General features: G+C 71.3%; 46 protein-coding genes and 1 pseudogene (1 of these 47 running past the window's edge). 18 read left to right on the plus strand and 29 right to left on the minus strand.

The features are described from left to right. Positions 1-460: 460 nt before the first annotated feature. On the plus strand, positions 461-1,081 hold the full coding sequence (locus tag CC117_RS00090; RefSeq protein ID WP_084131118.1) for a GNAT family N-acetyltransferase: 621 nt from the start codon (positions 461-463) through the stop codon (positions 1,079-1,081). Between the two features lie 6 nt (positions 1,082-1,087). Then, a complete protein-coding gene (locus CC117_RS00095) occupies positions 1,088-1,576 on the plus strand; it encodes a hypothetical protein (protein ID WP_071081675.1) in 489 nt (162 codons plus the stop codon). Between the two features lie 143 nt (positions 1,577-1,719). On the opposite strand, the gene CC117_RS00100 is transcribed toward CC117_RS00095, so the two are convergent. The 3 genes from CC117_RS00100 to CC117_RS00110 form a co-directional block, all read right to left on the minus strand. Then, positions 1,720-2,208 (minus strand): type II toxin-antitoxin system PemK/MazF family toxin, encoded by a 489-nt coding sequence (locus CC117_RS00100; RefSeq protein WP_407673453.1) that lies wholly within the window; start codon positions 2,206-2,208, stop codon positions 1,720-1,722. A gap of 244 nt (positions 2,209-2,452) precedes the next feature. After that, positions 2,453-2,917, minus strand: a complete 465-nt coding sequence (locus CC117_RS00105; RefSeq protein ID WP_071081677.1) for a flavodoxin family protein — start codon at positions 2,915-2,917, stop codon at positions 2,453-2,455. 170 nt (positions 2,918-3,087) lie between these two features. After that, complete coding sequence (locus CC117_RS00110; protein ID WP_071081678.1) at positions 3,088-5,319, minus strand: diguanylate cyclase domain-containing protein; 2,232 nt, start codon at positions 5,317-5,319, stop codon at positions 3,088-3,090. Between the two features lie 837 nt (positions 5,320-6,156). Here CC117_RS00110 and CC117_RS00115 point away from each other — a divergent pair. Next, positions 6,157-7,533, plus strand: a complete 1,377-nt coding sequence (locus CC117_RS00115) for an APC family permease (protein WP_071082006.1) — start codon at positions 6,157-6,159, stop codon at positions 7,531-7,533. A gap of 297 nt (positions 7,534-7,830) precedes the next feature. On the opposite strand, the gene CC117_RS00120 is transcribed toward CC117_RS00115, so the two are convergent. After that, the gene (locus CC117_RS00120) at positions 7,831-8,622 is read right to left on the minus strand and encodes an AraC family transcriptional regulator (RefSeq protein WP_198541676.1); all 792 of its coding nucleotides are present in this window, start codon (positions 8,620-8,622) and stop codon (positions 7,831-7,833) included. 110 nt (positions 8,623-8,732) lie between these two features. On the opposite strand from CC117_RS00120, the gene CC117_RS00125 reads away from it, so the two are divergent. Beyond that, positions 8,733-9,602: an NAD(P)H-binding protein gene (locus CC117_RS00125; RefSeq protein ID WP_071082008.1), complete on the plus strand. Its 870-nt coding sequence runs from the start codon at positions 8,733-8,735 to the stop codon at positions 9,600-9,602. A 175-nt stretch (positions 9,603-9,777) separates the two neighbouring features. Here the strand turns inward: CC117_RS00125 and CC117_RS00130 are convergent, their stop codons facing one another. The 3 genes and pseudogenes from CC117_RS00130 to CC117_RS35810 all read right to left on the minus strand — a co-directional run. Next, positions 9,778-10,440, minus strand: a complete 663-nt coding sequence (locus CC117_RS00130) for a formylglycine-generating enzyme family protein (RefSeq protein WP_071081679.1) — start codon at positions 10,438-10,440, stop codon at positions 9,778-9,780. Positions 10,441-10,535: 95 nt separating this feature from the next. Next, entirely contained in the window at positions 10,536-10,739 is a 204-nt protein-coding gene (locus CC117_RS33900) for a dihydrofolate reductase family protein (RefSeq protein WP_198541691.1), read from the minus strand. A 147-nt stretch (positions 10,740-10,886) separates the two neighbouring features. Continuing rightward, positions 10,887-11,045, minus strand: a pseudogene (locus CC117_RS35810) (LLM class flavin-dependent oxidoreductase); the annotation flags it as partial. A gap of 163 nt (positions 11,046-11,208) precedes the next feature. Between CC117_RS35810 and CC117_RS00140 the strand changes: the two are divergent. The 4 genes from CC117_RS00140 to CC117_RS00150 all read left to right on the plus strand — a co-directional run bounded on the left by CC117_RS00140 (position 11,209) and on the right by CC117_RS00150 (position 15,180). Beyond that, positions 11,209-11,628, plus strand: a complete 420-nt coding sequence (locus CC117_RS00140) for a hypothetical protein (protein WP_241829701.1) — start codon at positions 11,209-11,211, stop codon at positions 11,626-11,628. A gap of 13 nt (positions 11,629-11,641) precedes the next feature. Then, positions 11,642-11,773: a hypothetical protein gene (locus CC117_RS39715; RefSeq protein WP_256385334.1), complete on the plus strand. Its 132-nt coding sequence runs from the start codon at positions 11,642-11,644 to the stop codon at positions 11,771-11,773. Positions 11,774-11,909: 136 nt separating this feature from the next. Further along, positions 11,910-13,481, plus strand: coding sequence for an MFS transporter (locus CC117_RS00145; protein ID WP_071081681.1), 1,572 nt, complete (start codon positions 11,910-11,912; stop codon positions 13,479-13,481). A 565-nt stretch (positions 13,482-14,046) separates the two neighbouring features. After that, positions 14,047-15,180: a hypothetical protein gene (locus CC117_RS00150; RefSeq protein WP_071081682.1), complete on the plus strand. Its 1,134-nt coding sequence runs from the start codon at positions 14,047-14,049 to the stop codon at positions 15,178-15,180. Positions 15,181-15,218: 38 nt separating this feature from the next. Here CC117_RS00150 and CC117_RS00155 read toward each other — a convergent pair whose 3' ends face one another. Next, on the minus strand, positions 15,219-16,520 hold the full coding sequence (locus CC117_RS00155) for a vanadium-dependent haloperoxidase (RefSeq protein ID WP_116287656.1): 1,302 nt from the start codon (positions 16,518-16,520) through the stop codon (positions 15,219-15,221). Between the two features lie 275 nt (positions 16,521-16,795). Between CC117_RS00155 and CC117_RS00160 the strand changes: the two genes are divergently transcribed. From CC117_RS00160 to CC117_RS00175, 3 genes are all read left to right on the plus strand, one after another. Beyond that, complete coding sequence (locus CC117_RS00160; RefSeq protein WP_071081684.1) at positions 16,796-17,395, plus strand: TetR/AcrR family transcriptional regulator; 600 nt, start codon at positions 16,796-16,798, stop codon at positions 17,393-17,395. Positions 17,396-18,462: 1,067 nt separating this feature from the next. Beyond that, entirely contained in the window at positions 18,463-18,582 is a 120-nt protein-coding gene (locus CC117_RS40190; protein ID WP_407673454.1) for a hypothetical protein, read from the plus strand. Positions 18,583-19,143: 561 nt separating this feature from the next. Further along, the gene (locus CC117_RS00175) at positions 19,144-20,037 is read left to right on the plus strand and encodes a DMT family transporter (RefSeq protein WP_084131130.1); all 894 of its coding nucleotides are present in this window, start codon (positions 19,144-19,146) and stop codon (positions 20,035-20,037) included. 34 nt (positions 20,038-20,071) lie between these two features. Here CC117_RS00175 and CC117_RS00180 read toward each other — a convergent pair whose 3' ends face one another. From CC117_RS00180 to CC117_RS00190, 3 genes are all read right to left on the minus strand, one after another. Continuing rightward, entirely contained in the window at positions 20,072-21,103 is a 1,032-nt protein-coding gene (locus tag CC117_RS00180) for an AIM24 family protein (protein ID WP_071081687.1), read from the minus strand. Positions 21,104-21,131: 28 nt separating this feature from the next. Beyond that, positions 21,132-21,809 (minus strand): AIM24 family protein, encoded by a 678-nt coding sequence (locus tag CC117_RS00185; protein ID WP_018638083.1) that lies wholly within the window; start codon positions 21,807-21,809, stop codon positions 21,132-21,134. A 78-nt stretch (positions 21,810-21,887) separates the two neighbouring features. Beyond that, on the minus strand, positions 21,888-23,579 hold the full coding sequence (locus tag CC117_RS00190) for a TerD family protein (protein WP_071081688.1): 1,692 nt from the start codon (positions 23,577-23,579) through the stop codon (positions 21,888-21,890). Between the two features lie 212 nt (positions 23,580-23,791). Between CC117_RS00190 and CC117_RS00195 the strand changes: the two genes are divergently transcribed. Continuing rightward, positions 23,792-24,778, plus strand: a complete 987-nt coding sequence (locus CC117_RS00195; RefSeq protein ID WP_071081689.1) for an aldo/keto reductase — start codon at positions 23,792-23,794, stop codon at positions 24,776-24,778. Positions 24,779-24,824: 46 nt separating this feature from the next. Here CC117_RS00195 and CC117_RS00200 read toward each other — a convergent pair whose 3' ends face one another. The 8 genes from CC117_RS00200 to fdhD all read right to left on the minus strand — a co-directional run bounded on the left by CC117_RS00200 (position 24,825) and on the right by fdhD (position 37,264). Further along, positions 24,825-25,562: a hypothetical protein gene (locus CC117_RS00200; protein ID WP_131802981.1), complete on the minus strand. Its 738-nt coding sequence runs from the start codon at positions 25,560-25,562 to the stop codon at positions 24,825-24,827. A 95-nt stretch (positions 25,563-25,657) separates the two neighbouring features. Next, complete coding sequence (locus CC117_RS00205; protein WP_241829702.1) at positions 25,658-26,833, minus strand: ArsB/NhaD family transporter; 1,176 nt, start codon at positions 26,831-26,833, stop codon at positions 25,658-25,660. 107 nt (positions 26,834-26,940) lie between these two features. Continuing rightward, positions 26,941-32,898, minus strand: a complete 5,958-nt coding sequence (locus CC117_RS00210) for a TIR domain-containing protein (protein WP_084131133.1) — start codon at positions 32,896-32,898, stop codon at positions 26,941-26,943. Beyond that, positions 32,898-33,797, minus strand: coding sequence for an inositol monophosphatase family protein (locus tag CC117_RS00215; protein WP_084131135.1), 900 nt, complete (start codon positions 33,795-33,797; stop codon positions 32,898-32,900). The genes CC117_RS00210 and CC117_RS00215 overlap by 1 nt, the downstream gene beginning before the upstream one ends. Beyond that, positions 33,794-34,522 (minus strand): hypothetical protein, encoded by a 729-nt coding sequence (locus CC117_RS36955; protein WP_131802982.1) that lies wholly within the window; start codon positions 34,520-34,522, stop codon positions 33,794-33,796. Before CC117_RS36955 ends, CC117_RS00215 begins: the two co-directional genes overlap by 4 nt. An 8-nt stretch (positions 34,523-34,530) precedes the next feature. Continuing rightward, positions 34,531-35,538, minus strand: coding sequence for a hypothetical protein (locus CC117_RS00225; RefSeq protein WP_071081693.1), 1,008 nt, complete (start codon positions 35,536-35,538; stop codon positions 34,531-34,533). Positions 35,539-35,674: 136 nt separating this feature from the next. Beyond that, complete coding sequence (locus CC117_RS00230; RefSeq protein WP_071081694.1) at positions 35,675-36,250, minus strand: Ntn hydrolase family protein; 576 nt, start codon at positions 36,248-36,250, stop codon at positions 35,675-35,677. A gap of 153 nt (positions 36,251-36,403) precedes the next feature. After that, the gene (gene fdhD, locus CC117_RS00235; RefSeq protein WP_084131310.1) at positions 36,404-37,264 is read right to left on the minus strand and encodes a formate dehydrogenase accessory sulfurtransferase FdhD; all 861 of its coding nucleotides are present in this window, start codon (positions 37,262-37,264) and stop codon (positions 36,404-36,406) included. A 287-nt stretch (positions 37,265-37,551) separates the two neighbouring features. Here fdhD and CC117_RS00240 point away from each other — a divergent pair, with 287 nt between their 5' ends. Both CC117_RS00240 and CC117_RS33905 read left to right on the plus strand, forming a co-directional pair. Beyond that, entirely contained in the window at positions 37,552-38,331 is a 780-nt protein-coding gene (locus tag CC117_RS00240) for a sporulation protein (protein WP_071081696.1), read from the plus strand. 176 nt (positions 38,332-38,507) lie between these two features. Further along, positions 38,508-40,130 carry a pectate lyase gene (locus tag CC117_RS33905; RefSeq protein ID WP_084131137.1) on the plus strand — a complete coding sequence of 541 codons (1,623 nt, stop codon included), beginning with the start codon at positions 38,508-38,510 and terminating at the stop codon, positions 40,128-40,130. 58 nt (positions 40,131-40,188) lie between these two features. Here the strand turns inward: CC117_RS33905 and CC117_RS00250 are convergent, their stop codons facing one another. The 7 genes from CC117_RS00250 to CC117_RS00280 form a co-directional block, all read right to left on the minus strand. Then, a complete protein-coding gene (locus CC117_RS00250) occupies positions 40,189-41,004 on the minus strand; it encodes a DUF4097 family beta strand repeat-containing protein (RefSeq protein ID WP_241829703.1) in 816 nt (271 codons plus the stop codon). Next, entirely contained in the window at positions 41,001-42,314 is a 1,314-nt protein-coding gene (locus CC117_RS00255) for a sensor histidine kinase (RefSeq protein WP_321572562.1), read from the minus strand. Before CC117_RS00255 ends, CC117_RS00250 begins: the two co-directional genes overlap by 4 nt. 211 nt (positions 42,315-42,525) lie before the next feature. Next, positions 42,526-42,951, minus strand: coding sequence for a GNAT family N-acetyltransferase (locus CC117_RS00260; protein WP_071081697.1), 426 nt, complete (start codon positions 42,949-42,951; stop codon positions 42,526-42,528). Positions 42,952-43,017: 66 nt separating this feature from the next. Then, positions 43,018-45,168 carry a S9 family peptidase gene (locus tag CC117_RS00265; RefSeq protein ID WP_071081698.1) on the minus strand — a complete coding sequence of 717 codons (2,151 nt, stop codon included), beginning with the start codon at positions 45,166-45,168 and terminating at the stop codon, positions 43,018-43,020. Next, complete coding sequence (locus tag CC117_RS00270) at positions 45,169-46,959, minus strand: N-acetylglutaminylglutamine amidotransferase (RefSeq protein WP_071081699.1); 1,791 nt, start codon at positions 46,957-46,959, stop codon at positions 45,169-45,171. A gap of 236 nt (positions 46,960-47,195) precedes the next feature. Next, entirely contained in the window at positions 47,196-49,835 is a 2,640-nt protein-coding gene (locus CC117_RS00275; protein ID WP_071081700.1) for a carboxylate--amine ligase/circularly permuted type 2 ATP-grasp protein, read from the minus strand. Between the two features lie 732 nt (positions 49,836-50,567). After that, the gene (locus CC117_RS00280; RefSeq protein ID WP_071081701.1) at positions 50,568-51,587 is read right to left on the minus strand and encodes a LysR substrate-binding domain-containing protein; all 1,020 of its coding nucleotides are present in this window, start codon (positions 51,585-51,587) and stop codon (positions 50,568-50,570) included. A 109-nt stretch (positions 51,588-51,696) separates the two neighbouring features. Between CC117_RS00280 and CC117_RS00285 the strand changes: the two genes are divergently transcribed. The 4 genes from CC117_RS00285 to CC117_RS00300 all read left to right on the plus strand — a co-directional run bounded on the left by CC117_RS00285 (position 51,697) and on the right by CC117_RS00300 (position 55,147). After that, positions 51,697-52,260, plus strand: coding sequence for a peroxiredoxin (locus CC117_RS00285; protein WP_071081702.1), 564 nt, complete (start codon positions 51,697-51,699; stop codon positions 52,258-52,260). Further along, positions 52,260-52,799: a carboxymuconolactone decarboxylase family protein gene (locus CC117_RS00290; RefSeq protein WP_071081703.1), complete on the plus strand. Its 540-nt coding sequence runs from the start codon at positions 52,260-52,262 to the stop codon at positions 52,797-52,799. The genes CC117_RS00285 and CC117_RS00290 overlap by 1 nt, the downstream gene beginning before the upstream one ends. 675 nt (positions 52,800-53,474) lie before the next feature. Next, positions 53,475-54,299: a FadR/GntR family transcriptional regulator gene (locus tag CC117_RS00295; RefSeq protein WP_071081704.1), complete on the plus strand. Its 825-nt coding sequence runs from the start codon at positions 53,475-53,477 to the stop codon at positions 54,297-54,299. A 209-nt stretch (positions 54,300-54,508) separates the two neighbouring features. Beyond that, positions 54,509-55,147, plus strand: a complete 639-nt coding sequence (locus CC117_RS00300) for a hypothetical protein (RefSeq protein ID WP_071081705.1) — start codon at positions 54,509-54,511, stop codon at positions 55,145-55,147. Here CC117_RS00300 and CC117_RS00305 read toward each other — a convergent pair. From CC117_RS00305 to CC117_RS00315, 3 genes are all read right to left on the minus strand, one after another. Further along, positions 55,093-55,755 (minus strand): hypothetical protein, encoded by a 663-nt coding sequence (locus tag CC117_RS00305; RefSeq protein ID WP_071081706.1) that lies wholly within the window; start codon positions 55,753-55,755, stop codon positions 55,093-55,095. The two genes, CC117_RS00300 and CC117_RS00305, sit on opposite strands and share 55 nt — an antisense overlap. 265 nt (positions 55,756-56,020) lie before the next feature. Then, complete coding sequence (locus tag CC117_RS38455) at positions 56,021-57,358, minus strand: alpha/beta hydrolase family protein (protein ID WP_071081707.1); 1,338 nt, start codon at positions 57,356-57,358, stop codon at positions 56,021-56,023. Positions 57,359-57,426: 68 nt separating this feature from the next. Further along, on the minus strand, positions 57,427-57,671 hold the final stretch of the coding sequence (locus CC117_RS00315) for a bifunctional diguanylate cyclase/phosphodiesterase (RefSeq protein WP_071081708.1). Its footprint extends 1,699 nt past the window's final position; only the last 245 of its 1,944 coding nucleotides appear in the window; the start codon falls outside the window, past its right edge; the stop codon is at positions 57,427-57,429.

A 57,671-nucleotide genomic window follows, 5' to 3' on the forward strand; every position in this document is an offset into this window, starting at 1 on the left:
ACTGCTTGCCCTGCCAGCCAGCTGACCCACCCCCGCGACCCCTGCCCTGCGCGCATCCGCCATCGGGATCAGTCGGCCATCAGCCATGCGGCGGCAGTGGCACCCGACTCCCAGCAGGCCTCACATCGTCACACTACGTGTCGCACAGGACTTGCCGCCGCGGTGGCGGCCCGGGACAGGATCCCGTTGAGTACCCTGTGGCGATCACCCAGCCGGTCGCGCCGACCACACCGTCACCCTCGTTCAGCAGCATGAAGCGTGGCCGTCGACGTCAAGGTTGATGGCGGGGCAGCCGGCCGTTCCGACGAGGCGAACGGCAGTCTCGAGAACTACGCGAGGACCGTTGACATCACCCAGCGTGATCACTGTCCGTAACCGGTCACGATCAGACCCACGTCGAGGTATCGACTTCCGTAGTAATCCATACGGGGATGCCACCAAACCGGCTAGTATGCGGGGTATGCGCGTCACGGCGTTGTCCGATCTCGAGCCGTCGCAGGTCAGTTCAGTTGAGAGAATTTATCTGGAGGCCTTCCCCGCAGGCGAGCGGATGCCGTTCGAGGAAATACTGCGAGACGTCAACAAGGGTGTTCGCGTAGCCTACGTCGCACTTGACGAGGGCACTGCGCTGGGCTTTGCGTCGGCCTACGTGCTCCAGTCGGTCCAGACGTTCTTTCTTGAATACCTCGCGATCGACGAGAGGCATCGCGGCGGCGGGATCGGCGGCGAGCTGTGGTATCACATCTGTACCGACGCCCAGCGCCATCGGGGCGTGGCAGCGGTTGTCCTCGAGGTCGAGGACCCCGACGAGCCGGATATCGATCCAGGAACGGCCGTCACACGCCGACGACGTATCTGCTTCTACGAGAACAGAGGCGCCCGCAGGTTGCCCATCACCGACTTCCGGGTTCCGCTCCTCCAAGGAGACGGTGAACAACCGATGCTCCTGATGTGGGCAGCGGCCGCCCGGCCGGATCTGCCGACCGGCAACGAGCTGACCGACCTCGTTCGAGCACTGTACGAAGAAGGCTACGATCTCCCTCCCGACCACCCGCTTGTCGTCGCGACATCTGGAAAGTGACCTCGGATGGAATTCTCAAACATTGTCGCGCTCGTCGCGCTGATGCTTTCCATCGGCGCGACGGCACTGTCCGTGTCGGATGCCAGACGAAATCGGACAGTCACGACCTACAACAGTACAACCGATCTGGCCCTCCAAGTAGACAGAGTCTTCATCGAGTATCCCCAGTGGCGGCCCCATTTCTATGAGGACGAGMCGATACCGACAGGTTCAACACACCAGGACCGCCACCAGGTGCTGGCGATAACCGAGTTCTGCCTCGACATCATGGAATGCATCTGGGATCGGAAACTCGAATACTCCAAGAAAGATCTCAACTCCTGGCGTGCGTGGATTCTGGACCTCTTCAACTCGTCGCCGGCCATGAGGAGTTACTTCTCCGAGAACAGCACCTGGTATCCCACTCTCACGGGTCTGCACGAGGAGGAACGGTCGGCCTGGTGGCTCGACGGCCCTCCTCCGGCGCCCGCACCGCCTCAGCCGCGAGTCAGCTGATCACTGCGCGAACCCACCTCCGCTGTCGACCGGGAACCCAGCCCGATTCACGCAGGCATCAGGCTGGCCGCGACCGTCACCCCGAGCAGGTCCCGCGCGCGAGCATCCCTCGTCGCGAGAGGGCCAGATCGAGGCCTCGCCCGCTAGCGCCAGCCGTAGCGCTGACGCAGTCGGTCCGTGACCCGCTCGAACGGCTCGCGCGACAGGGCCGTCGACTCTCGGCGCATCCCGCCCTCGTGCACCCGGATCACCCGGTCCAGGTTGACCCAGGACGGTCGGTGCTCGCCGTCCCACCCGCCCGCGCCGACGGACACAAAGTCGCCCTCGCCGTCGTGGTCCTTGCTGGTGAGCTGCACTGCCAGACAGGTGCCCGCGGATTCGACAGCCACCACGAGCACCGGCCGGTCCTTGCCTCGTCCGTCGTTCTCCTCGAACGGCACCCACGTCCAGACGACCTCACCGGGATCCGGGGCGCCGTCCGACTGCGGCGAGTAGCTCATCCGCACCGGCCCGATGCGACGCGGATCGACCTCCCTGGTGGCGTCCGGCCCGAACTCGCCCGGCGAGACCTCCGCATTCGCGCGGGACGACCGCGCCCGCTCCCGGGCCGGGTGACTGCGCGCGGCTGCCACCGAGGAGGAAGAGGTAGAAGAAGAGGAGGAACGGGCCGTCGGTGTTGATGCCGACCGCCGCCGACCTTCCCGTCCCGCCTCCCGCGAGGGCGCCTCACCCCGGCGGCGGCTGCCCGTCACCAGGTCGGACACGATCTTGATCAGATCCCCCAGCAGTCCCATGCCGCCACAGTAATCGGACCGGCCACAGCTCCTTAGGGAACGGAACGTCCCGACCTGGCAGTTCTCCCGCCGGACGCAGCCGTCAACTGGCCATCAGCGATGCGGCGGCAGTGGCGCCAAGCTCCCAGCAGGCCTCGCGGGCAGCGGCGTCCACCGCACCGACGATCGACAGGGGCTCGCGCAGGCGCTTCCACTTCAGCCCGGTCGCGATGGTCTCAACCCCGCGGACCGCTCCGGTCGTGTCACTGTTGCCATGGACGTAGAGGGCATACGGGCGACCAACCGTAGCCTCCAGCACCGGGTAGTAGATCTGGTCGAAGAAGTGCTTGAGCGCGCCGCTCATGTAGCCGATGTTGGCCGGGGTACCCAACAGGTAGCCGTCCGCGGCGAGCACGTCGACGGCGGTCGCGGCCAGCGCCGGGCGGACGACGACGTCGACACCCTCGATCGCGTCGTCCCCGGCCCCGGCGAGCACCGCCTYCAGCATCACCTGCATCGTCGGTGACGGTGTGTGGTGAACGATCAGCAGCGTCGACAGCGTGGTCATGTTATTGCCCCGTCCTCACCGCACCAGGTGGCCGGCATGGAAGATTGTCAGCCCTGTACATAGAGATCCGACGGGCCGACCAGAATGATGTCAGGTGACTCGGCGGCTGTCGCCAACCCACCTGTTGAGGTGCGACCCGCTGCCCTGACTGGCCGAGTTCGGCTCCTTCCTTACCGCCGGTTCCCGTTCCCGTAACCAGCCCGGCCGTCGGCGGCGCCATTGCAGTGAGGCGGCGGCTGACCAGGCAGTGCGGCTGGCGGTCCGAAGAACTGTCCTTGTCCGAAGCGGCAGCCATGGCGCGCCAATGTGCGTGCCTGCTCTCGGTTCTGGACGCCGGTGGCAACGACCGTGAGATCGAGGTCCCGGGCGAGGGCGAGCAGTGCCCGGCGGAGCAGGTCAGCCGGGTTGACGCTGCCCGTCAGGCCGGGGGCGTAGGAGCTGTCGAACATGAGTATCTGGATCGGCAGCTCGTCGAGCGCCAGAAAGGTGCTCTGTCTCCTGGCGATGGCGTTCAGCGCGAGGCGCAGGCCACGGGTGACGCATGTCCGCAGGCTGCGCGCGGCCTCCTCGTCGAGGCACTCCATGTCCGTAAGCTTGAGGATCAGGGCCTGGGCGGGGAGGCGGGAGGCAACCAGCGCCGCCTCGACGTCGGCCAGTAGGTCACCAGCCGGCCTCGCCGCCGAAACACCGACGTAGACAGCGACGTTCTGCCCTGTCTGCCTTCGGTAGTGGCCGATATCGTGGCAGGCGCGGCCGAGGATCAACTGCTCGAGCTGTGCTCCCAGCCCCGCTCCGGTCGCGACCATGACCGTCTGCTCCGCCGTGAACGACCCGAGCGTCGGATGGCTCCAGCACGGTGAAGCYTGAAACGCCACCGTGTGATGGTGGGTCAGATCGACGATCGGCTGATAGAGGACATCGATGACGCCGCCGGCGGGATCGCCCCGCAACACCTGGGACAGCGCGAGTTGCGCCGTCGGCGACCGGCCGTGAGCGAAGATGTCAGGATCGTAGACAACCAGACTGTTCTTTCCCCGCCGCTTGGCTGCGTACATGGCGAGATCCGCCTGCTGGACCAGGTCCTCGGCACTTGTCGAGGATCCCGGCACGGCGACTGTCAGGCCAAGGCTCGCGTGAATGGCGCACGGCTGCCCGGCGAGAAAGCACGGCGCCCGGACCACCGCGGCGACCCTCCTGCCGACCGCCTCGGCGTCCGCGGCATCGTCCGCCAGAAGAACCGCGAACTCGTCGCCACCGAGACGGGCGACCGTGTCCGAGGGCGGTACGCAACCGAGCAGCCGCCCAGCGGTTATCCTCAGCAATTCGTCCCCGGCCGGATGGCCCAGGGTGTCGTTGACACTCTTGAAGTCATCGAGATCGCAGAAGAGCAGAGCCAGCCGGCCGTGGGCTCGCCGAGCGACCTCCTCTTCCACCCGGTCGCCGAACAGCACACGGTTCGCCAGCCCGGTCAGCGGATCATGGAGCGCCTGATGGTGCAGCTGGCGACGGCTGTGCTGGACCCTGTCCAGCAGCTTCTGGTTGTCCGCCAAAGTAAGCATCTGCCGGATCAGTACCAGCAGCACGAGCGCGAAGACGCCGTATATTTCGATCGGTTCGACCCGCGCCTCGGTTGACACCTGAATTCCCGCCAGCACGCCCAGTGCGGACAGCGGAACGTACGGGAGGAATATCCYCATCCAGCGTACGCCGGGGCCGGCCCGCCAGCCAGCCCACCGGGCGCGCCACGAGGCCCTGCGGTCAGAACCGGATTCAGGACTTGGGGGGGAAGCGGCAACTACAGAGCCAGTCGATGGCCGTGGTGGCGCGATGYAGGCAAGCCCGATCATCACAGTGCCAATGGCGTTGGCGGCTTTGAGTTGCAGGGGCTCCGGTTGGCCGCTCGCGATGAAGTAGAGCGACACGTGCAGAAGTATGGTGATCGAGGCCAGCCCGCCGCCGAGCAATGCGAACGACTTGTTCTGGTGCGGGCGCCGGAACGCCGCTACGAGCAGGAGGGTGATCAGTAGCAGGAGACATCCGAGGCCGAACGCCAACAAGGCCGCGAGACTGGCTGGTGTGGGTGCTCGCGCACGCACCAGAGGCTGGAGGACGGCCACCCAGCCGAGCGGGCTCAGCGAGCCGGCGAGGAGCACCGCGTCCATGACGGTGACAGTCCGCCAATGGGTGCCGTGCTGGCCGGCTCGGCGCGCCGGGTCGTCCTCCGGGCTGAGTGGGTCGGTGGGAAAAGCCAGCAGCGCGGCAACGGATGCTGGAATGAACGCCAGATACGCCGGCTCCGTCCCCGACAGGGGTGGCACCGGGCTCTGACCCAAGAACAAAGCCCTGACGGAAGTGATCGCCAGGCCGGCTGCCACCGTGATCCATCCGGAGAGAAGGAGCACTCGCCAACGTCGCTCGCCACCCCTCGCTCGCCGCGCGGACCACAGTTCGCACCCACCCTGGAACGCTATAGCGGCCATGCCGCAGGCGCGGACCACCAGGTCAGCGGTGCGCGAGGGAAGGATGAAGGAAGCGAGCATGACTGCGGACGCGACTGCCGCCCACGCACAGACTATTCGGCGGAAAACGGCCRCACCGCAGTTCGGTGCGTCGCACTCCGCCGCGGCCGCTCGAGTGATCTCCGCGCGCGACATCGTCCTCTCCGCCTGGGATCATTTCCGCCCACCCGACCTGGATCGTCCTGCCAGCCGGAATGGATCGCCGCGACGCAGCTCCCTCGGACCCATCCAGCCGAAAGCGACGTCATATATAGCCAGAGTGATGGCACGTACATTAGTACGGGTGGACGAAGACCGCCAACGAGCCGAGGAGGCCCGCCAGGCCCTCCGTGCGTTCCTCGCCCCGATCCCAGTGCCTTTTCCGTGCCGCCACTGCGTCGACATCGAATAGGTCTACCGGAACCGATGGCGCACCGGCCCTGGGCCAGGACGGTTCTCGAAACTGCGCCTCACAACGGTTCGGACCGGCTCGGCCCGAACCGGGTCCGACAGTTCCCGATCGTGACCATCTGAGCTGGGCGGGCTCCAACAGGCGGGCCGGCAGGCACGGTGTGAGTATTCGGCCCGGGAGACGTCGGCCCGGCTCTCCCGGCGGCGTGGCGGGCAGCGACCAGCCCGCGGATCAGGGGCAGCCACACGATGAACGGGCGTCCGACCGCTGTCGGCCGGACGACGGCCGGCCAAGCCCACGGGGACAGGACAACCGATGACGAGACGGCGGTGACCGGGCGAACGGCGCACGCCGCACAGCCCACCCTGGCGCCCGTCCTGAGTGGGCGGATGCTGTTGTTCCTCGTGCTCGGTGACGTCCTCGGATCGGGGATCTACGCGCTCACCGGGCAGATCGCCGCCGACGTCGGCGGGATGATCTGGGCACCGTTCCTGATCGCCTTCGCACTGGCGTTCCTCACCGGGACGGCCTACGCCGAGCTTGTCGGCAAGTACCCCCGGGCGGCCGGAGCAGCGCTCTACGCCAACGAGGCGTTCCGTCGCCCGTTTCTCACCTTCATGGTCGGCTTCACCGTGCTGGCCGCCGGGATCACCTCCACCGCCACGGCCGCGCGGGCCATTGGGGGCAAGTACCTCGCGGAGTTCGTGGCGGCCCCGACGGTCGTCGTCGCGGTCGTGTTCATCCTGCTGACCGCGGTCCTCAACGCCCGTGGGATCGAGGAGTCGGCCCGGGTGAACCTTGTGCTCACCGTGATCGAGCTGACCGGGCTGTTGCTGATCGTCGGGATCGGCGTGCACGCGCTGGCTACCGGAGCGGGCGAACCGGGACGGGCCTTCGAGCTGCGTGCCGAGGGGCCTGCGCCGCTCGCCCTGCTCGCCGGCACAACGCTCGCGTTGTACGCGATGCTCGGCTTCGAGAACTCGGTGAACCTCGTCGAGGAGGCCCGCCGGCCGCGCCGGGACCTGCCCCGGGCGCTGTTCGGCGGCATGTTCATCGCCGGCACGGTCTACCTGTTCGTCGCATTCACCTGCGCGATGCTGGTGGATCCCGACATCCTCGCCGGCTCCGGTGCCCCGCTGCTGGAAGTGGTGAAGGCCTCCGACGTGCCGGTGCCGTCGAAGCTGTTCGCCGCGGTCGCGCTGGTCGCGGTCGCCAACACCGCCCTGATGAACATGGTGATGGCTTCCCGTCTCGTCTACGGCATGGCTGCCCAGGGCACGATCCCGACCGTCTTCGCGCGGGTGCTGCCCGGCCGACGCACCCCGCTGACAGCGATCGGCTTCGTGACGACCCTGGCGGTGGTACTGGCCAGCACCGGCCAGCTGGCCGGCCTTGCCGACACCACCGTCGTGCTCCTGCTGCTGGTCTTCTTCGTCGTCAACATCAGCGCGCTGGTACTGCGCCGCGAGCCCGTCCCGCCGGGCGCCTACCGTGCCCCCACCTGGGCCCCGGCGCTTGGCGCGCTGTCCTGCGCGGCACTGGCATCCCCGCTGGTCCACCGCGAGGGGACCGTCTACCTGCGCGCCCTCGGCCTGCTCGCACTCGCCGCCGTCCTCCTCCTGGCCCAGAAAGCTGTCAGCGGCCGGTTCCGTACGGGTGAGTTATCTGGTGCCGCCAGACCGCCCGTCACAGTCGTGGGGATCTGATGGTTCTGTGACCGCCTGAGGAGACCCGGTAACGAGTCAGCCCTCCATCAGGCTGGCGGTCGCAGTCACTCCCAGTTCCCAACAGGCCTCGCGGTCCTTGGGTCCCAGCGCCCCGACCACCGACACTGGGTCCTGCAGCCGCTTCCAGCGCTGGCCGGTCGCGACGGCCTCGACTGCCCGGATCGCGCCGGTGGTGTCGTTGCTGCCGTGCGCGTGCAGGGCGTAGGGGCGGCCGATGGTCGCGCCTCCGGGCAGGGGTCATAGGCTTGATCACATAAGTAACATCAACAAGGGTGCTCAATGGCAGGGTAGGGCGGCGGGCAGCTGCCCGGTGAGGAAAGCTCCGGGAGAGACTCCCATCATGCGGCGGAACTCGGCGGTCATATGGGACTGGTCGTAGTAGCCTGCTTCGGCTGCGAGATGGGTGAGGGACTGCTGGCTTACGCCCGCGAGCACATGTCGCATCCGCGCGATGCGGGCCACGTGTTTGGGTGGAATGCCGATGGCGTCGGTGAAGAGATTGCGCAGGTGTCGCTCGCTGACGTTCAGGCGCCGGGCTGTCGTCCGAACCTGCGATCCAGGGCTGGTCAGGGAGGTCAGGGCGATGGTCGCGCTGCGCACGAGTTCATCACGAGCGAGGTCGTGACGCGACCGAGTCCGCACCTGGTCCATCAGCGTGGCCGCAAGTAGTCCGACGACTGCGGTGGGATCTGACCCGACCTTGGACAGATCATCGGTGAGCCGATCACCCGCCACACCCCACAGGTCGCTCAGCGGGACGACACGGTCGACGATTCCGCGCAGGGGAACGCCTAGCAGCGACTGAGCCCGGCCGGGCTGCATTCGCATCTTGACGCAGAACGGCACCCGACTCACCTCGAAATATTCGGCGCGAGTACGAGGCCCCATGACCACGAGTTCAGTGCGGTCGCTGGTCGTTCGTACGACCAGCGCCGTCGCGGCGTCCGGAGCCTCGGCGCGGACGGGGTGCGCAGGTGCGCCGCCGGACGCGGCGGCACTCAGCTGCGAGATCCATGGCCGCAGCACGACAGGCAGCGGGGTGACGCGTTCGGAGTCGTCATTCACCACCGGCCCCACGATAGAAGCCTGTCCGTGGTGAGCGGCCGCGGTGCCAGCGCCGACAGGGCGTGCCGAAACCTCCTATCCGCCGCGGTATGCCCACTGGCACCGTCGCCCACATGATCCTTGTCACCGGTGCCACCGGCACCGTCGGTCGCGAAGTCGTTCGGCTTCTGGTCGCCCGTGGCGCGGCGGTCCGCGCGATGACGCGCAACCCCGCGAACGTTCCCGCCTCGCTCGGTGTGGACATCGCGCGAGCCGACTTCGACAACTCCGCGTCGCTTCGCGCGGCGGTCGCCGGCGTCGAAAGCGTGTTCCTGCTGACCGCGCCAGCATCACCCTCGCCCCACCACGACGTCGCCCTGCTCGAAGCCGCCGTCGCGGCCGGCGTAAGCAGAGTGGTGAAACTCTCAGCCATCGGGACCGGCGAGACCGACGACCACAACAGGACAGTGGGCGCCTGGCACCAGCAGGCGGAGCGGGCTGTGCACACCAGTGGCGCCGCCTGGACGGTGCTGCGGCCGTCCGCTTTCGCGTCGAACACCCTGTACTGGGCCCCGGCGATCAGATCTGGAAGCCCGGTGCGCAACCTGACGGGAAACGGCAGGCAGGGCGTCATCGACCCACGCGACGTGGCCGCGGTCGCCGTCGAATCCCTGGTCTCCTCCGCACACGCGGGTCAGACCTACACCCTGACAGGCCCGGACCTGCTGGCCGTGCCCGACCAGGCCGCCCAGCTCGAAAGGCTGCTCGGCAGGCCAGTCACCACCATCGACGTACCGCTCGACGTGGCACGCGACGAGATGATCGCCTCCGGACTGAACAGCTCCGTCGTCGACGTCATCGTCACCGGTTCCGGGTGGGCGCGGGCGGGACACAACGCGGTCCTCACCGAGGACGTGCCCCGGCTCCTCGGACGCCCCGCCACCAGCTTTGAGGCCTGGGCACTCGACCACCTCGGCACCTTCGCGCAAAGACGATCAAAATGATCCGGAAAGGTACCGGCGCAGCGGTGAGCGCGCACTTGGCCGCCTCACCCTTCACGGCTCGACGATCGGATCCCCGCCTGAGCGGGGCCGGCTGGCGGGCGGGCGACCCGACCATCGCCTGATGCGGCGGTGAAGCAGGACACCGCCCACAGGCGCTGCTCTCGTTCGCATTCGTTCATGCGCATAACGGACGTGGGCGACCGCGTGCGACGCGAAAACCCACGTCGTCCACCCGGAGATCCGGATGGCTCCGGCGCCGCACGGACGCCCGGCAGCTCCAGTGCTCGTCGAACCACCCACCGCCCCGGAGCACCCGGTAAGCGCCGTAGACCGTGGGATCATAGGTGTCCCAGCACCAGTCCCACACATTCCCCAGCATGTCGTGGAGGCCCCACGTGTTGGGTGCCTTGCCGCCGACCTCGTGAATCCGCTCGCCCGAGTTGGCGCGGTACCAGGCGATCTCGTCGAGAGCTCCGTAACGTGGGCCGACGGAATCCGCCCGGCAGGCATGTTCCCATTCGGCCTCGGTGGGCAGCCGGTATCCGTCGGCGGAGGCGTCCCAGTCGACATGCTCGCCGTCGGTCTGGATGCTGTAGGCGGGCACCAGGCCTTCGCGCAGCGACAACTCGTTACAGAATCGGACGGCGTCCCACCAGGTGACGCTCTCGACCGGTAGCCGATCACCCTGGACGTCACTCGGCGGCTCACCGATGACCTGCGCATAGAGCGCCTGGGTGACAGGAAACGCGGCAAGGCGGTATGGCGCGAGCTCGACCGACCAGGTCCGCTGCGTCCGCCGATCCGACAACGTCACCATCCCCGCCGGGATGTGGATCATCTCTGGCGCCTTACCTACGTCCACAGCGTAAAGATCTTACCAACGATTCGGGAGGGCCCCGCCTCGCCGCGGGGACGCGGGGACGCGGGCGCCGGTCAGCCGCGCACCACCCCGTGGTGATGGTGGACGACGCCGCTGCGGAAGCGGTGCGTGGACAGGAGTTCGAGCCGGGCGCGGACGTCGTCCGGAAGCGCGCGCCGTCCACCGCCGACCACGATCGGGACGAGGAACAGGTGGTACTCGTCGACCAGGCCAGCGGCCATGGCCGCCCCGGCGAGCTCGACACCGCCGATGGTGATGTCGCGGGCCGCGCGGCAGCGGCACTATCGCCGCAGCAGACGCCGTCTGGAGGTCGTCCAGGTCACGAGCTCAGGCCGGGCATGGGACGTCCGTCCAGCTCAGGATCTGGCAGTAGGTTGCCCGAGGGCACCGACCTGGGTGTCGGCGGGCGGCGCCTGGCCGGGGAAGGGGCGGCTGGCGAAGCCCAGCTCCTCGGCCATGATCGCGTTGTCGACCACCTCGCGGAACCGGGCCGTGGTGGACCGGCGCGTCCCGGTCGGTGGATCGGGCGCGTGCACGATCAGGGTGATGGCCAGAAACCTCATGCGCTGTCCCCCACTTCCCGAGCCATCGCCATCGCCATCGCCTCCAGACGACGGTGAGCCAGATTCAAAATTCCATCAAGCCGATAGACAAGTGCAGGTTTTTACCGACCCCTGTCCTCGGGTTGCCTCGGCGACCCGGTCTCGAAGGGCCAGCGTCCACACGATGACGGCAGATCACATCGCGGGGCATCTGCGACCCGATGGGCACCCGCCCGGCGGCGTTCGCGACAGTGCCGACGTGCAGGTGGAACAACACCGCCTGCCGCGGACCTACGCCGCGTTCGCCGCGCTGCCGGACGCGTCCGTCGAGCAGAGCGCGGCGGTGGCACAGCTTCTCGCGCTCCACGGCCATGCGGTCGACAACGCCGACGCGGAGCTGCTGGCACAGGTTTTCGTCGACCCACCAGCCCTCGACCCGGCGGCTTCCCCGTCCCACCACACCGTGAACACCGAGGTGAAGCGGATCCCCGGCGGCCTGGCCGCATGGAGCCGGCTGGTGACGATCGCCGGCGACGGCAGCGTCGCGAGCGCCGACGTCATCGACCTCCTCACCGAGACGCCCGACGGCTGGCGGGTCGGGTGACTACCAGGACACCGTGGTCCGCACACCGCGGGGCTGGAGGATCGCCGAGCGCTCCGTCTCCCGCGGTAACCGGCCCGACGACGATCCCGACGGCCCGTCGACGCGGACGTTCTCCGCGGCGACCTGGGTTCCGTCCGAGGACTGACCGCTCCGCCATCGATCGCGCTGCAGGACGTCCCGCGGGCGTGCCGTGGACCGGCGGCGCTCCCTGTCCTTATGATCGACCTCGCGCAACAACCGGACTCCCGAGTCCGTTTCGACGGCGAGCGCGGGGTGGACGAATGACGGACAGCGACACATCACAGGCGCCGCCGACCGCAGGAGCGGGCGCAAGCGCGGGATCGGGCGCGGACCAGGCGGTGCGGGACGCGACACCCGCACGACGACAGGCCCGCGGGACACGAGGTCTGCCGCCGCAGGCCACCACCGCGCGGCGGGCATCGACGAGCAACGGGGCCCTGACCGTCCTCATCATGGCGGCTCTGGCCTTCTCGCTGGCCCAGACGGCTGTCGTGCCGGGCCTGACCCATCTGACCGAGGCGCTCCACGCGAGCCGGGAGGACGTCTCCTGGGTGGTGAGCGGCTATCTGGTCTCGGCTGCCATCCTCACGCCGGTGATCGGCAGGCTCGGCGACATGTTCGGCAAGCGGCGGATGCTGGTGGTCTCGCTGGCGGGCTTCGCGCTGGGCTGCGTGCTGGCGGCACTGGCACCGAACGTCTGGGTTCTCGTCATCGCCCGGGTGGTGCAGGGAGCCGGCGGCGGCATCTTCCCCCTGTGCTTCGGGCTCATCCGGGACAACATCCCGCCGGAGCGCCGGGCCGGGGCCGTCGGCCTGATAGCAGCCATCGCGGGTATCGGCGCCGGCGCCGGCCTGATCCTGGGCGGTGTGCTGATCGACTACGCGTCCTGGCAGTGGATCTTCTGGATCGGGGCGATCATGTCGGGCGGCGCGGCGCTCGGGGCGCTGCGTCTCACGGACTCCGGCACGCCCACCCCGGGCCGGGTCGACGTGCCCGGCGCGGTACTGCTCGCCATCGGTCTCACCGCCCCGCTGATCGCGCTGACCAGGACCACCACCTGGGGCTGGGGAAGCCCGCGCACTCTCGGCCTGATGGGCGCCGGGCTGGTCGTCCTGGTGCTGTTCGGCGTCTATGAGCGGCGTGTCGCCGAGCCCCTCGTCGACATGCGTGCGCTCGCCATCCCCGCGGTCGCGGCGACGAACTTCGCCACGCTGCTGGTGGGCTTCGGGCTCTTCGGCGCGTTCGTCCTGGTGCCGCAGATCGCCCAGACTCCCGAGTCCGCGGGCTACGGTTTTGGCCTCGACGCCACCGGCTCCGGGCTCCTGCTGCTACCGGCCTGCCTCGCGATGCTGGTCACCGGCAGTCTCGCGGGGAGGGTGAACGCACTGATCGGCTCGCGGGCCGCGCTCGCGGGCGGTCTCGCCGTCTCCGCCGCCGGACTGGTCCTGCTCTCCGCCCAACACGGCAGCGAGGGCATGGTTCTCGGTCTCTGCCTGGTCGTCTTCACCGGTATCGGCACCGGCATGGCGGCTGTTCCCAACATCATCATGGGGGCCGTGCCCACGGAGATGACCGGCCAGGCCACCGGCGTGAACGCGCTGGTCCGCTCAGTGGGCTCCGCGCTCGGCTCGCAGGTGGCAGCCACCCTGCTGACCCGTAGCGCCACCGCCGAGCATCCCCTGCCCACCGACGGCGCCTTCGCCGACGCGTTCCTGCTCGGCGCCGGCGGTCTGGTGTGCGCCGCGCTGGTGGCTCTCCTCATCCCGCGGCGAGGCGGGCCCGCACCCGGGCATGAGGACGGTCGGGAGGCTTTGGCCGGGCAGGGTTCCTAGGAGCGCGACCAGGCACGCGGCACGCCGAGGATCGGCCATCGGTCACAGTGTCAGGCGGGCCGGCCCGCAGCCGGCCCGCAGCCGGGCACTCCGGAGACCGCGTCACGGATGGCCGGGTGCCCGTCGAGGGGCTCGGGCCCGCCGGTGCCCGTCAGACCAGCACCAGGTCGGCCTGATCGAACTGGTAGTAGCTGACGTCCAGCCGGTAGATGTTGGGTGCCGTGCTCGGACCGGACGCGACGACGATTGCCGCCGCAGGCACGGCGGCTGGCCGGCTGGCCGGCAGGCCCCTGCTGTGGCCGATCCGGTTGATCCACCGTAGGCGAGCGCAACCACTTGTGTCACCAAATCGACTACTCCCGGTCAGGGGCCTGCGGCCGGTCAGCCGGCCTGTATGCCGCGCGTCCTTTTCCTGTGGCGGCACCGGACTGGCAGGTTGTCGCCGCGCAGCGACCGCGGTCAACGACGCCGGTTGTCCAAGGGGAGCGAAAGAGCACCGTAGGGTGTGATCCCCATATGGACGGATTTCAGTGGCCGACCGCGCGGCCGCGGGATGAGAGATGTAATGCGGCGACTGGCGTTGACGACGGTCACGGTGGCGGCGGTCGGCTGCCTCGTCGCCTGTGGAAGCAGCGGAGGCGGTGGGGATGGAGGCGGGGGTAACAGCGGCAGCGTCCAGGCAGTCGACGGACCGGTCGACAGGGGTTCCCTGAACGAGGTCTGCGACGGGAAGGTCGCCCTGAACTCCGCGGCGCCCTTCGCCGGGCCGGCGCCGCATCCGGTCACGGTGTTCAGCCAGCAGCAGGGGAACGACCCCTCCGGGCCGAGATTCCCCATCCGACTGGTGAGTGAGCTGAACCAGGAGGAACACAGCGCGTTCCAGTCACCGATGGAGCGGACCCAGCTGGTCGCGTGCGCCGAGCGGGTCGCCGACACACCGACGGAGGTGGTCTGCCGGTTCGACCTCGGCGCCCAGGACCGGGTGCCGTTCTTCCGCACGGCCTACCGAATCACGGTGCGCGAAGCGCGGACGGGAAAGGTCGTCGCCACCGTCCCGGTGGACCCGGCCGCCGAAGGATGTCCGACCTCGGTGCGGGTCACGTGGGCCGGCGCGAAGGTGTTCAGCGCACCGGCCGACCGCCAGCTCGTGTCCGCGCTGCAGGCGTTCACGTCGTGGGCAGGCACCGGGACGCCCCCGGCGGCCGCCGGGCCGGCCGACATCCCGGCGCCGGCCGGCGCTCCTGCCGTCGAGGGCTCCGTGCACATGACGACCGCGGCCGGGGTGGACCCGGCCAGCCCGGTCCTGCGCGACCACCTCGCGTTCTGGGCCGCGTTCTCCGCACTTCAGGAAGGCGATCGCGCGGACTTCACCGCTTTGCGGGACCGGGTCGGCGGGACTTTACTCGACAGTCTGACCTCCATTATCGGGCACATCCGCGACACGCCGGGCAGATCTGTCCGCGGCCCGGTGCACCTGATGGTGACAGGGGTCTCGCAGGAGAACGGGACCGTGGCGGTGGACAGCTGCGTGGACGAGACCGAGCGGGAGACGATGCAGCAGTCCGCACCCACCGGGGAGGCGGGCTTCCGATACCGGATACGGGTGAGCCTGACCCCGACCGCCGGCAGATACGTGGCCACCGACTGGGCGGATCCGCCGCCGGCTGGCTGTCCCCCACCAGCCGGCCGCATCGGCTGATCCGCCCGGTCGTCGGCTCTCCCAGGCTGCGCCTCGGGTCACCGCCGGGGGCGGAAGTAGTTCCTGATCATGTAGGAGGTCACCTTCGCACCGATCTTCGCCCCCTCGATGTCGGCCGTCCGGGTGTGAATGCCACCCCAGACCCGTGCCTCGACCACTTCGGCGATGGCGTGTGAGAAGCCCCGGAAATGCCGGGTGGTACCCGAATCCGCGCTGTAGCCGCTGAAGGGGATGTCGTCCCGGCCGAAGAAGTACGCCAGGGCGGACATGCTCCCCGCCGTGAAGCAGGCGTGCCCGGAGGTGAAGTCGGGGTGTGGGGGCGTGACGAGCAGCGGCATCCAGTTCGGGTCCGCCACAGTGGCCGGGTTGCCGTCGGTGTCCGCCAGCTGGATGGCGGTGACCGGCCGCCAGAACGTCCACGCCGCCTTCTCGTTGAAACAGGCGGTGACGGCGTCGGCCTCGGTGAGATCGACCATCGCGAACATCCGCGCCGTCTGCAGGGTGTTCAGACGCTGACCCGTGGCGAGCTGACGTTTGATCTCCCACTCGCCCAGGTGCCGGTCGTGCCACCAGATCGCGGCCTGGGTCTGGTCGGCCGTCCGGGTCGTGCTGTTCACCGCGCCGATCGTCCTGACCTCGTTGAAGTCCCGGGCGTACTGCGCGGAGGTCAGCGCGGGCGGGCCGGCCGAGCGGAACATCGACGCGGACGGGATGAGGAACGGTTTGAGGTTCGCCACCCATGCCGTGTCGGAGGCGAAGGTCGGCGGGGTGGGCCGCCACTGGCCGGGCTGGGTGCCCACCGGCCAGGTCGGGCTGCCGAATGCCCCGTCGTTCTGCCGGGCACGGATCATCGCGGCAGCGGTCTCGCCGCCTACCGCGATACCGCTCCTTTTCGCGGTGTCGTCCGGGATTCTCGCCAACCAGTCGTCGTACTGGGACTTCAGGCGGGCCTGCTGGGCCGGGAAAAGGGAGCTGAGGACCTGGAATGCCGCCGTCCCGACCGCCGCGTCGGTGGACTCACGCCCGCTGGTGCGCGGCGCGAACAGGTAGGGCTGGTAGGGCCGGCCGGAGATGGCGTTCACCGCGTCGTAAATCGCTCCGTGCACCATAGCGAAGCTGCGCGCCTGGACCTGCGGCTGCTGCCCGGCCACATCCCAGATTGCGGTCTGCGCGTTACGGTCCCAGACGATGACGGCGTTTTCCGGGGTGTTCGCAACCGATGCGGGTGGGGGCGGCGCCTGCGCGGACACCGCCCCGGCCRCCATCGGCAGCCCGGCGGCAAGTATGCCGACAACAGCTGTACACCTTAATTTTCGGCGGGTGCGAACCCAGCGCGCCACGACTGACTCCTTTGCTGACAGGCAGACAAACCGGCGGAGAGGTTGACAGTGGCTCAGCAGATATCCCGGCCATCATGGCATCATGAGGTCAAAAGCGTCCCGAATTCACCGACCCTCGATTTGTAATGCCTGGTCAGAGCATCACCGGGGCGAGGGAAACAGCCGCCGGGTGCTCTGCGGCCGCGTGGGTCGGGTTTCACGTCCCGGCCCGGCCCGCGCCGCCCGCGGGCAGAAGTCCGGCCGCACCGCTGAGCCAGTCGGGCAGACTGGCGACCATGTCCGTCTCGTGGTCCTCCGCGCRCACGCCCACGCCGCGCGGCCCGTCACCCGACTGGTCCGAGCGCCGCGCGGACGCCCGCCGCAACCACGAACAGATCATCGCCGCCGCGATCGAGGTCTTCTCCGAGAAGGGCCTGGCTGCCACGGTTCCCGAGGTGGCGGCCCGAGCGGGGGTCGGCAAGGCCACCGTCTACCGCAGCTACCCGACCAAGGCCGCCCTGGTCGAGGCCGTCGCCGAACACCAGCTCAGCTGGGTCGACGCCCGTCTCACGACCGCCGCCGAGCACGCCGATCCGGTCGCCGGGCTGCACGGCTTCATCCGGGACGTCTTCGCGTTGCTGGCCGGCAACCAGCTGCTGCTGGCGCAGGTGCTGCCCCAGCAGGACACGCCCACGGTCCGGCCGCGGACCCTCCAGCTTCTGTCGGGCATCGTCGACGCGGCCCGCGCCCAGGGTGCCCTGCGCTCCGACGTCACCGCGATGGACGTCCGGATCCTCATCGGCGGATGCTCGCGGGTCCTGGCGGAGCTCGGCGTCCGCGACCCGGAGCAGTGGCATCGCTACGCCGACCTGGTGATGTCCGCGCTCCGCCCGTAGCTGGTGGCACCCGGGCAGGCTCGCCGTGGGCAGGCGGCTGCAGACGCGCGCCGCCACGATTTCTGGAGTGGTCCGGCCCGGTTCCCGCGTCCAGCCGCCGCCGCTGGCGTGACGCAACCCTGCTGCCCTCGTGGCGCCATGCGCAGGAGGCGGATTCCTGCCCCCGGCCGGCGTCAACGGAGCCCGTCACAGTGACGGGTCGCGGCCCCCTGCCTGCCTCGGCCACGGGACTGGAGCAGGCACCGCTCGACCCGGTCGAGGTCGATGCGGAATCAGCTCGCCGATATGCCGATCTCGGCGTCGACCGTCTCCTCGTGTACCCCCTGCCGCTCGAGTCGGAGAGTGGCGTCGCCGCCTTCCTGGAGCGGCATGCCTCGCTTATCCGCTGATCTCCATCGGCTCGCGCACACCTGCCCCGGGGCACCAGCGGCGCTGCCAGAACGTCTGCGGGGTCGGTAGGTTGATGGACTCCGGTCGCCCCCGCGCCTGCGGAACCGGTAGGGCCGGGCACCGGGATCCATCGATCTTCCTCCGCGCTGGCGCCTGCCACTGCGGAGGCTCTCGGCCGCGACGCCCTGCCCCAACCGGCCGAAGGCGGCGACGAGTACACCGCACCACACGGCGGCAGAAAATCGGAACCGCGACCAAGCTCCGGCCACACCAAGAATTGTCGGCGACCGACCCTGATCGCTTTACCGCACCTTGCCAGCACTATCACGCAGCGCTACTCTTCAATTGCCACGAGCGACGAATCGTCCGCCCATTCATGAAGGCGCGCCACGGTCGATTTTCGGCAATCTATTGCAGATTTACCTTCGATAAGGAGAAGTTCAGTGGCTACTCTGTCTGTGCGCAYGGCCGAGATTCAGGGATGCATTGACGCATGCATCGAGGGCCGCTCGGCATGTCGTAGCACCATGGACTACTGTATGCGCCAGGGCGGCGCGACGATGGACGCTGCCCTGATGCGGATGCTCATGGACTGCAGCGACATATGCGGCACATGCGCCGACATGATCATGCGGGAGTCGGGCAGCATGAAGGACATGTGCCGCATGTGCGCGGACATGTGCACCCGATGCGCCGACATGTGCGCGAAGATGCCTGACGACCCCCAGATGGCGGCCTGCGCGGAGGCCTGCCGCAGGGCCGCGGCCGCGTGCCAGAAGCTGGCGGCAGCCAACTAGACGGCGCTCCCAAAGACACGTTCGAGGCGGTGGCATCCACGGGTGCCACCGCCTTCGCGCTGTGCGGACCCAAGCACACGGATTCGCCGACGCCGTGGGCTCGCCCTTCCGAATCCGATACCGGTCGGCACCCGGGCGGCCTCGGCACTGTACTCCACTATGTCGACGGCAATGGTCGGGCAGCGGCCGCGGGCGCCGGCCGCCGAGAGGGCACTTTGTGTAACGAGAGCCGGCTCCATGCAGTGGGGCGAGGTGATCCGGTCCGCCGGAAACCGGGCCTGCGCGAAGGTGGAGCGACTGGCTAGCCGCGCTGGAATCGGGCCGCGGCCCTGCCCGGCGGCTCCGTCCCGTCGCCAGCCGGCGTCACGGCGCGGGCCTGACCACCCGTGGCCGACCGCTCGATCGGGGCGGCCCCGCACGGCGCCCGCCTCGGCTGCGCCGCCCGGTCGGGCACAGTGCGGAGCGAGGATGCACAGGAGGCCGCGGAGAGGCTTGTGCCACCGGGGCCCTGTGACAATTCCGATTTCGTAATCCTGCCGTTACGGTAGCCATGCTGGTTGGGTGACCGTGCCCGCCGTCATCCCTCTCAGCCTGCTCGCTGCCTTCCTGATCGCCGCGTCCGCCGCTCTGCAGCAACGCGCGGCCGGACGGACCAGCTTCGCGACCCGCACGGACAACGCGCACGCCGTACCGGGCCCCCGACTGCTGGCTGAGCTCGCCCGGGAGCCGGTGTGGGTGCTGGGCTGGGTGGCGAACATCAGCGGGTTCTGCGTGCAGGCCGCCGCGCTGCACCTGGGGTCGGTGGCCGAGGTTCAGCCGCTGATGGTCTGCCAGCTGCTGTTCGCGCTCCCGCTGGGCCTGGTCGGTACCGGCCGGCGGATGTCGGCCGGTGCCTGGTGGGGGGCGGCCGGCGTCTGTGCGGGGCTGGCCGCCCTGCTGCCCGCGCGCGGGAGGCTGYCGGCGGCGACAGGCGTGGACGAGCCGCGGCTGGTCGCCTCGATCGGGGCGGTAGCGGTCCTGGCCGGGGTGCTGATCGCGCTCTCGCGTGGCCGCCCGCCCGCCGTCCGGGCTGCGCTGTTCGGCCTCGCGGCGGGGCTTTTCTGCGCGCTCAGCGCGGTCCTGATGAAGGAGGCGACGGAACAGCTTCTCACCGAAGGGCTCCTCGGTGCCATGTCGCACTGGGACGGTTACGCCGTCGCCGCGGCGGCAGTGTGCAGTCTGCTGCTCGGGCAGGCCGCCTATGCGTGCGGTCCGCTGGCACCTGCGGTCACCGCGATGAACATCACCAACCCGGTGGTCTCCTACGTGCTGGCGGTGCTGCTGTACGGGGTGCCGGCACCCGACACCGCCGGCCAGCTGCTCGGCGTCACGTTCGGCGCGGCTCTGATCACGGCGGGGGTGGTGCTGCTCGCCCGTGCCCCCGCGCTCCCCCGGCCGACCGGCCAGCTGCCCTGACGTCGGCAGCGAGACCGGACCGAAGCGGTCAGGGTCAGTGGCGGCCGGGGTTGCCGAACAGACCGCCGAAGCCGCCCGCGCCGCCGCCCCCGAACCCACCGCCGCCATGCCCGCCGTGGCCGCCGCCATGCCCGCCGAGCTGGTTGCCCGCGAACCCGCCCTGACCGAGGCCGAACTGGCCGGCCAGGCCGGAGCCAGCCAGCGCGTCGTAGGGCGGGAGCAGTTCACACGGCTGGACGATCACGAAGCCCTCGCCGCTGAACTGCAGCTGCCAGCTCTCGCCGGTGTTCCCCCGCGGCTTCCAGGCCGCGCTGGAGGTGACCGCGGCCTGCATGGAGACCTGCAGGCTGGAGGACCAGCCGACCACCGCGTCGGCGTCCGCGAAGTAGTAGTTCTGGGTGGTCACCCGCATCACCAGCGGAGCGCCGGTGGTGCACACGACGACCTGGCCGTTCCCGCGCAGCTCGACCTGGTAGCCGCCGACGCCGGCGATCCCRACCTGGCTGTCGACCCGGACGAGGTCCCAGTTCAGCCCGGCGTCGAAGGCGAGGACGTTCTTGCCGTCGACGGTCAGGCCGTCGCCGGCCAGGTCGAGAATGTGGATGTCCTGCGCCTGGTTGGCGAGGTAGACCGCCCCGGAGCCGGCGACCTTCATCAGGTTCAGGCCCTCGCCGCCGCTGAAGAAGCTGCGGAACCGCGAGCCCCAGCCCTCCCACTGGGCGTCGAAGGTCGCCGCGCCCTGGTAGGCGACCATGGCCCCGCGGCGGGCGTAGAACTTGTTCATCCCCTGCGCGCCGAGGGTCGCCTTGAGCATCTTGCCGTTCTGCAGGGTGAACCGTTCGTTGCTGGTGACCTCCGGGTTGTCGAGCAGGCTGCTCCGCAGCCCCCCACCCGGGCCGCCCGGTCCTCCCGGACCCGGGGGCATTCCCGGCCCGCCAGGCATTCCAGGTCCCCCGGGGTAGCCCTGGCCRCCGGGCGAGCCGCCCGGGTAACCCTGGCCGCCAGGCGGGCCGCCGGGGTAGCCGGGACCGCCGGGGTTGCCGCCGTACATCCCGCCGTGCGTCATGATCCGATCCTCTCACCCGCGCCGGCGGTCATCCGCGCACCGAGAACGACGGGCGCTCGTCCTCGCTCGGCTGTACCACGACGAAACCCTGGCCGGAGAAGCCGAGCTGGAACGCCTCGCCCGAGCCTCGGCCGATCAGCCCGCCCAGGCGGGCGGTGCGGCGCGGCTCCACCCGCAGGCCGTCGGTGTAGGCGACGAGCGCGTCGGTGTCGACGAAGGTCGCGGCCTCCCGGGTGTCGAGCATGATCGGGTTGCCCTTGGCGGTGAGCGCGACCCAGCCGTGCCCGCGGACGACGACGTTGAACATCCCCATCCCGGAGAGCATGTTGACGCCCTTGACCCGCTCGATGCCCCACTGCAGGCTCGCGTCGAAGGCCAGGACGTTCTTGCCGTTGATCGAGAGGCCCTCGCCGGCGAGCTGGGCGACGATGACCTCCTTGCCGTAGTCGGCCAGGTAGAGCAGGCCCTGCCCGGTGGCCGTCATGAGCGGGACACCTTCGCCGGTCGCCCAGGACGACGCGATCCGGCCGAGCTGCGGCGGCTGCGGGTTGAAGTCGATGAGCCCCTCGTAGGCGATCATCGAGCCGACCCGGGCGAAGAGGTCCTGGCCGGGCTGCATGACAACCTTGGCGATCTTGGATCCGTGCCTGCTCATCCGATCCATGATCGGCGTGGGACCGTAGTGGTCCATCAGGCTGCCGTGCACGACCTGCTCCCCTCTCGCCCGGTGCCGCGCTCTACCCCGAGACGCCACGCGCCCCGCCAACCGCCGGGGCGGGACATGTCAGACCTCATAGGGCTGCACCACGACGAAATGACCGGCGAATCCCATGAACTGGAGCGCGAACGACTCACCGCTCGCCCCCGCATAGATCTGGCGCGAGACCCGGACCTGCGTGGAAACGCTCACCCGCATACCGGACGTCCACGCCACCAGCGCGTTCATGTCCGCGAACGTCGGCCCGGCGACGTTGAGCGTCATCGGTGTCCCCTTGGTCATCACCACCACCGACCCGGGCCCGGACACCTCGAAGTGGAAGAAACCTCCGCCGGGGATTCCGGGGCTTTCGATCCGGCGCACCTCGGAGCGCACGGTGGCGTCCATCGCGAGCAGGTTCTTCGCGTTGATGCACAGCGACTTGTCGCCGAGATCGACGATGTGCAGATCGGACGCGTCCCGGGCGAGGAAGACCTCCCCGTTGCCCTTGCAGGTCATGAGCTTCAGGCCCTGACCGGTGAGTTTCTCCTCGATCAGGCCGCGGATTCCGCCACTCTTGTAGTCGAAGTCCACGTTGCCCTGGTAGGCGACCATCGCTCCACGCAGCGCGAGCGCCTCCGCCCCGAGCGTGACCTTCACCAGCTTGCTGTTCTGCTGGGTCCAGCGGCCCGCCGTCGCCACCTCCCGGTACGGGTTGAGGCTGTTCATCGCACCCGGCTGGATCGGCTGGGCCTGCGACGGGAGAACCTGCGTCGGGAGCATCTGCGTCGGCCCGCCGAAGCCCGCTGGCGGGTGCTGCTGCCCGCCCGGCCCGGCCCCGAAGCCGCCGGGCGGGGGCCCTCCGTGGCCCCCGTGGGCCCCGGGACCGCCCTGGCCGCCGAAACCTCCTGGCGCGGGCGGAGCTGGCGGGGCCTGGGAGTAGCCGGCGGGCCCACCGGCCTGGCCGTACGCCGGCTGCGGCTGACCGTACGCCGGCTGCGGCTGGCCGTATCCGGGCTGTGGCTGGCCGTAGGCCGGTTGTGGCTGCCCGTGGCCGGGTCCCTGCGCCGGCGACGGGGGTGGCGGTGCGGGCGGCGCCGGCGGCGGGTTGAACGCCGGTGCGGGAGCGGGCGGGAACTGCTGGGTGGGTGCGGCCGGAGCGCCGAAGGCCGGTGGGCCGGACGGGGCCGCGCCGGGCGGCGGCCCGAAGCCGGGTGGCCCGRCCGGGGCGGGTGCGGGAGCCGGCTCCGGCTCGTCCGCGACCTCACCGCCGTAGCTGCGGATGAGCTCCGCCAGCCCGCCCTTGAAACCCTGGCCGACCGCCGCGACCCGCCAGACGCCCTTGCGGTAGACGTCGCCGATCATGACCGCGCGCTCGTCGGAGAAGTCGGCGCCGGTGAAGGCGTAGCGGAGCACCTCGGTACCGCCGGCCACGATCCGGAAGTACCCGGAGGCGATCTGCGCCGCGCTGCCCGCACCGTCGAGCGCGGCGCAGAACGACAGCTTGTGCACCGAGTCGGGCACCTTGTCGAGAGTCAACCGGAACGACTGGGTGTCACCGGCCTGCGTGCCGAGCAGCTGGATGGACGACTCGGGTGACTGCGGCTGGTTGAAGAAGACGAAGTACCGGTCGTCGGAGAGCCGGCCCGCACCATCCAGGCCGAAGCAGGAGACGTCCCAGTCGCCCGGCGCCGTGATCTGGATCCCGATGTACAGATCGGTGCCAGCGGTGATCGCCGACAGGGGGGACTTCTGCCCTCGACTGAACTGCGTTGCCACCGCTCTCCCCTCCGTCGGTGCGTCGCCGCGGGAGCGGACCCACGCCGGAGTCCCACCGAACCCCACGGACCGGATGTCCGGAAAACTAGCAGCCCGGCCCGCATCTGACAGGACGTGGATCCTACCGAGCACCTGTCGGACCTCGGACATCACGATCCGCGCCGCCCCGTCTCCCCTCGCCGTCGGCGCGGCGGTGGCGTTGACTGGATGCCATGCGCTACGTGGAAGCCGTCTCCACTACCAAGAAGATCTCCAAGATCGGGCTGGGGACCTGGCAGTTCGGCTCGCGGGAATGGGGCTATGGGACGTCCTACGCGGGCACGGACGCCGCGCTGATCGTCCGCCGTGCCCTCGAGCTCGGTGTCACCCTGTTCGACACTGCGGAGATGTACGCGTTCGGCCGCAGTGAGCGCATTCTCGGCGCGGCGCTCGCCGACGCACCGGTGCCCACCGAGGCCGCGTTCATCGCCACCAAGATCTTCCCGGTGCTGCCGGTGGCACCGGTCGTCGAGCAGCGCGCCGTCGCCAGCGCGAACCGGCTCGGCGTGCACACCATCGACCTGTACCAGGTCCACCAGCCCAATCCGCTCGTCCGGGACGGCACCACGATGCGCGGGATGGCCTCGCTGCGCCGGGTCGGCCTCATCGACGAGGTCGGGGTGAGCAACTACTCGCTGGACCGCTGGCGCTCCGCCGAGGAGGCGCTCGGCGAGCGGGTGCTGTCCAACCAGGTCCAGTACAGCCTGATCCGTCGCCAGGCCGACCGCGACCTCATCCCGTTCGCGCGGCGGGAGGGCCGCCTGATCATCGCCTACAGCCCGCTGGCCCAGGGACTGCTCTCCGGGCACTACGACGTCACGACCCGGCCGCGTGGCGCGGTGCGGGCGGCGAACCCGTTGTTCCTCACCGAGAACCTGGCCCGGCTCACGCCGCTGCTCGACGTGCTGCGCGAGGTCGGGTCCGCGCACGACGCGACGCCCGCCCAGATCGCCCTCGCCTGGGCGGTGCACCACCCACAGGTCGTCGCGATCCCGGGTGCGTCGAGCGTGGCGCAGGTGGAGAGCAACGCCGCGGCAGCCGACATCACTCTCTCCGCCGCCGAGTACGACGCGCTGACCACCGCGGCGGACAGCTTCGCCCCGCTGACCGGCCCGTCCTCCTGGGCCGCACTGGCGGCGGAACGCGTGGGCAGGTCCTGACCTGACCGGGCGCTGAGCCGCCGCGCCGTCAGATGCCGCCGCGTAGTCAGGTGCCGGGGCGGGCACCGTGCTCGGCGGCACACCGGCCCGTGGTGGTGGCGGCCCCGACGAGGGTTGTGCAGGTGCCCCACGCGCTCATGCCGCAGACGGCGAGGCGGTCGAAGGTGACACGCACGCCGTCCGCCCGGCCGAGCGGGCCGAGCTCCACCCTGGGCTCGGCCCGCTCGGGCCAGGCCAGCGTGATGTGCGGGTGGAACAGGTCGTCGACCTCGTCGGTGATCTCGTCGTAGCCGTAGGCGAGCAACTGCCGCCGCCGTGCGGCCCAGCGGGGACCACCGTCGGCGAGCACCGCGGACAGCGGTGTTCCCGCCGGGTCGACCTCGCGTAGCCGGCCGCGCCGGATCGGCTCGAAGGCCGAGACGACCAGCCGCTGCAGGTCGAACCAGGCGGCCGATCGCTCGAAGTACAGTTCCGGCGCCCCGTGCGGGTTGTGCGCGTACCGGGCGCCGACCGCGTCCAGCGGCGGGACACCGCTGGCCACGTCGGCCAGCGCGGCCAGCACGGCGGGGAGGTCGGCGTCCGTGGCCACGAACATGAACAGCGACACGTGGGGAGCGCACACCGCGGCGTCGCCCGCCGGGAAGTCGCTACCCAGCGCGAAATGGGACGGGTTCCCGATCTGACGCATGCGTCCGGCGAGGGAACGGCTCTGCCCTGCGGTCGCCGCGGACAGCTCGGGTGAGGGCAGCAGGACGACGTCGAGGACATGGTCTGCGGGGCTCACGGCACGGTCCGCTGCGGAACGCGGCATGGGCGGGTACTCCTGTCACGAGGGGTGCGAGCGGCTGTCATGAGCGATGCGGGCTGCATCCGTTGCAGTCAGTCGACGAGGGCTCCGGTCGCCAGGACGATCGCCAGGCCGGCCAGCAACGCCGGGGTACCCACCCGGAGGCCGACCCTGGTGTATTCCCAGGCGCTTACCTGCACTCCCAGCCGCGCTGCGGTGTCGCGCCACAGCAGCCCGGCAAGCGCTCCGTGCAGGACGAAGATCGGGCCGAAGTTGACCCCGAACAGCAACGGCCAGACATGGTCCGAACCGGATTCGAGGCCGGGCAGGCTGATGAGCAGCGCCGGCAGATTGTTGATGGTGTCGGCCGCCGCCATGGCGAGCAGCGTGGTGCGCAGCTGTGCGAGCCAGCCGCCGTCGTCGAAGGCCCGGTCGATTCCCAGGTGCGGTGCCGCCGCGGCGGCGAGCAGGCCGAGGCCGACGGCGAGACCGGCCGCTCCCCAGGGAAAGTCTCCCCAGCGCAGGTCCCGTGTCATCAGCAGCAGCACGGCGTCGGCGACGAGGGCGACCATCCAGGCCTTGATGCCCAGCGCGTCGCCGACGGTGAATCCGAGGATCACGAAGACCACGATCGGCAGGCCGAGGCGCAACGCTCGCCGGTCCACCGGCTCGTGTACCGGTACGGGCCGGTCGGTGCTGCCCGGCAGCCGCCGGTAGAAGCACCAGCCGACGACGACCGCCGCGAGTGACGCCGGGCCGAGGCGGAGGAGAAAGTCCTCGAATCCGATATCGAGGGCGTCCGCCGCGATCAGATTCGTGAGGTTCGAGATGGGAAGCGCACTCGACGCCAGGCAGGCGAGCAGGACCGGTTGAAATGCCAGCAATCGGGCATCCAGGCCGTGTCGACGGGCAAACCGGATGTACAGCGGCGTGAGAAGAACGACGGAGGCGTCGAGGTTCAGAAAGGTGGTGACGGAGGCGGCCAACGCCCACAGCCCGAGCCTCGGGTCACGCCCGCGGTCGATGAGAGCCGCCGCGGCGCTGAAGAATCCGACCCGGTCGAGCATCACCGCGAGGGGAACGGCCAGCAGCAGGAAGGCCAGGGGTGCGACGAGTGGTTCGAGTACCTCCGAGCCAGCACTGAACGAAATACCGCCGGTAAGCAGAAGAACGACGGCCGCCGCGACGGGTACCAACCAGCTCGGCAACCGGGGTACGAAAACACCGATGACGGCGATCGCCAGCAGGGAGACCTGCACTACCGCCACACCATAACCCTAGCCAGCAATCCGCGGCAGCGGCTGGTATCGCCGCGACGAGGTGCCGGGTTCACTCGGCTGGGCGGCCAGTGCTGCGATATCCACGCACTGGCCACTCAGAACAGCTCGCCGAGCGCGAGCCGACGCACGTCACCCAGATGCCCGTCGAGTTCACCGAGCTCGAAGCGGGACATCCCGATCACGTGCCAGACCTGGCCGGCGACGTCCCCGGCGAACTTGTACCGCCCGTCCGGTGCGATGGCCGCCCACCCGGAGTCGAGCCCGACCAGCGTGACGGTCGGCGCCCGGGTGGCCTCGGCCTGCCGGGAGACGTCCCACAGGCGGGCGGTGCCGTCGTCGCCACAGCTCACCAGCAGCCGGCCGTCCGGCGAGACGTCGATCGACCAGATCCGGCGGGTGTGCCCGGCCAGGGCCGCGATCTGCCGGCCGGAACGCGGGTCCCACAGCCTGATGAGAAGGTCGTCTCCGGCGGTGGCGAGGAAGCTGCCGTCCGGGCTGAACGCGGCGGCCCACAGGCGCGCCGTCCCATCCCCGAGGACGTGCAGGCACGTCCCGGAGGCGACGTCCCAGATCCGGGCTGTCCCGTCGTTGCTCGCGCTGGCGAGGTGGCACCCGTCGGGACTGAAACGGACGGCGTAGACCCGGTCGGTGTGCCCTTCGAGGATCAGGGGCGGGCCTGCCTTCCAGTCCTCCGGCCGGCTGGGGACCTTCGCCTCGACCGGCCACAGCCGCACCAGCCGGTCATCGCAGCCGGAGGCCAGGATCCGGCGGTCCGGACTGAAGGCCAGGGACCGCACCCGGCCGTTGTGGTCGGCGAGGGTGAGCAGGTGCCGCCCTGTTGTGCGGTACCAGAGCTGGACGGAGTCGTCGTCGTTGGCGGTGGCGAGAACGTCGCCGTCGGAGTCGTAGGCCTCGGCCCAGACGTGCTCGGTGCCCACCCGCACCTCGCGTTCGTACACCCCGATCTCGAACGCCCCGACGTCAGACGCATCGACGTCGTCGGCGCCGAGGCCGCCGGACTGGTCCGCGCCGCCGGCGGGCTCCGTGGAACTCTCGTCCAGCTCGCCGAGTGCCTCGGCGACGGGCTGCAGGTTCCACACATGGGCGGAGCCGGCGCTGCTGCTCGCCGTGATCCGGTGGTCGACCGGGCTGAACAGAGCGGAGACGACGCGGTCGGAGATGCCGCCGAGCTGGCCGAGTCGCCGGCCGGTCCGCGGGTCCCACACCCGGACCAGCCCGTCGTTGCCGCACACCGCCACCAGCCGGCCGTCCGAGCTGAAGCGGACCATCGTGTTGCGGCGGCCGTGCCCGGTCACCGTCGTTCGGCAGGTCCCCGTCCGGGTCTCCCAGATCCTCGCGGTCCCGTCGTTGCTCGCGGTCACCAGGCGCTGGCTGTCGCCTCGGAACACCTGCGGCCACACCGAGCCCCGGTGACCGCCGAGGGTGTGCAGACGGATGTCGGTGGCGGTGCTCGTCAGCTGCACCACACCGTCGCTGTCGCCGGAGCTGAGAATCGTGTCGTCGGGGCTGTAGGCGACCCGGTAGACGGCGCCGGTGTGCCGCACGACGACCCGCCCCTCGCCGGTGCGCAGGTCCCACACCCGCACCACGCCGCGGGTGTCGCCGCTTGCGAGCTCGGCGCCGTCCGACCGGTAGTCCAGGGTGTACACGGCGTTCTCGTGGCCGCGCAGGACCTGCCGGAGCCGGCCGGTGGCGCTGTCCCAGCGGCGGATGTCCCCCTGGCCGTCGGCGGTCGCCAGCTCCGAGCCGTCCGCGGCGAAGGCCAGCCGGAACACGCTGCCCGCGTGCCCGCCGAGCACCTTCACCAGCCTGCCGTCATAGGGGTTCCACAGCCGGACCGTTCCGGTGTCGTCCCCGATCGCGAGCAGCCGGGCGGTGGGGTGGAAGGCGGCGCTCCAGACCCGTTCCCCGTGGCCGGGCAGGGTGTGCCTGATCTCCCGCGCGGCCATGTCCCACACCCGGACGCTGCCCCCGCGGTCGCCGTTGACGAGCAGCACGCCGTCCGGGCTGAGCGCGACGGGCCAGATCCAGTCCTGGTGCCCGCGCAGGTCGCCGAGCGGCTCGCCGGCCCGGGAGTCCCACAACCGGATCACCCGGTCGATCGACACGGTCACGATGTGGTCGTCGTTCTGAGCCACGGCGTACACCCGACCCGTGTGGCCCTGCAGTGTCCGCAGCGGCCGGCCGTCGGTGTCGCAGACGAGTGCGCCGCCGTCCTCACCGGCGATCACCATGATCGAACCGTCCGGGCTGTAGCTGACCGGCGTGGGGAGCCGGCCGGTCTCGAAGCCGAAGTTGACGCTGACCGCGGGCGGCGCCAGCCCGATCTCGACCTTGCCGCCCGGCATGACGGCGGCGCCGGACGCCCGTGCCCGGGCGACGAGCTCGGGCGCGGCACCGGCGTTGATCACCAGGGCCCGCGGCCAGCGGCTCCCCGCGAACCGCACGTCCCGCAGGTCGGCACCGAGCAGACGGGCGCCGGTCAGGTCCGCCTCGCGCAGATCCGCGCCGCGCAGCTTCGCGCCGTCGAGGCAGGCGCCTGCCAGGGTGGCCCCGCGCAGAGTCGCGCCGGTCAGGTCGGCGCCGATCAGCCGGGTCTCGGCGAGGTCGGCGCCGGTGAGGTCGACGCCCCGCAGCTCACGGTGCGAGAGGTCCTCGCCGCGCATCGAGGCGCCGCGCAGGTCACCACGGACCGGGGTGCGCATCCGAACGTTGATCTTCACCGCGTTCGCCCGGGAGGTCTCGTCGGACGCCGGGTTGTCGAGCACGCTGCTGGCCCAGCTCCGGAGCGCCTTCGGATCGGCCAGGTCGCAGAGGAACTCGACCGTGAGCGCGGACAGCTGACGGTGCCCCAGCGGCTCCGCGACACCCGCCAGGGCCAGGGCCACCGCGGTGGCCACTGCGACGGTGGACGTCCGGGCGCCACCGCCGGACGAGACGGCCGTCGCGATCTCGTTGGCGACGAGCCACTCCGCCACCGAGGAGTGGATGAAGCCGAACAGGCCGTCCTCGGTGCGGACCAGCAGGCTTCCGGCACCGAGCGCGTGCTCGGTCTGGGCCGGGGACGGGCGTTCCTCCGTCATGCCGGCCAGGGTCTGCGCGACCTCGCGCAGATCGGACAGCCGCAGCAGCTGCTCCTCCGTTGTCCACAGCCGCAGCGCCAGGGTCGTCACGGCCGTCCACATGTCGGTCAGTCCCAGCCCCGGTGGGCTGCCTGCGACGCCGTGGGTGCGGTTGATCTCGAAGGCGAGCCAGCTGTCGAGGATCTCCCGGTAGAGGCTGGCAGCGCTGATCGTGTCGTGGGCACCGGCGACCCGGGTGAGCCGCTCGGCGGGCAGGTCCGCGATGAAGCTGAGCATCCGAGGGTTGCGGGACAGCCCGATCAGGTCCCGGATGCCGTTGATGAGGCGCATGCGGGTGTCGGCGGTGGCCTCGTCCCGGTAACGGTTGCGCAGGTAGTCATGGATCTGGGACGAGCCGAAGTCCTCGATGGTGAGCACCCGGCGCCGCGGGAGGAGCCCGACGCGGTGGCCGAGCCCGGTCAGCACCTGCTCGTCGGTCCGGAAGTGATGGGTGCGGCTCGCGACGATCACCTTCGCGTTGCCCTCGGTGGCCTCGATGATCGTCGCGAGGTGCTCGGTGGCCCGCTCGTAGGTCACCCGGCTCGCCAGTTCGTCGAACCCGTCGAAGAGCAGCACGATCCTGCCTTCGCGCAGCATGTAGCGGAACGCCTGCAGGTCGGCGAGGCTCTGCCCGTGGTTGGCCAGGTGCGCGGCGACAAGGCCGTCCATGGAATGTGCCTTGTCGAGGGCCCGCAGCTCGATGAAGATCGGTGTCAGGTGGGGCAGCTCGGCCGGGATCCGGCGGGCCACCTCCCGCAGCGCGAAGGTCTTCCCTCGGCCGAAGTCACCGAGGACCAGGACGAACCGGCCCTCCTCCTCGGCGACCAGCCGCATCAGCTCCTCGCTCAGGCCCTCCCGGACGGTGCGGGTCGCGCCGACCATCTCCCGGAACCGTTGCGGGACGTACAGCGACGGCGGGTAGCGCCGGTCGGCGGCGATGTCGGCGCTCTGGCGGGCGACGAACTCGCGCAGGTCGAGCAGACCCTGGAACTCCAGGAAGCTGCGCAGCCGGATCCCCCACCGCTTCGCCTCCAGGCGCAGCCCCGGGGAGGGCGGCACGGAGCAGATCAGCTCGGTCTCGCCGTCCGGGTCGAGGGCCCGCACCCGGTCGGCGAAACGCTCGAGGTCGGTGTGGGTGAGCTCACCGACATGCGCGCCGATGCGGACCACCGGCGTCACGCCGTCACCCGGGCGGGTGACGACCAGGTGCGGCGCCTCACCGTCGACGCGCCGGATGCGCGCACGCTCGTTGCTGACCCGGCAGACCTCGGCGACCTGCTCCAGCAGCTCCTCGGCCGGGTCGGGAGCCGCCACCGTCCGCGGATCGTCGCCGCCGGCGATCGCTCCGGACGGGTCGGCGGGGCCGGGGTCGCCGTGCCCGGTCGTCCCGGGCCGGGCCGCGGAGAAGGCCGCGCCCACCGACACCCACCGGTGCGCCCGCCAGGCCTCGGTCTGCTTCCCGTCTGCACCCTCCCGCCAGGAACGCAGGCCGTCCTGACGGATCTCGAGCAGCTGGAGGCCCTCCCGGGCCGGGGGTGTCACGACGACCGGAGCGAGACCGGGAGCCGTGTCCCCGCGGCCGGTGATCAGGAGGTTGAGCCGGGGACCCAGTTTCTCCCGGAGCAGCTGGGTGTCGCGGATCGTGTCGGTGCGGGAGACCGACGGCGCGGCCAGAGCGTGGTGCGCCACCCCGATCCGCAGCCAGTTGTCGTCCTCGAAGAGCGCGAGGTGCCGTTCCAGGGAGGCTGCCTGTTCTGCGCCGACCAGACCGTGGTCATCCTCGTCCCGGTGGCTCTGCGCGATCGTCGTGTTGATCCCGGCCAGCACCACGGCAAGATCCGGGACGGGCAGCAGGTGCCACGGCTGCGCCGGGTCGAACAGGGCGCCGTCCACCTCCTGGTAGAACTCGGCGACCATCCGGCTGTAGTGGCGCCATTTCGGCCAGTAGGGGCGGCGCGGTTCGTTGTCGTCCGCCCTGCAGGTGGCGAAGTACGCCTCGGACGCCGCGTGGGAGACGTCATGTCGACCCGGCACGAGCAGGATGCGCCGGGTCTCCAGGCTCAGCATCGCGCGCAGGTCGCTCACGAAGTCCAGCGCGGCGTCGAACTGGCGCCGGGTACCGCTCTCGGTGAGATCCCCGGCGATCACCACCAGGTCGGGGGCGGGCCCGCCCGCCCGCTCGATGGCGGCGAGCCGCCCCCAGATCCGGTCCCGCAGGCCGGCGGCGTCGGTCCGCCCGAAGCGGGGGCCGGGCAGGTGCAGCACCGTCACCGAGCCCGCCGGGCGCCTGCGGGTCGGCTGGGTCGGCGGGAAGGCCGGCGGGATGCGGGGACGGCGGCGCTCAGGCCGGTCGACCGCCACGCCGACGGCGGCTGCCGCGGGGGCCTTCTCCAGCGGGTAGGGGGGTCTGACCGCGGGCTTCGCCCGGCCGGCTACCGACTCGGCCACCCCGTCGAGCAGGCGACGGTGAGCCTCGTCGGCATCCAGCACACCGGCGAGATCGACGAAGGTCACGACCGCCAGGAAGCCGTCAAGGGGCGCGTCGTCCGTGCGCACGGTGATGAGCCGGCCCTTCGGATCCTTCGGGTTCCCACGCATCGCGGTCTGCCATTCGAGCATGCCCCAGCGCGACTTCAGGTAGTGGTGGGACATGACCGCGATGACGACGTGGGCCTCGGTGACCCCGCGGTCCATGAACTCCATGAAGTTGGTTCCCGGGACGAAGTCCCAGGCCTGCAGCACCGTGTGGTACCCGGCGTCCTCCAGCTCCCAGGCGATCCAGCTCGCCCAGCGGACGTCCGTCGGCGAGTAGCTGATGAAGAAGGACGGCGGCCGGACCGCTTCGCCCGCCGGCCCCGCCAGCCCCGCGGCAGCGGCCGCGTCGGCCGCGTCGGCCGCGTCGGCGGCCATCAGGTCAGCCCCGGGACACGGATGTCAGGGAGCTCCGGCTCGAGCGCGGCCGCGGTCTTGACGATGCTCAGCAACGTGTCGACGTGCCCGGGCCGGGCCGCGACGAACGAACGGCGGCGTGCGGCCTGCCCGATGCGGCCGTCGAAATGGCCGCCGTCGAGCGTCAGGACGGTCACGCCGGCCTCGACGGCGAGCAGATAGCCGGCCGGCAGATCGACCTCCTCGGCGCAGTAGCCGATGAAGCCGTCGATGTCGTCCCGCGCGAGCATCGACCAGGAGGCGAGCGGCGCCCAGAGGGGCAGTATGCGCAGCGCCGCCGCGTCGAGCACGTACTTCAGGGCCCGGGCCGCGATGTTGTGCCGGCCGACCTGGTAGCCCTGGGTCCAGGCGATCGTGAGGCTGTGGTCGCACCCCTTCGCGCGGGCCCTGGCCGCGTGCCCGCCGCGGGGACCGTGCATCCCCCCGCCCCGCAGCGCCGACCAGGTGCGCCCCGCGACCGGGTCGTGCACGACGCCGACCGTGGGCTGCCGGTCCGAACACAGCGCGACGCCCACCACGTAGTTCGGCATCCCGATCGCAATGTTGTTGGTGCCGTCGAGCGGGTCTATCAGCCACTCCCAGCGGCTCTGGGGCCCGGAGGCCCCGCCCTCCTCCCCGCGGATCCGGTGGTCCGGGAAGCTCGCCCTGATCCGCTCCCGGATGATCTCCTCGGCCGCCGTGTCAAGCACGGTTGCCAGGTCGCCGGCCGAGCCCTTCGCCGCCACACCGAGCTCGCCCAGGGCAYGACCGCGCAGCATGGCCCCCGCCGTCTCGGCGGCCTCCACGGCGACGACACGGGCATGGTCGAGGTCGAGGCCGGCATCCCACCGGTACCCGGGCGACCGGCTGATGGCGCTCACGTCTCTCCCTCGACGGTCATGGTGACGTATTCGCAGGTGACGGCGRCTAACAGCCGCTCGACCAGACCCTCGGCCGTCGCGGCGCGGAGATGCTCCGCCGCCCGATGCGCCAGCTGTTCGGTTTCTTCAGGATCGCAGTAGCGGCGACGCCGACAATGCGAGCCGGTACTCGGTGGGCCCAGCGAGCGGTCGGTACCGCCGGGCCGACTCAGGCCGATGACCATTGTGCACGCCTCGCCTCCCGGAACCACTGTGCGGTGGAAGACCCCTGCAGCCAGATGATAGATGTCCCGCGCGTTGTTGAGCCGCGTCTCTCCCATGCGGACCACCACGAGATCCCGGCTGGCGTGGATCTCGTCGAACTCGGGAAGACTCCGCACCTCGAAAACCCGGTAAGCCTCGCTTGCTTTTATATCAAGCACATCAAGGCACTGATTAAGGACGGAACCTTCCAGGACCAGACTGTGCAGGTCCCAGCTATGGCAGTGGAACGGTGATGTGGTCAGATCGGTGCCAACCGAGGCGGTGGTCCACATATGGACACACAATCCGACCGCACCACGCAGGACGGGTAGGCACGCGAARCCGAGAGGATGCCGGAGCGCGAGCGGGCGAGGGTGCACCGATGCGTTTTCCCGGTCGAGGATGTATTTTTCGACGGCGGTGGCGACAGATGCGCGGATGTCCGCGACCGAAAGGATGGGGGCGGTCGCCGTGGCATTCATCGTGATCCTCACGCATACGGGTTGCGGGCACGAATCGCGCGGTCGATGATGTCCTCGACCTCGACGTCCGGAAGACCCGCCGGCAGCGGGACGGCCAGGCAGTCGAGCAGGGCCCGCGCCTCGCCGATCCGGGGCTCCTCGCTCAGCGGCGCCTGGTCAGCGAGCTCCATCGGCACGCGCCTGGCCTGGTCGAGGCTTTTGCGGAGTTCGATCCGCCAGCTGTCGTACTGGCGCCCACCCCGGCGGATCAGAGTGCTCGCGGCGCCCGGGTCGTCCTGGGTGATGATCAGGCAGTGCGAGGAGAGGTCCCAGCGAAACGTCGTCATGACCGGGGACAGCCGCACGTCGATGTCGAGGAGGTTGAACCGCTGCTCGTACCAGGCAGCAGCCAGAATCATCGCGTAGGCCTCGTTGCGGGTGCGCCGGAACGTCCATTCCTGGCCGGTGCCGTCCGGCCCGGGTGACATGTCCCGGCGAAACCGTGCGTACCGTTCACAGACCAGGCGGTCGGTCGGGTCGATGATCTCGACGGACATCTTGAGTTCCCGGCGCCCTCGCCGCGCCGCCTCCACGCAGCTGGGCAGGGTCACCGCCCTCATGTACGTTCCGGTGCCTCCCTTGAACATCCATTCCCGGGTGTCCGCGCGGGCCTCGGCGAGAGCGTCGGTGACCTCCGTTCCGGAGATGACCCGGATCTTCAGGGTCTCGTCCAGGGCGACCCGGGCGAGCTCGAGGGTGTGYCCCACACCATTCAGTCGGGCGACCTGCGGGGTCAGTGGGGTCAGGACCTCGTCCAGGTGCTGCCGGGAGGCGGAGAGAGCTCTTTCCACGGTCTCGCCGTGCGCGCGGTCACGTAGTACCGCCGCTGCCAGCAGCGCCAGTACCAGCAGGATCGAACTGTTCACGGCATCGACGTCGAGTACGTCGACCAGGCTGAGGATGGCCACCACGAAGGCCACGGCGAGCGAGATAAGACTCTCCGCGTAGCGGCCGAGCCAGCCCCCGAGGCGTCCCATGCGACGAATCGTAGAGGGATATTCCTCGCACTCATACCGTCCAAAGACGGGTTTGACCAGGTATTCCAGGAAGGATTATGGAAACGGTTGCTTTCCTCGAGATGGTGGACGCGGCACAGCCACGGCTGGCGCCGGGTCAGAACGTGGTGCGGTCCTCGAGGTCTCCGGCGTCGTGCCCGGCCTCGCCGGAGAGGATGTGGAAGGGCGGGCAGACGCCGGTGGAGTGGTGGGCCGCGGCCTCCAGAGCCTTGCGGACCCGTTCCTCGGGCTCCTCGCCGACCGTGCTGTGCAGTGAGCCGCGGGCGTACTCCTCGCCACAGCCGGCCGCGTCGTAGTTGTCGACGGTGCGGCCGATCTGGTAGTCGGAGTCGATCCGGTACAGCTGCCCCCGGATGCCGACCAGGAACTGCCCGCCGGACTCGTTGCCGGCGTCGTTGCGGGCGAAGCCGCCGTCGCGCAGGCAGTCGCGGACGACCGAGACGAACTCGGTGGCCATGAAACGATCGAGATCCCAGGTGTGCGGGACGGGCGGGACGAGGCTGTACCGCAGCAGCTGGCCCATGCGGAACGAGTCCGTGAAGCCCATGATGAACTCGCCGTTGCGAAACACCTTCGTATCCGCACGGACCGTGATCGACCAGCCGGCGACGCCAGCGCTGTCTCCCCCGATCACGACCCGGCCGTCGTGCTCCACACCGACGATGCAGGTCACGGTTCAGATGTTATCGGGTGGTTCGGAGGCCCGGACGGCGCCCGCCGCCGCACCCTCCGCCGGGCGCACAGAACCCGTCCGATGACGGTTTTCGCGGCCGAGACACAGCCGGCCTGGTGATCACCGGGTGGTCAACTGGTGGTCACCTGGCGATCAGCGGGCGGCGGCGACGCCGGGCAGGATCACCCGGTGGGAGCCGGTGTAGAGGTTCATCGACGAGCCCCGGACGAAACCGGCGAGGGTCATCCCGCTCTCCTCAGCGAGGTCGACCGCGAGTGCGGACGGTGCCGACACCGCGGCGAGCACCGGAATCCCGGCGAGCAGCGCCTTCTGCACCAGTTCGAAGGACGCGCGCCCGCTGACCAGCAGCACGTGGCCGCGCAGTGGCACCATCCCCGCCCGCGCGGCCCACCCGACGACCTTGTCGACCGCGTTGTGCCGGCCGACGTCCTCACGGACGGCCAGGACGCCGCCGTCGGGGTCGGCGAGCGCCGCCGCGTGCAGGCCGCCGGTGGCGGCGAACAGGCGCTGCGCGCGGCGCAGCCGCCCGGGCAGGTCGGCGAGCACCTCGGCGGTGATCCGCAGCGGATCGTCGCGGATGTCGTACCGCCCGCGCAGCCGCACCGCGTCGATGCTGGCGCGGCCGCACACGCCGCACGAGCTGGTGGTGTAGAAGTTGCGGCGCAGGTCGACCTCGGGCTCGGGCACGCCGGCGGCGAGCGTCACGTCCAGCACGTTGTAGGTGAGCCGGCCCTCCTCGTCGACGGAGCCCTCGGGGCCGGCGCAGTAGCGCATGCCCGCGATGTCGGCGGCGGTGGCGATCAGGCCCTCGCCGAGCAGGAAGCCGACCGCGAGATCCATGTCGTCGCCCGGGGTTCGCATGGTGACGGCCAGGGGCTGGCCGCCGACGCGGATCTCCAGCGGTTCCTCCCCGACCACCGTGTCCGGCCGCAGGACCGGCTCCGCGCCCAGAGTCACCCGCATGACCCGACGTCGCGTGCTTGCTCGCCCCATAGGGTCACCGTCCTCCAGGTGGGTCGCGAAATCCATCATGTCGAGCCTTCGACGCGGTCGTTCCGCGCCGGTCACCCAGGCATATCGGGACGGATGGTAGGAAAGCGCCCATCGGGGGTCTGGTAAGCGAACCAACCCGCCGGTGGACCAGCCGGCCGGCCACGCCGCCGGCGCGCGGGGAGGCGGAGACGCGGGTGTCTGGTCGCTGACGCATCGACCCTGGACAGCATCCACCTGCTAGAGCTATGTGAAAGTCACGGACTCGACGACGAGGGGACGAAAACGCCATGGGTATGAAGCGCTTCATGTCACGGCTCGGAGTGGGCGCCGCCGAGGTGGAGACGGTGCTGGACCGCCCGGAGACCCTGCCGGGCGCGGTGGTGACCGGCCAGACCACGATCACCGGCGGAAAGGTCGACCAGGAGATCGAGAAGATCCTGGTCGCGCTGGAGGCGACGGTCGAGGTCGAGACGGAGGACTCCACCTGGTACGAGCAGGTGACCTTCGGGACCCAGCAGATCGGCGGCGGTTTCGTGATCCGCGCCGGTGAGCAGCAGTCCGGCCGCTTCGAGCTGGCGGTGCCGTGGCAGACGCCGATCACCGACGTGGGCGGCTGGCACCTGCACGGCATGAAGATCGGCGTGCGCACGACGCTGTCGATCCCCGGCGCGCTGGACCCGGGCGATCTCGACCCGGTGAACGTGCACCCGCTGCCCGTCCAGGAGGCGGTCCTCGCCGCACTCGGCGACCTGGGTTTCCAGTTCCGGTCGGCGGACGTCGAGAAGGGCCGGCTGCACGGCTCGGACCTGCCCTTCTACCAGGAGATCGAGCTGAAGCCGTCCGGTGAGTACGCCCGCCGGGTCAAGGAGCTGGAGGTCACCTTCCTGGTGGACGGCGCCGGCATGGACATCGTCCTGGAGGCGGACCGCCGCGGCGGGCTGCTCCACTCCGGCGGCGACCAGCTGAGCCGGTTCCGGGTGGGCCACCACGACACCGACCGCCAGGCTCTCGCCGGCGCGCTGCACCAGCAGCTCCAGGCCCTCGGCGCTCGCCGCGGCTGGTTCTGAGTCTGCTTCCGGTCACCCGTGTACTGGTTCGCACCACCGTTGTGCGGACCGTGACCACGCAGGCGGCAACTTTCGGTGCTCCGGCGGCGACAGACAGAGCGGAAGCATCGGAAGGAGCGGCAACGCCGGGCAGGGGTGGGAACGGTCGGCTGTGCCGCCGCTGAAGGGACGGCTCGATGACACGTCAGACGGACCCCACCCGCCGGAGCTGGCGCAGCCGGCGAAGAGACAGGCGACGAGACGGCCGTCCGGCGGCCCCGGCCGCGGTACGCATCGGCTGGGGGTTTCCCGCACTCACCGCGGTCCTGCTGGCCGCGACGGGCGCGCTGCTCGCCGGCCCGCTGACCGAGGGCTCACCGGACCGCCTCGCCGACACGGCCACCACCGCGGCGGACGCCTCGACGCTGTTCGCCGACGACTTCGAGGACGGTGACCTCTCCGGCTGGTCCAGGTCGGGGGGCTCCTGGTCGGTCGTCGCCGACGGTTCGAAGGTCCTGCGGCAGGACAAGGCCGGCAGTGTTCTCGCGCGCCAGTTCGCGGGCTCGACGTCCTGGACGGATGTCACCGTCCAGGCGCGGGTGCGGCCGGCCGGTTTCCCGCCGGGTGGCGGGCTGGCCGGTGTCGCGGCCCGGGCGTCGAGCAACACGACCTTCGTGCGTCTGGCGCTGGTCGCCCCCGGCCGGGTGGAGCTGCAGTCGGTCGCCAGCGGGCGGATCACGGTCGTCGGGGCGGCCACCCTGGCCGTGACCCCCGGCCGGTGGTACGCCCTGGCGCTGACCGTCAGCGGCACCACCGCCCGCGGCTTCGTCGACGGCCAGCCGGTCGCGTCGGGTCCGGTGCCGGCCGGGCGCGGCCGGATCGCGCTGATGACCGCGCTCGCCGCCGCCTCGTTCGACGACGTGACGGTGACCCCGGCAACCGGCACGGGCACCGGCACTCCGGCGCCGACCTCCCCGGCGGCGACCTCTCCGGCGGCGACTTCGCCGGGCTCCGCCACGCCCGGTCCGACACCGACAGTCCGGCCGACCACGCCGACCACGCCGACCCCGAGCCCGACCCGGCCGGCAACCCCGCCCGCTCCCCCCGCCTCGCCACCACCCGCCACGACCGGCCCACTGCCCAGCTGGCCGGCGGCGACGGGGGACGTCCGTGTCGACAGCACGATCTCGGTGTCCGGCACGTTCGATGGCGGGCTGCGGCGCTACTCCGGTGTCAGCGACGGTGGGCAGGAGGAGGGCCAGGACCCGATCTTCGTCGTCGCCGACGGCGGAGTGGTCCAGAACGTCATCATCGGTACCCCGGCTGCGGACGGCATTCACTGCCGGGGCACCTGCACGCTGCGCAACGTCTGGTGGGAGGACGTCGGTGAGGACGCCGCCACCTTCAAGGGCACCGCGGCGTCGCAGACGATGACCATCGACGGCGGCGGCGCGCGGGCGGCGTCGGACAAGGTGTTCCAGCACAACGGGCCCGGCACCATGATCATTCAGAACTTCCAGGTGCGGGACTTCGGCAAGCTGTACCGCTCGTGCGGCAACTGTTCCAGCCAGCACCGCCGCGCGGTGATCGTCCGCAACGTCGTGGTGACCGCCCCCGGCAAGACGCTCGTCGGCATCAACACGAACTACGGCGACACGGCGCAGCTGTCCGGGATCACGATCGTCGGCGACAGCAGCCGCCGGATCAGTGTCTGCGACCGCTACACCGGCAACAGCAGCGGCTCCGAGCCGACGAAGACCGGCAGCGGGGCCGACGGCACCTACTGCCGCTACACCGCCGCCGACATCACCTACCGGTAGGCGAGCGACCGGGCGTGCCGGCCGGCCGGGTCCTCACCGGCCGGCCGGCACGCCCGGATCAGTCGGCGTCGCCAGGTTCCGGGTAGCGGATGACCACGTTGCCGCTGCCGGTCCTGGCCCGCAGCTGACGGGCCGCCGCCGGGTCGGTGGGCACGCCGATCCGGGAGGTGCCCGAGCCCGTGTGGAAGTCCGTCGCATACGGCCCGCTGCCGACCGGCAGGATCATCTCCACGTTCCCCGAACCGGTCCGGACGGCGACGTCCTCGGGGGTCCGGTCCAGCTCGACGCGCACGTTGCCGGAGCCGGTGGACGCCTCGACCTGACCGGCGGTGACGCGCCGGGCGTCGACGTCACCGGACCCGGTGGACAGGGTGAGGACGCCTCCGGTTCCGTCCACCCGCACCGAGCCGGAGTCGGTGTGCAGCGTGGCGGCGGCGATGAGGCCCGTCGCCGTGATGGGGCCGGAGCCGGTCCGGGCGGACACCGGGATGCCCGCCGGCACCCGCAGGTCGAGCGACGCCTCGCAGGACCAGAGCTGGATGCCGCAGCTCGTGTCGACGAACAGGATGCCGTCGCGGACCACCGTCGACATCCGCGGGACCGTGACGGCGCCGGACAGCCGGCCCTCGACCGTGACGGCGCCGCCGGGGGCGCCGGTGAGCTGGATCCGGCCGGCGCCCGCCAGCACGCGGATCTGCTGGACGCCGGTGGCGAAGCTGTGCCGCTCGACCTGCTGCACGGTGCCGGATGTCCAGTCGACGAGCTGCAGGCCGGCCAGCGCCGTCGCGGCGGCGGCGAGCACCGCGCCGGCGGCGAGCGCGGCGATCCGGCCGCGGCCGTGCCTCGCCGTCATCGCGTTCTCCGTGGCGGTCATCTGCTTCCTCCGGTCATCGCCCACGGCAGTTCCATCCGCAGCGCGGTCCCGCTGCCGGGCGGGCTGACGAGGACGATGTCGCCGTCGACGGCTCGGGCACGGTCCCGCAGGCCGGCGATGCCCGTCCCGCCGTCCTCGCGGGCGCCGCCGCGGCCGTCGTCTGCGACCTCCACCGCCAGCCGGTCGCCGACGCGGCGCACCGCGACGCGGACCCGGGTGGCCTGCGCGTGGTGCGCGACGTTGGTCAACGCCTCGGCGACGAAGAAGTACGCGACGGACTCGGTGGCGATGTCCAGCCGCCCGCCGATGTCGATGTCGAGCGTGACCGGCACCGGGGAGCGGGCGGCGAGACCGGACAGCGCCGCGTCGAGGCCACGGTCGGTGAGCACCGACGGATGGATCCCGCGGGCCAGGTCACGCAGCTCGACCAGCGCCCGCTTGGCCTCGGTGTGTGCCTCGGCGACCAGGCCGCGGGCACCCTCCGGGTCGTCGGTGAACCGCTCCTGGGCCCGGCCCAGGGTCATCGCGACCGAGACCAGGCGTGCCTGCGCGCCGTCATGCAGGTCGCGTTCGATGCGCCGGCGTTCGGCAGTGGCCGCGGCGACCATGYCGGCGCGGCTGGCCTCGAGGTCCTCAACCCGGGCCTGCAGGTCGGGCTCGACCGACGGGGACAGCACCAGCCTCGCGACCGCGAAGTGCGCCACGGCCACCCCTCGGGCGACCCACGGGGCCGCGAGCAGAGCGGCGATCCCGATCACCAGGTGGAGTGCCAGCGACCCCGGGTAGCCGAGGTCCAGGCCGAGGAAGCGGCCGGAGTCGGCCAGCCCGTGCCCGTACAGCGGGAACAGCGTGAACGACAGGCCAGCGCCCCAGACCACGAACACCAGCCAGGCGCCGAGCCACCCGAACAGCGGCAGCACCACCAGTGCGTACAGCACCTCCAGCCAGGCCGCCGGGCTGGTCATCCGCAGCACGCCCCGGCCGAGCCGGCCGGGCACGAGGTCCGGGGGTGTCCCGGGAGGCACCGAGCCCGCCCGCGGCCGCAGCCACAGCCGCCACCCCAGCACCGCCCTGAACCGCCAGGCGTCGACGACGGCACCGGTCCGGGCGGCCACCAGGCAGAACCACAGCAGCGGCAGGCCGAACAGGGCCACGAAGAGCAGTGGCACCCCGACGACCAGGCTGACGAGCACCACGACGAACGCCACCGTCGCGACCACCGCGGACTGGGCGACGAAGATCGTCGCCATCCACGTCTGCGGCCCGTAGGCCGATCGGGCCAGGCGCCGGACCACTACAGGGACCCGCACCCCGCCTCACCTCCCGCCCCATCCGCCGCCGGTCGGGCATCCCGCGCCCGGCCGGCGTGTCGTACGGCCCCATGACCGGCCGTTGACGCGACGGTAAATCACGCGGACCGGGCCCCACGACCGAGCTGGCTGGTCGGTTTGCCCTGGGGCTAGCCATACCTCGGCGCCACGCGGGACGACGGCCGGGCGGATCAGTGGCAGTGGGAGAGGATCAGAGGCGGCGGGAGAAGTGGAAGGCCGGGATCGTGAAGCCGCTGCGCAGCAGGAGCCGGTGGGCGTCGTGCAGATGGGTGCCGGAGTCGAGGTGGATCTGGGCGCAGCCCAGGCGCCGGGCCTCGCGTTCGAGCCAGGCCAGCAGCCGGGTGGCGTGCCCCCGGCCGCGCATGTTCGGCATCGTGGTGAGGTCGTCCACGAGCAGGTAACGGCCGTAGGCGAGCGAGCTGTTCTCGCGGAACCCGATGGCCGCCACCACCCGGCCCGATTCGGCGTCCCACGACCCGACCAGGCGGTACCCCTGCGGCCGCTGGACCTCGTTCACCAGCCGCACGAATCCGGCCGAGGTCAGGTGTGGCCGCAGCTGTCGCATGGGATCGAACGCGAGCCAGGTACGTTCGGCCTCCAGCTCCTCTATCTTCACATTACGCTACGCTACAGCTCCACCGCGTGACGCGTGGGCGGCACCCCTCCCGCCCGGCTCAGGCCGTCAGACGGCCTCCCCGAGGCTTTCCGCCGCCACGGCTCCGGTCAGGTGGGCGGCGACGAACCCGGCCACCCCGCGGACGAAGGTCAGCCGGTTCGCCCGCTCCGCGACCTCGTGGCCCTCCCCCTCGAACAGCAGGTACTCGCACGGCACCCCTCGGGCCCGCGCGGCCGCGACGGTCTGCTCGGCCTCGAACAGCGGGACGTTGGTGTCGTTGGCACCGTGGACGACCATCAGCGGGACGGCGAGCGCGTCCATCCGGTGCAGCGGCGACAGTGCCCGCAGCAGCTCCCGGTCCGTCACCGGGTCGCCGTACTTGACGACCGCCGGCGCCCCGATCCACGGCTCGGTGTGCTGGTAGAAGGTCTCGAGGTCGACCATGCCGCAGATGTCCACCCCGACCGCGAACAGGTCGGGGAAGGTGACGAGCGCCGCCAGCGTCAGGTACCCGCCGTAGGAACGGCCGGCCACCCCGACCCGGCCGGGCGCGGCCAGGCCCTCGTCGACCAGGTGGCGGACGGCGCTGGCGGCGTCGGTGATGCCGGCGAACCGGTGCTCGCCGTGGTCCGCCTCCTCGAACGACCGGCCGAACCCGGTCGAGCCTCGCACGTTCGGAGCGAACACCGCGATGCCCTGCGCGAGCAGCGCGTGGAACAGCGGGTTCAGGACGGGGCGCTCCTGGGCCTCCGGGCCGCCGTGGAAGTACACGAGCGTCGGCAGCGGGCCCGGGCCGGCCGGCGGGCGGTACCACCAGCCGCTCAGCTCCAGCCCGTCGTGGGCGTGGAACCGCAGGCCGACCGGACGGACGAGCCGGTAGCCCACCGGCTGCGCCGGCGGCCCCGCGGGGTCGTGGTCGGCAGCGGCGCCGACGGCCGCGAGGTCCACGGCCGCGAGATCCACGGTCGGGTAGGCCGTGGGGGTGTGCGAGACCAGACATCGGTACGCCGGCTCGCCGTCGGCCCGGGCGCCGGCCAGGTCGAAGGTCCACACCTCACCGAGGGCCGTCAGGCCGGCGAGGGCCAGCATCAGGGTCGCGCCATCGGCCACGCTCAGCAGGCCGGTGACCACCTCCCGCGGCGGCGGCGGCAGCGGCCGGGAGTCGCCCGTGGCGAGATCGCACACCACCAGCTCGCTGCGGCCGCCGGCGTTCCAGCTCAGCACGGCGGTGGCCGGGTCGACCAGGACGAGTCGTTCCAGATCGGCGTCGTCGCGCCCGGCCAGCAGTCGGGCGGGGCCGGGGGTGGCGTCCGCGTCGAGCGTGACCTCCAGCAGCCCGGGCCGCTCCCGGCCGAGATCGCAGGCGATCAGCACCCGGGAGCCGTCCGCGAGGAAGGTGCCGGCGAGCGCCGTCACCGTGCCGCCGGGCACCGCGAACCCGGCCGCCACCGCGTCGGCCGGCAGGACGTCCACCGGCTGGACGTCCACCGGCAGCACGTCGACCGGTTGGACGGCGATCTGCGTCACCAGGGCCCGGCGGGCCCCGCGGGGGCCCTCGCGCAGCAGCAGGCGCCACCGGCCGGGCGCCTCGTGCACGGCGCAGACCTGCAGGGCAAGACCGGCGGCGAGATGGCGGCGGCGCCCGGACAGGTCGACGGCGAGCGCGTGGGTCAGACCGGTTCGGTCCGCCTCGGTGACCAGGAGCTCCGTACCGCCCGCGAGCCAGCGGACGGCCGTGGCCGCGACCGGGCCCGCCGGGTTCAGCCCACCGGGCCCCGCGGCACCGGCGCCGGCCAGCGTACGCAGCCCGGTGCCGTCCGGCCGGAGCACCCGGACCTCGGTGCGTTCCCCACCGCCGGGCGCCACCACGACCGCGATCCAGGCGCCGTCCGGCGACCACACCACCGACCGCACCTGGCCGGGGCCGGTGTCGACCACCCGCTCGCCACCATCGGCCCCGCGGATCCACAGCGCCGGCGGCCCGGTGTGGTCACCGACGAACGCGAGGGTGCCGCCCGGCCCGGGTGAGGGGCAGCGCACGCTGGGCGGCGCCGCCCACTCGTCGACCAGGTCGCGCGTGCCGGCCCCGCCCCGCGGGAACGGCAGGTCCGGGAACGGCACGTCCGGAAACGGCACGTCCACCGCGAGGCTCTCCGGCCCCGGTGCGGTGGCCTGCAACGGAATGCCGGTGGAGACCGGGTCGGCCGGACGGAGCATTTACACCCCCTGTGTCTGCAACCACATCTCCAGCAGAGCTGCCTGCCAGAGCGCGTTCGCTCCCAACGTCGTGCGGTTCGAGTTCGGCTCGGCGAGCATCGAGTCGACCCAGTCCTTGCGGAACAGCCCGCGGGCCCGCGCCGCCGGGTCGGTCAGCGCGTCCGCGACCCGGCGCAGGAAGGGCCCGTCGAGATGACGGATGGCCGGGACCGGGAAGTATCCCTTCGGACGGTCGATGACGTCCACCGGCATCAGCGGACGGCTGAGGTCCTTGAGGACGCCCTTGCCGCCCGAGGCGAGCTTGAACTCGGGCGGGCACGCCGCGGCCAGCTCGACCAGCTCGTGGTCGAGGAACGGGGTGCGGGCCTCCAGGCCGGCCGCCATGGTCATGTTGTCGACCCGCTTCACCGGGTCGTCGACGAGCATGACGGTGGAGTCGAGGCGCAGGGCCGCGTCGACGGAGGTCGTGGCGCCGGGCTCGGCGAACCGCTCCGCGACGAAGTGCCGGCTGGCGTCGGCCTCGATGAGGTGGTGCGCCTCGACCATCCCGGGCAGGTCGCTGTGCGGGCGGTCGGCGAACACCCGCAGGTAGGCGTCGACGGCGTCGGCCCGCGGGACGCTGGCGAGCGGCGGGTACCAGGCGTACCCGGCGAAGACCTCGTCCGCCCCCTGCCCGGACTGCACGACCTTGACGTGCCGGGAGACCTCCTGGGAGAGCAGATAGAACGCGACGCAGTCGTGGCTGACCATCGGCTCGCTCATCGCGGCGACCGCCGCGTCGATCGCGGGCAGCAGGCCGGCCCCGGGGACGCGGATCTGGTGGTGGTCGGTACCGAAGCGGCGGGCGATGATGTCCGAGTAGTGGAACTCGTCGCCGGACTCGCCACCGGCGGCCTCGAACCCGACGCTGAACGTCGCCAGGTCGCGCTGCCCGGCCTCCGCGAGCAGGGCGACGATGAGGCTGGAGTCGAGCCCGCCGGAGAGCAGCACCCCGACCGGGACGTCCGCGACCATGCGGCGCCGCACAGCGGTGCGCAGCCGCTCGCCGATCGCCTCCTGCCAGTCCTGCGCGGTCCAGTCGGCGTGCTCGGGCCGGCGGGTGAACTCCGGCCGCCAGTAGACCTCGTCGCGGGTGGTGCCGTCGGCCTCGATCACCCGGATGGTCGCCTGCGGCAGCTTGCGCACCCCGGCGAGGATGGTGTGCGGCGGCGGCACGACCGCGTGGAACGACAGGTAGTGGTGGAAGGCGACCAGGTCGATGTCGGAGGACACCTCGCCGCCGGCGAGCAGCGCCGGCAGGCTGGAGGCGAACCGCAGCCGGCGCGCGTCCCGGGTCACGTAGAGCGGCTTGATGCCGAGGCGGTCGCGGGCGAGGACGAGGCGGCCGGTGTCACGCTCGTACACGGCGAACGCGAACATGCCGGCGAAGTGGTCGACGCAGCGGGCGCCCCAGTGGTGGTACGCCTTGAGGATGACCTCGGTGTCGGAGGTCGAGAAGAAGCTGTAGCCGGCGTCGGCGAGCCTGTCGCGCAGCTCCTGGTAGTTGTAGATGCAGCCGTTGAACACCGCGGTCAGCCCGAGCGCGGTGTCGACCATGGGCTGGGCGCCCCGCTCCGACAGGTCGATGATCCGCAGCCGTCGGTGCCCGAACGCGACCGGGCCGGCCGACCAGATCCCGACGCCGTCCGGTCCGCGGGCGACCATCGCGGCGGTCATCCGCTCCACCGCGGCGACATCCGCCCCGCGGTCGTCGAACCTGAGTTCACCGCTCAGCCCGCACWTGTAATCCAGCTCCCGTCGATTGGTCGGTCAGACGGTCGTTCTGCTCCTCCTCGGCGCGGCCCACCCGTTCGGGCCACCAGAAACGGCGAAGGTCACGGTAGGACCCGGAAACCGGACACGTCGGACGTACCGGACGTATGCAGCCGGTGACCGCGGCCTACCGCGCACCTACCTTCGACGGCCGAGGTTTCACCTCGATGACGCCGGTGTTGCAGTGCACGACAGCACTGCCGGCGCCGCGGTGATCAGGAGCGGAGCAGCCAGGTGTCCTTGCACCCGCCGCCGCGCGACGAGTTGACGATCAGGCTGCCGGGTGGCGCCATCCGGCTGAGCGCGGCCGGCGCCACCACGGTCTCGCGGCCCGCGTAGACGAACGCCCGCAGGTCGACCGCGCACGGCAGGAACTCACCGTCCACCCAGGTCGGGTGGGTGGAGAGGTCGACAACCTCCTGGCCGATCCAGCCCCGCGGGTCGGCGGCGATCTGCTCCCGGGCCCGTGCCAGCTCCTCCGGCGTGGCCGCGGGCCCGATGAGCACCCCCGCGCCGCCGTAGCCGTCGACCGGCTTGACGACGAGCCGGTCGAGGTTGTCGATGACGTGGGCGCACTGCTCGTCGTCCCCGCACACATAGGTCGGGACGTCGTCGAGCAGCGGCTGCTCACCGAGGTAGTAGGTGATCATCCGGGCGACGTAGGCGTACACCACCTTGTCGTCGGCGACCCCGTTGCCGAGCGCGTTGGCGAGCGCGAGCGACCCGGCCCGGACAGCGCGCAGCAGACCGGGCCCCAGCGGGGCCCCGTCGGCCCCGGGCAGGCCCATCAGCTCGTCCTCGTCGACCCGCCGGTACAGGACGTCGAGGCGCCGCCGCCCGCCGCCGGTGACCGCGTACAGGACGTCCCCGTCGACCAGGACGTCCGCCGGGGTGAGCAGCGGGACGCCCATCTCCTCGGCGAGGAACGTGTGCTCGTAGTAGGCCGAGTCCTGCGGGCCGACGCTGAGAACCGCCACCGAGGGCTCGCCGCGCACCGCCGGCGGGGCCGCGGCGACCAGCGCCTCGTGCAGCAGGGACGGCACCGCGTCGACCCCGAGGATGGCGCCCGGCGGGTTGAGTTCGGGCAGCGCCGCGCGGGTCAGCTGCCGGCTCTCGATCGCGTAGGCGACCCCGGATGGCACCCGCAGGTTGTCCTCCAGGACGAGCCAGCCGCCGTCACCGCCGCGGACGAGGTCGATGCCCGCCACGGTCACCCGGACGCCGCCGGACAGCGGGGATCCTTCCCGCGACAGCAGGCGGCCGGCGTGGCGCAGGCCGGGCGAGTCGTTGACCACCCAGGGCGGGATGACTCCGTCGGCGACCGCCGCCCGCTCGGAGTAGGTGTCGCGCAGGAACGCCTCCAGCGCACGGACCCGCTGGGTGAGCCCGGCCTGCAGCCGCTCCCAGTCACCGGCCGTGACGATCCGCGGCACCAGGTCGAACGGGAACGGGCGCTGCTGCGACTCGCCGGCCACCCGGAAGACCACGCCGCGGTCGATCTGCTCGGCCTCCATGGCCTCGCGGCGTTCCGCCAGCACAGCCGGCCCGAGGCGCTCCAGGGTGCGTGCGACACCGCGGTAGGCGACCCGCACCTGCGCCTCTCCCCCGCACTGCCCGTCGTCGCCGCGCTCGCCGTCGCTCTGCGCGCCGGCCTCGACGACCTCGTCGAACCCGGTAGGGCGGTAGCCCCGGAACAGCGGCCGCGCCGACGCCGGGCGGGCCGCGAACGGGACACCCGGCGGGTCCACCGACGGCGGCGGCGACTCGCGGGTCTCGGTGAGCAGCAGGTCGGCGACGTCGGTCAGCCGGCCGCGGCGGGCGAACGCCCGGCGCTGCCGGGAGGCCGCGCTGCCACGCCCGACGGCGGCCTCGGCGAGGTGGCGGACGAGCTCCCAGTCGCCGACGCGCTCCAGGTCCGGGCGGACCTCGGCGAGCAGCCGGTGCAGCAGCTCCTCCGCCGGCACGCTGCCGGTGCCCGAGGTGTCGACCAGGTCGCCCTCGATACCGGAGCGGGCGGCCCGCCAGGTGGCGGCGCGCAGCAGCTCCGCCCGGGGTGGCGGGGGCGGGGTGCCCGCGTGGATGGCGTCGATCGCGTGGCACACCAGCCCGCGGAACAGCCCGGCGATCAGGATCACGGTGTCGACGTCCGGGCAGGCGTCGCAGATCCGCAGCTCGACGGTGGGCAGGTGCGCCGAGGGACGGACGTCGAAGTACACCATCCCCGGGTCGCTGATCACGCCCGACTTGACCAGGTCCGCCACCAGCTGGTCGTACTCGGCCGCGGTGCTGAACGGACCGGCCACGCCGGCGGTCGGCCAGCGCTGCCAGACGAGGGTGCGCATGCTGGCGTAGCCGCTGTCGGCCCCGTTCCAGTACGGGGAGCTCGCCGAGAGCGCGAGCAGCATCGGCAGCCACGGAGCCACCCAGGAGGTGACTGCCATCGCCAGATCCCGGTCGGCGACGTCCACGTGCACCTGGGCACCGCAGATGAGCTGCTCGTGCGCGAGGAGCTGGTACTCCTCCGCCATCTGGATGTACCGCGGGTCCCGCGAGACGTCGTGCGGGTCCTCGGCGATGAGCGGGACGGTACCGGCGCCCACCGGGCCCAGTCCGAGGGGCTCGGCGACGGCGGCGAGCCGCCGTCGCAGGTCCACCAGATCGGCCCGCAGGTCGGAAAGATCCGTCCAGGGCCGGCTGTTGGTCTCGACCACGGACCGCAGGAGCTCCGGGGAGAACTGGTCGTCGGGAAGCCCGCGCAGTATCTCCTCGGCCCGAGGCGAGAGCCGCCGGGTCCGCAGATCGAGGATGTGAAACTCTTCTTCTACACCGACCGCCGCAATCCGCGCGTCGCTCATGAATACCTACACTAGGGCCGACGGGTTACGGGGATATGTCCTGGGCGTGTCACCGCTCGCCCTCGTCCGTACAATCATGCGCGGGATGTCAGGTGTTGTCGGGCACTCGCCGGAAATCCTCGACGCCGCGGCCGTACCGCGGTCTCGCCTGTTCACATCGGCTCCGAACTGATCAGGCGCGGCCGGCCGCACATGGCGGTTTCCATGTGGGCCGGATCCGCGGACGGTCCCGCTGCTGCCCGGTCAGGGCGTGAGCGGACGACGCCTGCGTGCCGGCCACGACGAAGCGCCGCCTCCGCCAGCAGGGCTCTATTACCCACCGAGAAGGTGTTTAAACCATGACGAATCGCCCGGAGCAGCTGTGGATTGGCTGCTCCCACGCCCGGACCGCGGGCCGGGGCGGGGTGACCGACCGACTGCGGAACGAGAGCCAGCGCCACGATCCGTAGTACGAACTCCGATGAGAAAGCCCACAGCACGACCGATCGGGCCCGCCCCGGTGCCACCGACCGGAGTGCACCGCGGCAGCATCCGAACACGATCCGGAAGCACCTCCGGCGCTGTTTCCGACATCCATCCGATTCCGGAAAACGACCAGGACGGATGCGGAAGGTAGAAACCAGGAAAGAATCCGCAGGAGGGCAGCGGAGACCTGACGGATTCCGTCGATCGCCACCACTCTCCGACGCGCCGCGCCATCCCTCGCCCGCCGGCCGCGGCGCCGCCCGCCGGCTATGCCTCGTCCGGCGGCTCGCCGCTGCCGGCCTGCCCGCCGGCGCCGACCGCGGGCAGGTCACGACGGATCGCGGTCGCGGGCGGATCGCCGACGGGAGTCACCCGCAGCTCCGTCACGGGGAGGGTGGCGCGGATCTCGGCGGCGAGCAGGTTCCAGTCGGCCACCCTCGCGGAGGTCGTCCGGAAGGCGAGGCCGATGCGCCGCCGCGGGGCCGGGTCACGGAAGGTGGCCGTCGCCAGGCCGCGCCCCTCCCCCACCTCGACGCCCACCGCCGCGGCCGGCACCAGTGTCAGACCCAGGCCGCCGGCGACCATCTGCACGATCGTGGAGAGGCTGGCGCCGCGCAGCGCGCTGCGCTCGCGGGCGCCGGCCTCGCGGCAGACGTCCAGTGCCTGCGCGCGGAAACAGTGCCCGTCCTCGAGCAGCAGCAGCTCCTGGCCGCCGAGCGCGCCCACCGGCAGCCCGCTGCCGCCGGCCATCGGGTGGTCGGCGGGCGTGACCAGGACGAAGTCCTCGTCGTAGAGCGGCAGCTCGGCCACGCCCGGCTCGTCGTTCGGCAGGGCGAGGAGCGCGAGGTCCAACGCGCCGCCGCGGAGCTCCTCCAGCAGCGCGTGGGTCTGCGCCTCACGCAGCCGCAGCCGCGCCTCCGGGCGCCGGGCCCGCAGCGACGGCAGCAGCCGGGGCAGGAGATAAGGAGCCACCGTCGGGATCACACCGAGGCGGATGTCGCCGGTCAGCGGTTCCCGCGCGCTCACCGCGAGCTGGGTGATGTCGTCCAGCGCGCCGAGCACGCCGCGGGCACGACGCACGATCTCCTCACCCACCGGGGTCAACAGCACACTACGAGTGGTCCGCTCGACAAGCTGGATGCCCAGGGTGCGCTCCAGCGCCGCCACGGCGCTGGACAGGGTGGGCTGACTGACGTGCAGCGAGGCCGCGGCCCGACCGAAGTGCCGGTGATCTGCGACACCCACCAGCGCCCGCAGCTGCGCGAGGGTGGGCTGAGGTTGAGCCATAGCTTCAAGCTATCAGACTACCCGAATCTTTCGATTTCACTTCTGAGTCTGCTGCCGTAAGAGTGGAGCCGCGCCCCACCGCGGGGCGCCCTGAGAGGAGAAACTCCGGATGCTGACCGTCGGCGACGTCTTCCCCGCCTACGACCTGACCGGTGTCGTCACCACCAACCCCGACACCGCCTTCGTCCAGGAGACGTCCAGCAGCCGTCCCGGGCAGTGGCGGGTCGTGTTCTTCTGGCCGAAGGACTTCACCTTCGTGTGTCCCACCGAGATCGCCGCGTTCGGCCGGCTCAACAGCGAGTTCGCCGACCGTGACGCCCAGGTCCTGGGCGTCTCCACGGACAGCGAGTACGTCCACCTCGCGTGGCGGCAGAACCACGAGGACCTGCGGGACCTGCCCTTCCCGATGCTGGCGGACATCAAGCGCGAGCTGACGCAGGCCGCCGGCGTGCTCGGCAGCGACGGCGTGGCGCAGCGCGCCACCTTCATCATCGACCCGGACGGCGTCATCCAGTTCGTCATGGTCACCGCCGGCAGCGTCGGGCGGAACCCGGCCGAGGTGCTGCGGGTGCTCGACGCCCTGCAGACCGACGAGCTGTGCCCGTGCAACTGGCAGAAGGGCGAGGCCACCCTCGGCAGCGGCGCGCCCGCTCCGGTGGAGGTCGCGGCGTAATGGGAGTCGCCCGGGTGCGGGAGCAGCTTCCCGACTACGCCAAGGACATCCGACTCAACCTCGGCTCGGTGACCTCGCAGTCGCAGCTGAACACCCAGCAGCTGTGGGGCACGGTGCTCGCCGCCGCGATCGCCAGCCGGGGCGCCACCGTGCGTGCCGAGCTGGAGGCCGAGGCATTGGAGCACCTCTCCCCCGAGGCAGCCACGGCGGCACGGACCGCCGCGGCCCTCATGGCGATGAACAACGTCTACTACCGGACGCTGCACCTGCTGGAGGACAAGGAGTACTCCAGGCTGCGCGCCGGGCTGCGGATGAACGCCATCGCCAACCCGGGAGTCGACAAGATCGACTTCGAGCTGTGGTCGCTGGCGGTCTCGGCGGTCAACGGGTGCGGGATGTGCCTGACCGCGCACGAGCACGAGCTGCGCGAGCGGGGGGTGTCCCGGGAGGTCATCCAGGACGCGATCCGTGTCGCCTCCGTCGTACATGCGGCGGCGGTGACCATCGAGGCGCACGAACAGGTTCCGGCGACGGCCTGAGYTCCGGCCGGAGCCGGCTCCGACACTCGTCCTCCAGGGCCCGACAGCGTGGCAGTGGCTGCCACGGTGCCGGGCCCTGCCGCGTCCCGGACGCCCGGTGGCCGGTGGCCGGTGGCCGGTGGCGACACTCGACATCGCGCGACGCGCCGGATGCGTGACCGCGACGCGCCGGACGCGTGACGGCAGTCGTCCGGCAGCGGGAGCGACCCTGCGTGATCGCACGGGGCGGCACCACCCGGCCCGACCAGGTGCCGACCGACACCCCCCGCAGCCGCCTCACCACCGACGAGTCCGCCCAGCACGCAGATCGCCGGCCGCACCAGGCAGCGGGCGGCACGACCCGGAACCGCGGACCACCGACTCGATGTCGCCACTTTGAGTAACCATGACGCCGCATTGCGACTAGCCAGTTCCGGTTTACAGCGTGGTCTGATGCCTCGCAGGCCCACCAAGCCGTCCATCTGGTGCCACAATGCATCTTCACAAGCACGCCATGTAGTCGAAGTGGGGTTTCGACCGCCGGGCGACGTGACGAGGCCGGCGGGCGACCGCCGATCCGCCTGGTCGCCCGACCGGGCCGCCGGCCAACGACGGGCGTGCACATCAACACCGCCGACGCACCGGCCACCGCAGGCCAACCGCGGCGGCGGCTTGAGAAACTGGGGGAGCACCGTCATGGCGTTACTGAATCCGGCCAACATCAGTGCGGTGCGCGGGGGACACACGTTGCGCGTGCCCCGGCGCGGCGGCGAGCCCGTGAACGGGGCGCCCGCCGACGGGTCGGGCGCCGGTGCCGCGGGCCCACCACGCATCAACCCGCTGTCCGAGAACAAGGTCGGCCAGCAGGTCCGGGTGCCGAAGACCGCGGAACTCGTCGCAGCCCAGCTCCGCCGCCAGATCGTCCGCGGCGAACTCGTCGAAGGCGACGCCCTGCCCCCCGAAGCCGTCCTCATGGAACAGTTCGGCGTCTCCCGCCCCACCCTGCGCGAAGCCTTCCGCGTCCTCGAATCCGAAGCCCTCATCTCCGTCCGCCGCGGCGCCCACGGCGGAGCCCGCGTCCACACCCCCGACGGCCAGGTCGCAGCCCGCTACGCCGGCCTCGTCCTCGAACACCGCCACACCACCGTCGCCGACGTCCACACCGCCCACACCCTGCTCGAGCCCGCCGCCGTCCGCCTCCTCGCCACCCACCACACCGACACCACCCTCACCGCCCTGCACACCGCCCTCACCCACCCCGACCCCAACCACTTCCACCACCAGCTCCTCGAACACGCCGGCAACCAGACCCTCACCATGATCGCCGGCATGCTCCGCCACATCCTCGACACCCACACCCCACCCCCCCACCCCGCCCCCCACAACCACCACGACCACACCCACCTCCTCGACCTCATCACCCACCACGAACCCGACGCCGCCGAAACACACTGGCGCACCCACATCGCCACCACACCCACCCAGACCCCCACCATCGTCCTAGACCTTCTGGGCGAGTAGCGGCCCGGCGGCGGGTCCGATGCGTCCCTGACCGGGCACTCTGGGCACGCCGCCGAACCTCCTCGTGACGGTTTCCGGCCGGAGTGGTGACAGAAGCGACAGAAACCCGGACCGACCGGCACCGACGGGTAGCACCGGAAACCGAAATGACAACAACCTTTCATCAACGCTGATGGTTAAAGCTCCCGGGCCCGGCTACTGTGGCCGCCATGCCGCTGTCGGGACTCGCCTGGCAGACTCTCCCGGACACGGGGGCGTTGGCTCTGGTGGACACCAGCTCACGCCGGGCCGCCGCGCTCGCCCGCCCCCATCCTCGAGAACTGCCCATGATTGATGTGGTCGACATGGAACGACTTGTCGTTTCGTGGCTCTCACGTCAGAACCGCTTTGCCGCCGAGCAACAGCTCGTCGAACGGGTCGAGGACGACCCCCACCGCACGATGTCCGCACTGACCTGGCTGCTGGCGATGTGGACGGTCACGATTCACCTGCGCACCGGGCGACCGCCCGCCGCGGTGATCGCGGCCATGTCCTACCGCCAGGTGTGGCGCAGCCCGGAAGCACCGCAGTCGGAACGGGTCTGGGAGACCCTGACCGACCGCATCCGGCTCGGCGCCCTGGCCACGCTGACCGCGGACGCGCGGTCAGCCGTCGAGTTCCACTCCCATGTCGACAACCCGCGTGGCATGGGTGCCGTGCTGGTGCGGCACGCGCTCGGGATCATGGCGGGCATGGCCGACGACATGCGAACGATCGGTGTCGACCCTCAGGACATGGCCGGCACGCTCGCCCTCTACACCATCGACCCGGACGGCCCGACCGTCCCGTGCTTCCGCCCACTCACCTGAGCAGACAGCGGCCGCACCGGCAGCCGCCTCACCGGCACCCGCTCCCCTGGCCCCTCATCGGCCGACGGGCGCTCACTCTGCATGACGCGCGCGGCACCTCCCCGCGCGGCCACCCGGGCGACGATCGACCCGGCGGTGGCTTCCCAGGACGGCCGGACGGCACGCGCGCGCCCACTCCGGCCGGTATCACGCACCGCCGCCGACCGGCGCCCGCTCGCCCGACCGGGGCGTGGTGCCCGACCAGGGCGCGGAGCCCGGCCGCGCTGCACTGATGCCGCCGCGGCCCGCACCGCGGCCGAGTCCGTCACCACCGAGTCGGCTGCCACCAGGTCGGCCACCGTGGAATCGGCCAGGACCGTGGCGGGCACGGCGGCGGGAGACTCGGGGTTGTCGATGTAGACCGCCCGGGTCATCCCGGCATGGCCGTGGATCGCCAGCAACGTCTCCATCGACGGGTAGATGGCGACCGAGCCGTGGTCGGAGTTCCACCAGAGGACACAGGTTCCGTCCGGGGCCTGCACTCCGAAAGCGACAGCGCCGGTGCCCGACACTCCGGACACGTCGACTTCACGCTCAAGGTGGAACCGCCGGATCTGGCGTGCGGACATCCTGGTCGACCTCCTCGCGGGTCACAACACCGTGCCGCTGGGTGGTGCCGGGCGCCAACGGCGCCCGGGCGGCCTGGTGCCACTGGCAGTCGGGCACCGGCCGGTCGGGTCACGGTAGCCGCCGTGATCGGGGACGGTCATCCGATTGGCCGCGCCGCTCGGCAGGCGCGGCGCACACCAGCACGTCCGCCCAGGTCACCGACCGCAGCTACGTCGATCAGACCACAGCCGTGTCCCCCACGAGAGTGGTTGGCACGCCGGGCCCTCAGTCCACCGCGTGCAGCTCGCTCTCGGGAAAGGTCCGGGCAGCCGCCGCAGTGAGGTACCGGTCGTAACCGGCCGCGCCGGCCAGCTGGCTCTCCAGGAACGCCACGGTGTAGTAGACGGTGAGGCGGTGTGCCTGGTCGATGTCGATGGCGGGGGGCCGGCAGGTCATGTCCGCCGTGACCTCCAGCCGTACCCGCACGCCCTCCGCCACCGGGCGACCGCGGGCCGCGGCGGCCTGGGCGCAGATCTCGGTGAACGAGTTGTGCGTCCCGCCGGCCACGGTGACGAAGTAGCGCGGGCGGGAGCCGGTGAGCTCGCCGAAGGCGGGCCGCGCGTTGCGGTCGAGCGGCACCGCGCCGTCCATCAGGCCGCCGATCATGATCGTCGGCACCCGGAGCCGGGCGAGCTGATCCGCCGGAATGACCTCGGTTGCCGGGGCGATCCCGACGACGGCCCGGATCCGGCTGTCAGCGGGGGCGTGCAGGAAGCCCACCGTGGAGGCTATCGAGGTCAGGCCACCGAAGGAGAACCCGACGATGCCGACCTGGTCCGGCCGCACCATGTCGGCGATCGGGCAGTCGGGCTTCGTGAACGCGCTGATGACGCTCGAGACGTCGAGGAGCCGGTCGCTGGCCAGATCGACGAGCGGTGCCTGCCGACCCTCGGCCACCTCGATCATGGTGTCGCCGGGGTGGTCCGGCGCGGCCACGACGAACCCGTGGCTCGCCAGCGCCTCGGCGAGGTAGGCGAGCTGCACCCGGCTGCCGGCGCTGCCGTGCGACATGACCACCATCGGGAAGCGGCCGGGCGCGGCCGGGGCCCCCTCCCCCGCGCGGCGGGAAGTGAGTGTCACCCCGTCCGTCACCGGATAGCGCGCGGGTTCGGCGCCGGCGCGGGCCGGATACCACACTGAGGTCACCAGGGGGCGGTTCGGGCGCTTCTCCTCCGTCACCGTCAGGGTCTGGTAGCCGACCGGGTGCTCCCCTGGCTGATCCGGAGCCGGGACCGGGCGGCCCGCCGCGCCGCCCCCGGAGGCCCCGGAGGCTGGCACGGCGGGGGCGGACTCCGCTCCCGCCGTGCCGGCGGTCTCGCGCCCGGACGGGTCGCTCCCCGCGGACGAGGCACCACACGACGGGAGCAGCATCGCGCCGAGTGCCACAGCAGCCGCAAGCAGCAGGCGACCGCGCGCCGCGATGGACGGCCGCCGACCGGTTCGGGGCGGCCGGCGCAACGCGAGTCGCTGCCGGCGCTGGAGCCGCTGCCGGCACTGGAGCCGCTGGGAGGGCGCGCCGGGCCGGGGACACTCCGACGGCGCCGCGTCCGACGCCGCAACCATGGACTGACACTACGCACGGCGACCACGCCGGAGCCAGCGGAAGGATGCCGCCGCCGACGCGCACCAGGTCAGCGGCGGTAGCCGCCGAGGCTCATCACCGTCGTGACGTCGTCGCCACCGTCGCCGCCACCGAGCAGCTCGGCGAGCCGCCGCGGACGGCCGACGTGATAGCCCTGCGCGACCGTGACCCCGATGTCGAGGAGGACCTGCGGCAGCGCCGCCCGGTCCACCCCCTCGGCGATCACGGTCATGCCCGCCGTCCGCGCGATCTGGACGACCGCCTCGACGACAGCGCGGTCGCGCGCACTGGTGT

The organism is Parafrankia colletiae (genome assembly GCF_001854655.1).
In the GTDB taxonomy this organism is placed as follows: Bacteria; Actinomycetota; Actinomycetes; order Frankiales; family Frankiaceae; genus Parafrankia; species Parafrankia colletiae.

What these genes read in the sequence shown, in the direction of transcription:
- CC117_RS00090 (WP_084131118.1), top strand. Translation starts at nt 461, where the DNA reads ATGCGCGTCACGGCGTTGTCCGATCTCGAGCCGTCGCAGGTCAGTTCA.
- CC117_RS00125 (WP_071082008.1), top strand. Translation starts at nt 8,733, where the DNA reads ATGATCCTTGTCACCGGTGCCACCGGCACCGTCGGTCGCGAAGTCGTT.
- CC117_RS00130 (WP_071081679.1), bottom strand. Translation starts at nt 10,440, where the DNA reads ATGATCCACATCCCGGCGGGGATGGTGACGTTGTCGGATCGGCGGACG.
- CC117_RS00140 (WP_241829701.1), top strand. Translation starts at nt 11,209, where the DNA reads ATGACGGCAGATCACATCGCGGGGCATCTGCGACCCGATGGGCACCCG.
- CC117_RS00145 (WP_071081681.1), top strand. Translation starts at nt 11,910, where the DNA reads ATGACGGACAGCGACACATCACAGGCGCCGCCGACCGCAGGAGCGGGC.
- CC117_RS00150 (WP_071081682.1), top strand. Translation starts at nt 14,047, where the DNA reads ATGCGGCGACTGGCGTTGACGACGGTCACGGTGGCGGCGGTCGGCTGC.
- CC117_RS40190 (WP_407673454.1), top strand. Translation starts at nt 18,463, where the DNA reads ATGTGCACCCGATGCGCCGACATGTGCGCGAAGATGCCTGACGACCCC.
- CC117_RS00195 (WP_071081689.1), top strand. Translation starts at nt 23,792, where the DNA reads ATGCGCTACGTGGAAGCCGTCTCCACTACCAAGAAGATCTCCAAGATC.
- CC117_RS00210 (WP_084131133.1), bottom strand. Translation starts at nt 32,898, where the DNA reads ATGGCCGCCGACGCGGCCGACGCGGCCGACGCGGCCGCTGCCGCGGGG.
- fdhD (WP_084131310.1), bottom strand. Translation starts at nt 37,264, where the DNA reads ATGGGGCGAGCAAGCACGCGACGTCGGGTCATGCGGGTGACTCTGGGC.
- CC117_RS00240 (WP_071081696.1), top strand. Translation starts at nt 37,552, where the DNA reads ATGGGTATGAAGCGCTTCATGTCACGGCTCGGAGTGGGCGCCGCCGAG.
- CC117_RS33905 (WP_084131137.1), top strand. Translation starts at nt 38,508, where the DNA reads ATGACACGTCAGACGGACCCCACCCGCCGGAGCTGGCGCAGCCGGCGA.
- CC117_RS00250 (WP_241829703.1), bottom strand. Translation starts at nt 41,004, where the DNA reads ATGACCGCCACGGAGAACGCGATGACGGCGAGGCACGGCCGCGGCCGG.
- CC117_RS00265 (WP_071081698.1), bottom strand. Translation starts at nt 45,168, where the DNA reads ATGCTCCGTCCGGCCGACCCGGTCTCCACCGGCATTCCGTTGCAGGCC.
- CC117_RS00275 (WP_071081700.1), bottom strand. Translation starts at nt 49,835, where the DNA reads ATGAGCGACGCGCGGATTGCGGCGGTCGGTGTAGAAGAAGAGTTTCAC.
- CC117_RS00280 (WP_071081701.1), bottom strand. Translation starts at nt 51,587, where the DNA reads ATGGCTCAACCTCAGCCCACCCTCGCGCAGCTGCGGGCGCTGGTGGGT.
- CC117_RS00285 (WP_071081702.1), top strand. Translation starts at nt 51,697, where the DNA reads ATGCTGACCGTCGGCGACGTCTTCCCCGCCTACGACCTGACCGGTGTC.
- CC117_RS00290 (WP_071081703.1), top strand. Translation starts at nt 52,260, where the DNA reads ATGGGAGTCGCCCGGGTGCGGGAGCAGCTTCCCGACTACGCCAAGGAC.
- CC117_RS00295 (WP_071081704.1), top strand. Translation starts at nt 53,475, where the DNA reads ATGGCGTTACTGAATCCGGCCAACATCAGTGCGGTGCGCGGGGGACAC.
- CC117_RS00300 (WP_071081705.1), top strand. Translation starts at nt 54,509, where the DNA reads ATGCCGCTGTCGGGACTCGCCTGGCAGACTCTCCCGGACACGGGGGCG.
- CC117_RS00305 (WP_071081706.1), bottom strand. Translation starts at nt 55,755, where the DNA reads ATGTCCGCACGCCAGATCCGGCGGTTCCACCTTGAGCGTGAAGTCGAC.
- CC117_RS38455 (WP_071081707.1), bottom strand. Translation starts at nt 57,358, where the DNA reads ATGGTTGCGGCGTCGGACGCGGCGCCGTCGGAGTGTCCCCGGCCCGGC.